The organism is Mucilaginibacter sp. A5337 (assembly GCF_059690695.1).
In genome coordinates this window covers 286216-343886 of sequence record NZ_JCAWEC010000004.1, presented here as the reverse complement: position 1 = coordinate 343886, position 57671 = coordinate 286216, and the positions used below count along the sequence as shown (strand labels likewise).

Here is a 57671-nt window from a genome sequence, read left to right as displayed (position 1 = left end):
TGGCAAAACGATATGACTCAGGTTTTTCGCTGTTAAGCGAAAATTTGATCTTATTTTCGATCATAGCCACCAGCACATCCATATTGTAAGGCTTAGTGATATAATCAGAAACGCCGAAGTTGTAAGCTTCAATTTTGTCAACATCCTGGGCCTTGGCGGTCATCATAATGATGAGCTTATCAAACCCTTTTTCACGGATATTTGCGCAAACTTCCGAGCCTGGCTTGCCCGGCAACATCCAATCCAACAGTACAATATCGGGCTGATCGGCCAGGATCATGGCTTCAGCATCATTACCGTTGCCAGCTTCCAGTACTTTGTAACCTTCTGATTGCAAACGCTCTGCAACCAGGAAACGCAGGTTCTCGTCATCTTCAACCAGCGCAATTTTAATTTCTTTGTTCATATCTTAATTTTCGTATGGAAGCGTAACTATAAATTCCGAGCCTTCGTTAACCTTACTGTAAACAGTGATGTCACCGTTCATAAAATTAACCAGTTCTTTACAAAATGCCAAACCCAGGCCAACGCTCCCGTTTTGGTTGTATTGATTTTCTATCCTGTAAAACTTTTTAAAAACGTTATTTAATTCATTTTTTGGTATCCCTATCCCCTTATCAGCAAATGAAAACACAATATTGCGCCTTTCATGCGAAATGCTGATAAACAATTCTTTTTGCTGAGGGTGCGAATATTTATAGGCATTTTCAATAAGATTCTGGAAAACACTTCCTAATAATACCGGATCGGTGTAAAAAGTTTCAACCCCGTTTATTTTAAATTTAATTTTAAAGTCGGCATACTTAATTTTAAAGGTATCAATATACCGGCTAATAAAATTCTCTATATCAATCTCTTCCTCTTTTAAAGTAATGGATTTATTTTCAATCTGCGTAAAGGAAAGCAACTTGTTCATGAGCTCGTTCAGCTTATCAGCTTCTTCATCCAATATTTTACCATAATGGCGGCGCTGCCTTTCGGTAAGTTCGCCATCGCCGCGTAAGTTGGAGCCTGCAATTTTAATTACGCTTACAGGTGTTTTAAACTCGTGGGTGAAGTTGTTAATAAAATCATACTGAAGCTTAAAAAGCTTCATATTAACATTAAGGTTGCGGTAAATAAGCCAGCCTATCAGCATTAAAAACAAGGTCATTAACAGCACAATGGCTCCAATGGGCATAAAGCGACGGTTAATTTCTGCTGTTAAATACCCCTGCGCCGAACTGAAGAACAACTTATAATCAGAAAAAGCACCGGGAAATGATACCTCGGTAATCAGTTTATCACCTTCACTATCGATAGGGTCATACACAACCGGCGTGATCGAGACATTTTCATAAAGTTCGGGATGCGTATTTTTTACCTTCATCAGGTATGGGTCGAGGTAAAAGGTCATCATATTTTGCTTGTATGAAGCTCCCTTGCTGTTACCCTGCATTTGCATATCACGATAAATACGTACATCCTCCCGGCGCAAGATATTGGTATAACTGATCTTGTCGGGCTTTACATCCCAAAAAGCCTTAAAAAGCTCATCCTGGCTTGATACCCGGGAGGTATCGGAAAAGGCCACATAATTACTTAGCTTAATGGCCATCTCCCTGAAATCATCCTCATTGGCAGTTCTCCGTTGTTCTGCTCCGTAAACCTTATTATTAACATGCCAGTACTGGTAAACGGCTTTAGCCGCTATGCTCAAATTATTTTTACGCACAGTCATGTTTGTTGTGCCGCCAATGAGGGCATCATAAAAAATAACCCGGCGTACAAAGCTATAATCATGAAAAACAGAGGCCGCATATTTACCTGCCGATGCCGAATCAAGAAAACCCTGGTATGAAGTAATCTCAGGGATTTTATTCTGAAAAAACTCATTGTAAGGTTTAATAGTTTGCTCTAATACTTCTATCTTTTTTGAAGCAAACTCATTTTCAACGTATTTGGCGGTAAGGTTATAAGATATAAACAAGGCTACCACAAAAGTTATGGATATGAACACCAGGAAAATGGTGATCAAAGTAAAATTTTGCCGGTAAGCGTTTTTCTGTACTGCCATGTCGGCTTATGGTTTAACCCGCATATTCTTATCCAAAAACTTCTCTATTTCGGCATACATTTCCATACGGTTATGCTCGCTCCTGAAATATGCACGTTCATTGGGTTTTAAAAAGTATTTCACATCAACGTTACGTTTGCGCAGTTCACGCACAAACTGGTTAAGCTCACTGATATTGGCCCGCTGATCTTTAGCACCCTGGAATATGATTAAAGGTACCTTAATTTTATCGGTATGAAAAACAGGCGATATGGCCCTTAACTGGTCGGCATCTGTTTCGGGGTTGCCAACCATTTCATAGGTCATTTTTAAATACGGCTTAACAAATGGCGGTGCATCTTTGATATAGGTAAAAAAGTTGATGAGCCCGTATTGTACCACAGCACAACTGTATAGTTCAGGATGAAATGACACCCCGTAAAGTGCCGAAAAGCCGCCAAAACGACCGCCAAAAATGGCGATCTTTTTAGGGTTTGCAACTTTGGTATCAATAAGCCAGTGTACCCCATCGGTAATATCATCTTGAATTTTGCCGCCTACCTGTTTATACCCCGCACTGCGAAAAGCTTTGCCATAGCCTGTTGAGCCCCGGTAATTAACCTGGAACACGGCATAACCACGGTTGGCTAAAAATTGTACCTGATCGTCATATCCCCAGGTATCGCGTGCCCAGGGGCCATCATGAGGCATAACTACTACGGGGTAGTTTTCAGTTTTATCACCCCGGGGCAGGGTTAAATAACCATTTATCAGCAAGCCATCGCGTGCATGGTACGATATAGGTTTCATGGCACATAACTCGGCCGGTACAAGGCTTGAGTTGATATCGCTTAGCTTGGTTAGCTTGCCGGTGTTTTTTTCAAAAAGATAATATGACCCGGGGGTGCGGTCGGTATAAGTATTGAGGATAAATTTATTCTCGGAGCTGTCGCGGTCAACTACCCTGATCTCATTACCTTTAAGCTGTTGCTGAATAGTTTGGTACATCTGCTCAACATCAGGCGCCAGAAAATGCTTGCGTGGTTTAGCCTCATCCCAGCCGGTAAATTCTATCCGGTGTTTATTTTTCGAATACTCAAAACTGGTAATATCCGCTTTATTGCAGCTAAAAATTATCCGCTCTTCCTTACCATCCTCTGCATTGATCTCAACCAGGGCCGTCTTGTCGCGGTTTACGTTTGATAGCGCGTAGAAATAATTTTTAACGCCCGTAAAAGCTATAGGCCTTACCGCATTCTTAAAATTATTTTCGATAATAGGCTTAAAAGGCTTATCCTCATCCGACCGAAATAAGATGGTTTCGTTAACCCCATCTGATGCCCTCTCCAACCTGATCCGGCCATCGGCATCTGCAAACCATTCAGTAATATTACCAGGGTTAAGCAGGTAAGTCCTCATTTCGCCGGTTTTTACGTTGAGGCGATAAACATCAAAATTGCCAGGATCACGCTCATTGGTTTTAATGGTGATAATATCTGGTTGCTGCCGGTTGCGGTTTACCAGGCCTATTCTCACATTACCGAGCGATAATATAATCCGGCTATTATTGGTAGCCACATCAAAGGCATACATTTTAACCGAATCGGTAGCAATGAGGTCCTGCGAAAAAACAAGCTGGTTATTATATGTCCAGAAATAATCGCCCCTGATAGAGTAATCTTCAAATTGGGTAACCATCCGTTCCCTCCCATCGGCCAATGATTGTATAAAAATGTTTTGCTTATCCTTAAATGGCTTAAGGTATGATACATATTTACCATCGGGCGAAATGCGGTAAAAACTCCTTTCGGGTGTTTTAAAAAAGTCAATAATAGGTATTTGCCTTATCTTATTCCTGCTGCAGGAAAAGAAAGCAATGATGCAACTCACAATAAGAAAAAATCTGACCCGGCCCAGCATAGTTACAAGTACCCTATTTTATTAATTGAGTCAAATTAGATAAATAAGTTCGATGTTATCAAGATGTCACTATAATTTTACCCTTATATGCCGTTATATAAATAATACAGACAAACCAGCTTAATCAATCCTATTAATTGATTATTTTTGAACAAATGAGGGCTTTATATACCGTTATTATTTTTGTTTTTTGCTTCGGCAGCAGTGTGTTGGCACAGGATAACGAACTGTTGCTGGCCAAGCAATACAATGCTAACGGCGAACCGCAAAAAGCACTCGAAATTTACCAAAAACTATACAAACAAAACAATGAGAATTACTATAGCGTGTATGTAAATACGCTGCTCAATCTTAAGAAATTTGACGAGGCCGAAAGCATCACCAAAAAACTGATCCGCCGTCATCCTGACGATCACCAGTATGCCATAATGATGGGCAACATCTATACGCAGCAAGGCAATATGAGCAAGGCTGATGCTATTTACGACGATCTGATCAAAAGCCTACCAGCCGATCAGGGGGAAATAGCTGCGCTGGCATCCCAATTTTACCAGAGCGCAAATATTGATTATGCCATCAAAATTTTTCAGCAGGGGCGTAAGCTGCTTAAAAACGACAACGCATTTACTTACGAGCTCATTAACCTTTACCGTTTTAAACGTGACAAAGTATCCCTAACCGATGAATACCTGAACTTTTTGCCTCAAAACCCCAACTTCATCAATCAGGCCGAAAACGCGTTTTCAAATGTATACGAGGGTAATGCAGATTATGACATGCTTAAAACGGCCTTACTGAGGCGCATTCAAAAAGATCCGCAGCAAACCATTTATGCCGATCTGCTTACCTGGCAATACCTGCAGCAAAAGGAATTTGACCTGGCGCTTAACCAGGCGCTGGCACTAAGCCGACGGCAAAATGACGATGGCAATAGCATTTATGACCTGTGCCGAACCTTCATTGCCAACGAAGCTTATGACGAAGCTATCCGCGGGTACGAGTATATTATCAGCAAAGGGAAAACAACACCACTGTACATCCCCTCAAAAATTGAGCTTATCAATACCAAAAACCAGAAAGTAACGTCGGGCAAATACCTGCCGGAAGATTTGCTTGGGCTTGAAAAAGATTATAATGATTTGCTCACCGAGTTTGGCCGCAACAGCAGTACGGCATTTGCCATGCAAAAACTGGCTAACCTGCAGGCCTTTAAACTGCACAAATTAAAAGATGCCCAAAAACTATTGGAGGATGCTATCAAACTCAGCGATATTAAGCCCACCCTACTGGCCGATTGCAAGCTTGACTTAGGAGATATTTACCTGCTCAATAACCAGCCATGGGAAGCAACACTCCTTTACAGCCAGGTTGAAAAAGATTTTCCGGCCACGGCCATAGGGCAGGATGCGGTATTCAGAAATGCGAAAATGGCTTATTACACCGGCGATTTTACCTGGGCGAAAGGGCAACTGGATGTGCTGAAAGTTGCTACATCGCAGTTAATAGCCAACGATGCACTTAACCTGCTGCTGCTGATACAGGATAACCTTGCCGCAGATAGCAGCGGGGCTGCACTCAAAATGTACGCCCGTGCCGATTTGCAGATCTTTGCTCAAAATCCCGAAAAAGCAGTAATGATATTGGACAGCATTGGCAAAAGGTTCCCGAATAATGCTTTAGATGATGATATCATGATGTCGAAATCGCGCATCCTGATACAGCAAAAGGATTACGCTGCTGCGGTGCCCCTCTTAAAGAAAATTGTTGAAGAGCACCCCGCAGACTTATGGGCCGACGATGCCGTATTTATGTTAGGCGATATTTACGAAAACAGACTTAACGATAAAACCACCGCCAAAACCTATTACCAGAAAATCATAACCGATTACCCCGGCAGCCTCTGGATCAACGAAGCCCGCAAACGCTTCAGACTGTTAAGAGGCGATAAAACGGATGCGTCCTGATCAGGTCATTAAGTCATTGGGTCATTAAGTCATTACTTAGCAAACGACATTGGTTTTACACCATACCAATGACTTAATGACCAGATGACTTAATGATCAATTGAAAATGATTATTTTTGAAGATGATTGTATACAACGACACCATAATAATTGATGAAACCATTCATGACGAATGGCTTAACTATATCAAAACCATTCATATCCCGGCCATCATGGCTACCGGGCATTTCAGCTCGTACCGGATCCTTACTGTTATTGATTCGCCTAACGAAGGGGTTACCTACTGCATTCAATACAATGCGGACAGCATTGAGCACTTTCAGCAGTTTTATATGAACCACCTGCATAAATTTCAGGCCACCCACCAGGAAAAATTCAACGAAAAGTTTGTGATGTTTAACACCCTGATGGAAGAGGTGGAATAAGTTAATTGTGCCAGGGGTGCAGGGCGTTAAGCTACATACTTCTGGCACACTACTATGGCATATAGAAAGAGGTTGTATACTGATCAGCCTCTTTTTGTTTTCAGATACTTGAGCGATATATAGTTTCGGTTGAATTAATTTTATTGCAAAAAGGGGTTAACAGGGTTAACAGAATTTAGCGCTATTTTTTTACTTAAACTATTTATAATAAGATAATTAAGTGTTTTTTAGGCCAAAAAAGTGTTAACCCCCTTTTTGCAAATATTATTGGCTAAATTTCAATTCAAAAGCAACATAACACCAAGGGGAAGCTTCTAAAATAGTATTTCAATTAATATCACCATCCTACTTCGCAAACATTACCTTCATCGCCGTAACCTGCTTTATACAACGCGCTGGCTTCTTTTCGTCCTGAACAATGATGCGGAACGGGCCATCTGCAGGGGCTAAGGGCTGTCCATCAACGCTATCCGCAAGGATAATAGCCCGGTCGGTAAAACTTTTTTCTAATTCAGCGAGCGCAAAAACTACCTGATAGCCATCACCGGCTTCTACTAAAAGATATTTAATCAGGTTTTTGCCGCGTAAATCAGCGCCCATAGTAACACCGGCTTTTGTCAATATCTCGGATACTATTACGCCCGAGTAGGTATGGTCTTTCCCGTCGTGATCTTTACGAATAACTGTTGTTTGTTTGTATTGCTGCAGGTCGGCACTGCCGATGATGAGCGGATTTGTCACCTCTCCGCTTACTTTTACTACTGCTTCTTTTGTTTGAGCACGGGTTCCAAAACCGGCTGTCAGTAACAGCAATATCAGGGTATATTTTTTCATGGGTATGACGTTTGATTTTTTGTTGATTAATGTAGATATGCAAAACGCTTATCTCAGATGGAAATTTCGTTATGTTTTAAAAAGCACAACGCAAAATGCAAAATAGATTCGATAAACCAATCTGCTATCGATGCTGATTTTTAATTCATTGACAACAAAAACCTAAAAACTTTTACTTTTTACTATTTTCTTCTAAAAACCGAAAGAACTTTTGTTGCAGATCTTTAAACTGGGATATAATCTCTTGCCCAAATGGCGTAAGTAAGGCTACCCCACCACCCTTTCCTCCCCTTTTTGAAACTACCAGTGGCTGTTTAAAACCATCGTTCATGTGGTTCACCAGGTCCCAGGCCTGTTTGTATGACATTTTCATTTGTAATGCGGCCTGCCTGATGGAGCCGGAGGCATGAATGCGCTCAAGCAACTCAACCCGACCATGACCAAGCACTTTGTCGTCACCTATTTCTATCCAGATGCGGCCGTTAAGTTTATATGAAGGGATGTCCATTAATTAAATTGATTATCAAATTTACCCGGTTATAGTAGCATAACCCATGTTATTCCCGTGCCTTTTTCTGAGCCCGAAGCATTTGCCCATAATCCATACGGCGCACCATAGCGTTCACTGTTTGTGCTATCCGGTTAGCACGGGTTATTTCAGTTTTAGCACTCTCTATCCATTTAATAAAATACCCGCGGTGGCTTTCGGCAAGACTATTGAAAAAATCGCCGCCCTCGGGTTCATATTCCAAACATTCCAGCAAATCGTCCGGAACAATGTATTTAAAATCGTTATCGGGTTCAAGGCGTACCCTGAGCATGGCCCCGCGATGCTTATGGATAGCTTTACAGATTTCTCTTCGCAAGGCCATAATAAAATTTCCTTCGCCCATGGGCATCAGTGCCATGCCCCGCACTTCAAACTCATCCAATTTGCCTTTTACGCGAAATGACTTTTTATTACCGGGCTTCATTTCCTGCGCCACATCAGCCGGAATCTCAATGTAGGTCCACCCGGTTTTTTCGCCCTGTTCGGCAAACTGTAATATAATGGTATTAAAATCAACCATAAGTATTATTTAACGGCATATTGTTATCATGATCTCTAAAAAATATGCGAAAATGTTAAATGTTTGTTAAATCGTCATATTTAGTTGTACAGGCTGTAACGTAATGCATAGTAGCGATGTCTTATGAGTATAAAAACAATTTAAAAGTTAAAAACCTAAAAAACAACAACAATATGAAAACCTTAAAATCAATCATGCTTGGCTTAGCCTTATTAGTAATAGGCACTGCAGCAAAAGCAACCAATAAAATAGAAGGCGATAATTTAACCAAAAACTACGCTATCAACACCTATATAGATGCCATGACCCGCGGCAAAATACAAGGCTTTAACGAAGTGGTAGACCAATCGGCTAAATTCAGCATGTTACGCGGTACTAAAGTATTAAGTTTTACCAAAACCGAAGTAGTTGACTTATTAAAAGCCAATAAAAATACCGAGCAGGATTGCATTACCAGCACTTCAATTGTTGAAAGCAATAATGACCTGGCCGTGGTGAAAGTTGATATGAAATACAGCACTTTTACCCGTAGCAACTATGTAACCGTTACCAACACAGGCAGCGGCTGGAAAATCACAAACGTGTACAGCGTTTTTAAATAAGTAAGTTTTAGTTTAGTGTTTAATATGTAAGTAGGTAAAGGCCCCGTTGGTGCGGGGCCTTTTTTATTTACTTTACCAATGGATCAAGCACCTTTTGCCATTTATCATAACCTTTGCTATTAAGGTGCAAGTAGTCGTTATTAAACAAGCTTGAGTCGGGCTGGGTGGTACCTGGTTTGTAAATGGACGGAACCAGGTCAACATAATAGCTTTTTGGTTTTCCTTTCAGGTAATTTTTCACCAGCTCATTAGCAGTGTAAACCACATCGTAATATTTAGCGCGAACCGGGCTCGGCTTTATCGACATAAAATACACCTCGGCATTTGGTAATTTCTGATGGATCAGTTCCCATAGTTTTGCAAATGAAGCGGCAACAGCCTGGGCTGATTTACCTGCCGAAATATCATTTTCACCTGCATAAATAAAAATTTTGCGTGGCTTATACGGGAACAGGATATAAGGCGTGTAATAATCAGCAACCTGCCATAGTTCACACCCGCCTACTCCCCTCCTGATAATCGGCTTGCCGGCATAACGCTGCTCCAGATCTGTCCACTTACGAATAGATGAACTGCCGATAAACAAAATACCTCCTGGTTTCGGGAAGTTCAGGCTATCCTGGTGTTTAAACGCCCTGATCTCATTATCAAACGGGAAGCCCTGTTGTGCCGAAACACCGGCGCTAAAGGCGATGGCAATAAAGAATAAAAGAAATTTTAATTTCATTACGGGGTAGCTATGCGTTCTTCAAAAAATAAAAACGGCAATTGGTTTTCAATGCCTTTGATGATCCATACAGGGCCATCTTCTGCATGCAATATAATTTTTATTGATTGATTTTGCTGCTTTTCGCATTCAGCTAATACCTGCAAACATGATCCGCATGAAGTAATTGGCTTCACAATTGGAAAATCATCTGAATGAGCGGTTACCGCCATGGCCTCAATAGGGTCATCGGGATGGTTGGCGCCCCAGTTAAACAGTGCTACACGTTCGGCACATAAACCAGATGGGTAAGCTACATTTTCCTGGTTACTGCCATAGATAATTTTACCGCTCTGCAAACGAAGTGCTGCCCCAACACGGAATTTTGAATATGGAGAATGTGAGTTTTTTAATGCTTTCTGAGCTTCGAGACATAGTTGCCTGTCGGCTTTATGGAGATCGGCCAATGATTCGTATTCATCAAAGGCTATTTTAATTTCGTGACTTATCATATGTTATCAACCCTTGTTAAAAAAATCGGGGGAAACAAGATAAGGAAATTTTTCAATAAGAACCCTGATTTTTAGGATTATTTGATTTCCATGATAAAAATTGCCTGATTAGAGTCTTCCTCAAATGCTATTAACCTAAATTTTTAAGATTATTTGATCGCCTGATATAAAATTGCCTGATTGAAGTATCCTCATATGCTAAGCAACTCAAGGAAATCCTCCAATCAGGCAAATCAAGGTTCATTAAACTGCTACAGGCAATTCTTCTTCAGCCTCGGCTTCTTTAGCTATTGTTGGGTTGATGGTTTCATCATCCTTTTCAACCCGCAGGTTGTTAACAATGTGCATTTGGCGGGTCGGCGTATTTTTACCCATGAAATATTCCAGGAGCGCCTTTACATTGGCATCTCTTAATATTACCGGATCAAGGCGCATATCTTTACCAATAAACAAACCAAACTCTTCGGGTGAAATCTCACCCAAACCTTTAAATCGGGTGATCTCGGGTTTGTTACCCAGTTTAGCAATAGCGTTACGGCGTTCTTCATCGCTGTAACAATAAATTGTTTCCTTTTTATTGCGCACCCTGAATAATGGCGTTTGCAGGATTGAAACGTGACCGGCTTTCACCAGATCGGGGAAAAACTGCAAAAAGAAGGTCATCAGCAACAGGCGGATGTGCATACCGTCCACATCGGCATCTGTAGCTATCACAATATTATTGTAACGTAAAGCGTCAAGGCCGTCTTCGATATTTAAAGCGTGTTGCAGCAGGTTAAATTCCTCGTTTTCGTAAACTACTTTTTTGGTTAAGCCAAAGCAGTTAAGCGGTTTACCTTTTAAGCTGAACACGGCCTGGGTCATCACATCGCGCGATTTGGTGATTGACCCACTGGCCGAGTCACCTTCGGTGATGAACAGTGTGGTATCCTGTTTACGTTCGTGCGTATCGTCAAAATGTACTTTACAATCGCGCAATTTACGGTTATGAAGCGACGCTTTTTTTGCGCGCTCATTAGCCAGCTTTTTTATACCGGCAATATCCTTACGCTCCCGTTCCGATTGTAATATCCGCTTCAACAAACCATCGGCAGCCTCAGTATTTTTATGGAGATAATTATCAAGTTCCTTTTTAACAAAATCGTTGATAAAACCACGTACCGATGGGCCTTCCGGACCAACATTCTGTGAACCGAGCTTGGTTTTAGTTTGCGACTCAAATACCGGCTCCTGAACTTTTATAGCAATAGCGGCAACAATCGAAGCCCTGATATCCGATGCATCAAACTCCTTTTTATAAAATTCACGTACGGTTCTTACCACCGCTTCGCGAAAAGCTGCCTGGTGCGTACCACCTTGAGTGGTATTTTGCCCGTTAACGAACGAATAATATTCCTCACCGTATTGCTGGCCATGGGTCATCGCAATCTCAATATCTTCACCTTTAAGGTGGATGATGGGGTAGCGCAAAGTTTCAGCATCGGTATTACGGGTAAGTAAATCAAAAAGACCACGCTCCGAAAAATACTTTTGATTATTAAAGTTGATAGTCAAACCCGCGTTCAGGAACACGTAGTTCCAGATCATACTTTCAACAAACTCCGGGATGAACCGGTAATGCCTGAAAATGGTATCATCCGGCACAAAATTGATAGCAGTACCGTTACGCTGGGTGGTATCTTTTTCGCTCTCGTCGCGAATGAGCTCACCCTTGGCAAATTCGGCCAGTTTGGTACGGCCGTCACGGTATGATTGTACGGTGAAAGAGTTGGAAAGCGCGTTAACCGCCTTGGTACCCACACCATTTAAGCCTACCGATTTCTGGAAAGCCTTGCTATCGTATTTACCGCCTGTATTTATTTTAGATACGCAGTCGATCACTTTACCCAAAGGAATACCGCGACCATAATCACGTACGGATACTTTATGATCGCTCATATTCACTTCAATGGTACGACCCGATCCCATCACAAACTCATCTATTGAGTTATCCACAATCTCCTTAAGCAGTACATAAACACCATCGTCATAAGCAGAGCCATCGCCCAGTTTACCAATATACATACCGGGACGCAAACGGATGTGCTCCTTCCAATCGAGGGAGCGGATACTATCTTCACTATAATTAACTGGTTCTGCCATGTATATAAAGTAGAAAATTTAAAACAGCGCAAAATACGCCTAACTGCAAAAATAAAACTTCCGGTATAATTAACGGAGAGCAGATATCAACTTATTAACATCGGGAAATAAAAAAAAAGAAAAATGTCATTTCGATGGAGCACGTGATGGCTTGCGGGTGGCGCGAAAGAGAAATCTTATACGCCATATTACCAAACTTTTATGGTGTAGAAGATTTCTCCTCCCCCCAACGCGCTCCCCCTCCGGTTCGTTCGAAATGACACAGTAAAGTTTAGTTATCCCCCTTACGGCTTAAACTTCAAACAATTACTTGCCTTATCCACATTTTTAAAAAACTCAGGACCTTTATCGTTAGTAAAGCAAACAGCCATAATGGTACCGGTGTGGTTACGCTGCAGCGCGATAAGCAGGGCATATTTGTAATGCTTGGTAGCAGGTAAATCGAGCAGGTTTAACAGGTATGATTTGCCGGCATCTGCCCTATACCTGTTTAAAACATTAACCGGGATGCTCCGGATAAAATTATCCCTTTCGCCGGTAAAAGCAATAGCGTGAGCCCTGCTCATGTTGATATATATCGAGTCGGGATTTTCGGTTTCACGGTCAATATCATATTGTCCCTGCTCATAACTGGTATAATTCTGTTTCTGGGATTTTACCTGGAACCACACTTCAAAATCCTGCCCTGGTAGCTGCAATGCATAATCAAATGAAAAATCCTCGTCATTGGGAGCGGGGATCTCTTTAAAGCCCCTGGGTGGTGTATAAATTACATTGGCCTGGGCCAAAAGCTTGGTAAACTCTTTAAACTGATCGGTACCCGCTACTTTGGGCCTCGAATAGCCGGATTTAACTTTTGCAGATGTATGTTTCTTGTTATTTTGGGCATATAACGACCGCTGACTTATCTGAGCTATGCTTTTTGTGAAACACAGCAATGATAAAGCCATAAGTAATAAGGGCCGGTTTAACTTCAAAATAGTTTTCATTTTAGGGGTAGCTGCAGAAAAATTCTCCGGCTAAAGCACCATAGGTAAATATATAAACAAATTAATTAATCGGCACCCTGCCGTGCTCAAATTAACCGTGATTATTAACGGCAATATCGACTATTTATTTGCTGCACTGATAAGTTTTACGTACCCGATTTACAATTGTTACCCGCTAAATCCGCACAAACGTAACAATCTTGTTATAAATTCCAATCCCTCAGATATTAAAATATCCCCTGCGGCATCTGCACATCAACACATATTCCGTATCTTTACCAATCCAAAAGTTTTTATTGAATAATGAGTGAAGATCTGCATCAAAACGATACACCCAACCCTAATGAAGAAAAACTACACACTGTTACCTCACTCGATGGGTTATATGAAAACTGGTTTCTTGATTATGCATCATATGTAATTCTTGACCGGGCCGTTCCGCATATTAACGATGGTTTAAAACCGGTACAACGCCGCATCCTGCATTCGTTAAAGGAAATGGACGATGGGCGCTTTAATAAAGCAGCCAACGTAATCGGTAACACCATGAAATATCACCCGCATGGTGATGCTTCCATTGGCGATGCCATGGTACAGATAGGCCAAAAAAACCTGCTGATTGATTGCCAGGGTAACTGGGGCGATCCGGTAACCGGCGACTCGGCAGCGGCTCCCCGTTATATAGAGGCCCGCTTATCAAAATTTGCACTTGATGTTGTTTTTAATGCCGATACTACTATTTGGCAGGCCAGCTATGATGGCCGTAACAAAGAGCCTATCACCTTACCGGTAAAATTCCCGTTGCTGCTTGCACAGGGAGCCGAAGGCATTGCGGTAGGTTTGGCTACCAAAATATTACCTCATAATTTTATTGAGTTAATTGATGCTTCCATAGCCGTATTAAAAGGTGAGCGTCCAAATCTGCTGCCCGACTTCCCAACGGGAGGCATGGCCGATGCTTCATTATATAATGAAGGGCAACGTGGCGGCAAAGTGCGGGTAAGGGCTAAAATTGTAGAGCGTGATAAAAAAACGCTCGCCATTACCGAAATACCATTTACTACTACTACCGGCAGTTTGATTGATAGCGTGATCTCGGCCAACGACAAGGGCAAGATCAAGATCAAAAAAATTGAGGATAACACAGCTAAGGATGTAGAGATCATCATCCACTTAGCTCCGGGCATATCGCCCGATGTAACTATCGACGCGCTTTATGCTTTTACCGATTGCGAGGTATCCATATCACCCAACACCTGCGTGATACAGGATGACAAGCCACGCTTCATGAGCGTGAACGATATGCTTACCGAAAGCACCTTCTTCACCAAAGACCTGCTCAAACAGGAATTGGAGATCCGGCTGAAGGATTTGATGGAGAAGATTTTCTTCAGCTCCTTGCTTAAGATCTTTATCCAGGAAGGCATGTATAAAAATCCCGAGTACGAAAACTCGGGCAATTTTGAAGTGGTACTGGAAGTGTTGAACCGCTTATTTGAGCCGTTCTTCCCGCAGTTTTATCGCACCATACAGCCCGAAGATTATAAAAAGCTGATAGATAAACCTATGAGCAGCATCACCCGCTTTGACGTTAAAAAAGCGGATGAGCAGATGAAAGCCCTGGAAAATGAGATTAAACAGGTTAAGCACGACCTGAAACATCTCACTGAATATACCATTGCCTGGTTCCAGAAACTGAAAGACAAATACGGCAAAGACAGGGAGCGCAAAACCGAACTGCGCACCTTTGACAAGGTTGAAGCAGCACAGGTAGCGTTAGCTAATATCAAACTATATGTTAACAGGACCGATGGCTTTATCGGCTCAGGCCTGAAAAAAGACGACTCGGTTGAATATGTTGGCGATTGCTCAGACATTGACGAGATCATTGTTTTCAGGGGGGATGGACGCTGCATCATTACTAAAGTACAGGACAAGGTGTTTGTGGGGAAAGACATCATCCACGTGGCCGTGTTTAAAAAGAACGATGAGCGTACTGTCTACAATATGATATATAAAGATGGCGAAAGCGGCATCAGCTATATCAAACGCTTCTCGGTAGTAGGCGTTACCCGCGATAAAGAATATGACCTTACCAAGGGCACAAAAGGTTCAAAAGTATTATACTTTACCGCCAATCCTAACGGCGAAGCCGAGGTGGTAAACGTACAGCTTAAACCTCATTCCAAACTTAAAAAACTACAGTTCGATGAGGATTTTGCATCCATAGCTATCAAGGGCCGTGGCTCTATGGGTAATATCATTACCAAATACCCGGTTAAAAAGATCATCCTGAAAAGCAAAGGTGTGTCAACGCTTGCCGGACGTAAGATCTGGTACGATGAGATTTTAAAACGCTTAAATGCCGACAGCCGTGGCAAATACCTGGGCGAGTTTGATGGTGACGACCGCATTCTTACCGTGCTCAGCAATGGCGTTTACGAATTAAGCAGCTTTGATCTTAACAATCACTTTGATGATAAGATGATCTTGATTGAGAAGTACGATCCGCAGGCGGTATTCTCGATGGTGCATATCGAAGGCAAATCCAAAAACTACCTTGTTAAGCGTTTCACTTTCGAAAACATAGCAGTTGGGAAGCAGGTAAGCCTGATCAGCGAAGAAGCCGGATCAAAAATGGTGCTTATAGGTCACACCGCTCCGGTAATCAGCATGACACATCTGAAAGGCAAGGATCAAACACCTGAAACCCTTGAGCTGAATTTAGCAGAGATTATCGATGTTAAAGGCATGAAAGCCATGGGCAACCGCCTGTCACAACATCCGGTAAAATCAGTTGAGCTGATAAGCGATGGCATTGCCCGGGAAGCTGAAACTGCAGAAACCGACAATAACGAAGAGGATACACCTGCCTCAACAGAGGTAATTGAAGATGAGCCTGTAGTTTCTCAGGAAGATGAGCCGGCGGCATCAGCCGATCAATCTGAAGAATCGCCAAAGCCTCCTAAAAAGATTGATTTTGAGATCACCAACCCCGATGATATCGACATGGACGACCAGGGACAATTAGGGCTATTTTAACGCAAAGCCACCGGTAACAATTACGGGTGGCTTTTTATTTGCCTGCAGATTAATCCGGTTTATTCAATACTCAAACAATTAGCAAAAAAATTATTTTACAACTATAAACACCCTTGTTTACAGCTGCATTTTCGTTATTTTTGATTATTACTAAATCTTATATCATAAAAAACAGTCATGTACTTCGGCGGCGGCAATTATTATTATCTTATATTGATATTAGAAGCATTTTGTATCATTCATAGCCTGCGGCGCGGTACTCAGCAAAAATGGCTCTGGATTCTTATAGTAATACCTTTATTCGGATGTTTGTATTATATCTACAGCGAGATCCTGTCCAATCGTGGCATCCGTGCACCCAAGATAAACGTTGAGGCAGTAATCAACCCCGGAGCGAAAATTAAACGCCTTGAAGATGAAGTAAGATTCACCGATACTTTTGCCAATCGTGTTAAACTGGCAGATGCCTATCTGGAAGCCGGACTTACCGATAAAGCACTCGAAATATATCAAAACAGTCTCACCGGTGCCTTTGCCGAAAACGAGCATGTAATGGCACAACTCATTGTAGCCTACTTTGAAAAAGGAATGTACAACGAGGTTATTCCTATTGCTAAAAAACTTTATAAACTACCGCAATTTGCCCGATCAAAAGCGCACATCCGATATGCCAAATCGCTTGAGCTCACTTACCAGGAAGAACAGGCAGAGAATGAGTTTAAATTAATGAAGGGACGCTACTCCTACTTTGAGCCCCGTTACGAATATGGCATGTTCCTTACCCGTGCCGGCCGCGATGACGATGCCTGGCAAATTTTCACCGATATGCTCAATGAGCAATCGCAATTAAGCCCGGTTGAGCGCAAAAGCAATAAAGCTTGGTTTGCTAAGGCTAAGGATGAGTTGAAGAAATTATCGGCGGCGAGGAAGACGGCGTAAGGTTTCGTCATCATTTAACACAAGCGAGTGCCATTTAGGCGTTCATTTTTATTTAATTAATAAATCGTATTTTTGAACATTCATTATGAATGAAAAACGCTAAAGATGAATTACAACATATCATTCTCGGAAATGAATCGGTTGGCCGAACAAGTCAACTCAAAAAAACCCAAAGTTTCCTTAGAGCAAATGCGGAATCAAGCTTCAAATTTGAAAAACAACAGCAGCTCAAAAGTAAAGAAGCAACAGCACTAATAGCCTTTGCAGAAAAAGAAAGTCTATTTTACAAGCCGGAGATTCAAGATATCGATTTCATAAGCGAAGGCGCTGAACAAAAGGTATATCACTTTGACGATTCGCATGTAATAAAAACTAATGCAGGAATCTTCTATGAAACATGGCTGGACTATTTCAATAGCCTGCTTATCCACAATTACTTCTTTCCTGCCACAGCATATACTTTCCTCGGATTTAAAGAAATTAATGGCATACTAAACTCAGTTGTTATGCAGGAGTTTATTTTAACCTCAGAAACAACTGATCTTAAGACCGTAAAAGATTTTCTGAGCTACAACGGTTTTCTAAACAAACGCAACAACGATTACTGTAATGATGAACTGGGATTAATTTTCGAGGATTTACATGATGAAAATGTGCTTTCCAACAATGGCATTCTGTTTTTCATTGATACCGTGTTTTATATAACGCCTAACTTCTACCGTCATCCTTAAGTCATACTGACATCCTGACATCATCGGGTTAAAAAATTGTTAAGCCGCAAAATGTAAATAACCTTTTGCTGACATTAAAACAGTTTATCCTGTCAATACTTGCCATAATACCCACTTGGCATAATTGATGTTGCATGTCGGACTGAAAACTTAAATAAAAATAAACAGTTATAACTATGTCATTAAACATCAAACCTATCGGCGACAGGGTTGTAGTGGAAGCTGCAGCAGCCGAAGAGAAAACCGCTTCAGGTATCTTTATTCCTGATACCGCTAAAGAAAAGCCTCAGCGTGGAACTATAGTTGCTGTGGGACAGGGAAAAGTTGACGAACCTTTAACCGTAAAAGTTGGTGATCAGGTTTTATATGGTAAGTATGCAGGTACCGAAATTACCTATGAAGGTAAAGAGTACTTAATTATGCGTGAATCAGACATCTACGCAGTTCTTTAAATCAATTATTGAATTAGCGATTTATTGAATTAGTGAATTTTCGGATCCATTACATTCAAAATCAGTGATTCAAAATCTACAAAAAATCAAAAGACATAATTATTGAGCGTGAAAACTAAATCACTAATTCACTAACTCAATAATTCAATAATTAAAAAAACATGGCAAAACAAGTTAAATACAATGTTGAAGCACGCGACGCCCTGAAACGCGGTGTTGATATCCTTGCTAACGCGGTAAAAGTAACCTTAGGCCCTAAAGGCCGTAACGTAATCATCGACAAAAAATTTGGTTCACCAGCCATTACTAAAGACGGTGTTACTGTTGCTAAAGAAATTGAATTAAAAGACGCCCTTGAAAACATGGGTGCTCAAATGGTTAAAGAAGTAGCTTCAAAAACTGCCGATATTGCAGGTGATGGTACTACTACTGCTACCGTTTTAGCTCAGGCTATCGTAACTGCAGGTATTAAAAACGTAGCTGCCGGTGCAAACCCAATGGATTTGAAACGCGGTATCGACAAAGCTGTTGCTTCTGTTGTTGAAAACCTGAAATCACAGTCACAAACTGTTGGTGAAGACAATAACAAAATCAAACAAGTTGCTGCTATCTCTGCAAATAACGACGAGGTTATCGGTTCGTTAATTGCTGAAGCAATGGAGAAAGTTGGTAAAGATGGTGTTATCACCGTTGAAGAAGCAAAAGGTACTGAAACTGAAGTTAAAACTGTAGAAGGTATGCAGTTTGACCGTGGTTACCTTTCTCCTTACTTCGTAACCAACGCTGATAAAATGGAAGCTGAATTGGAAAATCCTTTCATCCTGATCTACGACAAGAAGATCTCTTCAATGAAAGAATTACTTCCAATCCTTGAAAAGCAAGTACAAACCGGCAAACCATTATTGATCATTGCTGAAGATCTTGATGGCGAAGCTTTAGCTACTTTGGTAGTTAACAAAATCCGTGGTTCACTGAAAGTTGCTGCTGTTAAAGCTCCAGGTTTCGGCGACCGTCGTAAAGCTATGTTAGAGGATATCGCTATCCTTACAGGTGGTACTTTGATCTCTGAAGAAAGAGGTTACAAATTAGAAAACGCTGACCTTAGCTACTTAGGTACTGCTGAGAAAATCGTGATCGATAAAGACAATACTACTATAATCAATGGTTCTGGTTCTGCAGAAGAGATCAAAGGCCGCGTAAGCCAAATTAAATCACAGATCGAATCAACTACTTCTGATTACGACCGCGAAAAATTACAAGAGCGTTTAGCCAAATTATCTGGCGGTGTTGCTGTACTTTACGTAGGTGCTGCTACCGAAGTTGAAATGAAAGAGAAAAAAGACCGTGTTGACGACGCTTTACACGCTACACGTGCCGCTGTTGAAGAAGGTATCGTAGCTGGTGGTGGTGTTGCTTTCATCCGCGCGGTTGCTGCTTTGGCTGATCTTAAAGGTGATAACGAAGACGAAAACACTGGTATCCAGATCATCCGTCGCGCTATCGAAGAGCCTTTACGTCAGATCTGCGAAAACGCTGGTATCGAAGGTTCAATCATTGTGCAAAAAGTTAAAGAAGGCACTGCCGACTTTGGTTACAACGCACGTACTGATAAATACGAAAACCTGATTGCTGCCGGTGTTATCGATCCAACTAAAGTAAGCCGCGTAGCTTTAGAAAACGCTGCTTCAATTGCTTCAATGTTATTAACTACTGAAGTAGTATTAGCTGATGATCCTGAAGATGCTCCAGCTGGTGCTCCGCCAATGGGTGGCGGTATGGGTGGTATGATGTAACCCCCCAGCCCCCTAAAGGGGGTGTACGGAAATATATACTATTCAGAACCCTGTCTGTTTTTGCAGACAGGGTTTTGTGCTTTAAAAGAGGCTGTTATAGTCATGCTAAGGTAAATCAACCGTCATTAATCAATCATTTGATTAATTTTCACATTTAAAAGCTTCCTTAAAACATAAATTTGCATAACAAATCTGGTACAGCCCAAAACAGGCACAGGATTTGAACAATGCAGGTAATGAAACTTCTATCTCAAAAAACAAAACAAATACAAAGCACCCTGGTTGATTGGGTGCTATTCAAGGGCCCCGAGCTCTTCGTATCCCTATACAGTTAATAGATAATTATTAACTTTGCGCCCAGTTATGAAACTGGACGAATTTTACACCGAGTTCCACCATTGGCTTATTAACCGTGGCCCTAAATATGTAGGTGGAATAATCATATTTTTTATTGGTATTTGGTTTATTAAATGGCTGCGTAACCGTTTGCGCACCCGTATGGTAAGGCGTGGGATACACTCATCGCTGCAACCCTTCTTTTTGAGTCTTACCATCACAGCTATGTATGTGTTACTCGTGATATGGGTAATGAACATCATAGGCTGGGAAATGACCATTTTCACTACCATTATCGGTGCATTTTCGGTAGCAGCAGGTTTAGCCTTATCGGGTACCTTTCAAAACTTTGCAGGCGGTGTACTGATCCTGTTATTAAAACCTTTTGAACTTGAGGACAGCATTATAGCACAGGGACAGGATGGCCGGGTAGTATCCATACAAATGTTTTATACAGTGCTTATCACTGCCGATAACAAAACAGTAATTATACCTAACGGAAAGCTGTTTAACGAAGTTATTGTAAACGTAACCCGCGAAGGCAGGCGCCGCCTTGATTTTGAAATGCGCGTGGGCTATAACAACGATATGGAAAAGGTAAAGGCTGTCATGACCAACGTGGTTAATGCCAATAAAGATATCCTGCATGATCCGGCTGCACGTGTAGGTGTTATCAGCCTGGATAACGATTGTGTTAGGTTTACCATCAACGTTTGGGTTGATCCGGCTAATTTCCTTAATGCCAAAATAAACCTGCAGGAGCAAATGCTGAAAGAGCTTGCAGCAGGCGGTGTTAATTTCCCGAAACCAGGGTTTTAATATTAGAAGCAAGAAGTCAAGACTCAAGAAGACAAGAAATTACAGAAGCAGGAAGTCAAGATTCAGGAAGCAGGAAAAGCCCCAACAGAATTATCTTTTGGGGCTTTCTTGCTTATTCTTTTTCCTTTCTTGGTTCTTGATCTCCTGAATCTTGACTCTTAAAAAACTATATCTTCACCTTGCGCTCGTTTGCAACGAGCGATTAATATGGATTGGCGATTGTATCGCCAGTTGCGTTATAAACGCAAACCCAATTACGCACTCGTTGCAAACGAGCGCGAGTTTAAATAGAATTAAATTGATTTCTTTCTTGTTTCTCATATCCTGATTTTTCTTGACTCTTAAATTATATGGATTGGTGATAAGTTTGTCATTTCGATAGAGCAGGATAGGCGGTTCGTCGAAATGACATCTTCTTTTAATTCATCATAGTAATTAAAGGATGTGGGTACACCGTAGGTTGCAAACGAGCGCGAGTTTAAAAAGCCTTTCCTGCTTCCTGAATCTTGACTTCCTACTTCTATTACTTCTTGATTCTTGATCTCCTGGCTCTTGATTCTCAAACTAAATTTTCTGCTTTGCCTTTATCTCCAAATAACGGTTCACCGTATTGATAGTAAGATTTTGTGGTGCCGTTAATATCGACTGGATGCCGTAGCTGGCCAGTTCTTTTACCATCAGCTTTTTGTCATAGGCAAATTTTTCGGCAATAGTTTTTATGTAGATGCCTTCAACATCTTTGGCAGGCTGTTCGCTTAGGGTTTTTAATTCGGTATTTTCAAAAAAGACTACCAACAGCAGGTGAAATTTGGCTATCCGGCGTAAAAATGGCAACTGCCGCTGCAATGCCGGGAGACTTTCATAATTGGTAAAAAATACCACCAGGCTGCGTTGTTTTAATACCCTCCGTGTAGTGATATAAAGCGCCTCCATATTAGTTTCCAGGTAACGGGTTTTCTCTTTGTATAAAACCTCCATTATCTTATTAAGCTGCGCGTAATTCTTATCGGCAGGCACTACCGAACCTATTTTCTCACCCACGGTTATTAAGCCGGCTTTATCTTCTTTAAGCAGGGCTACGTTCGATAGTACAAGGCTTGCGTTAATGGCATAATCCAGCAAGCTCAACCCTTCAAAAGGCATCCGCATAGCCCGCGATTTATCGATGATACAGTAAACGTGCTGCGATTTTTCGTCGGTATAGGAGTTAACCATCAGGTCGCCCCGCCGTGCTGTGGCTTTCCAGTTGATGGTGCGATAGTCATCGCCGGGGACATAAGATTTTACCTGCTCAAACTCCATACTGTGGCCAATCCGCCTGATCTTTTTAATACCTATTTCAGTAAGCCGGTTTGATATGGCCATCAACTCATACTTGCGCATCTGCAAAAACGAGGGATAAACCGGCAAGGTTTCCGCTTGTTCAAAATTATAACGCTTGGATACCAGCCCCAGAGCCGATCGCACAAATACACGGATAAAACCAAATTCATACTCGCCCCGGCGTGTAGGCCTCAGCATGTAATTGATTTGCTTACGTTCGCCGGGCGTAAGCGTGGTGGTAAACCAAACATCACGTTTTTGAAACTGTTCGGGAATCTCGTCAATAATGCCAATATTAACGCTGAATCCATACCGGTTTTCAATGTAAATACTAAGCTCGTTCTCATCGCTGTTGCTTAACCGCTCGGGCGCAAGGCGTTTGGCAAATACACCGTCGCTTACACGGTAAAGCATAAACAGATCGGCAATTAACAATGCCAGCAAAGCATAAAAAGCTATATCGGGCACAATGCCCAGCCATGGGAAGAAAAACGAAAGTAAATACAATACCACGCAGGCAGCAACCGCACCGAATAAACGGTTAGTTAAAAACAAGTTGGTATAAAATAATCGGAATAGCTTTTTCACGCGCTTTACTATCGTGGCACTTCAATTTTTTGTATTACCTGGGTTATCACCTCATCTGGCGTTACCCCTTCCATCTCCTTATCAGGCGTCAGCATAATACGATGGCGCAGCACAGGCGGAGCAACGTAAATAATATCATCAGGCGTAACAAAGTCGCGCCCCCTGGTAGCAGCAAGCGCTTTGGCGCCATTAACAATAGCCAGCGATGCACGAGGCGAACCGCCCAGCTGCAACGATTTGCTGTTACGCGTTTCGTGAATGATTTTAGCTGTAAACTCCAGTATTTTATCTTCTACATGCAAGGCCCTAACCTGCTGGCGTAAATCGTTAATATCGGCGGCGGCCAGCAAGGGCTGGATCTGGCTAAGCTGATCGGTAGTTTTTTGCTGATGCTGACGGGCTAGGATTGCAATTTCTTCTTCAAGGGTTGGATATTTCACCTCAATCTTAAACAAAAACCTGTCCAACTGGGCTTCGGGCAGGCGATAGGTTCCTTCCTGCTCAACCGGGTTCTGCGTTGCAAAAACGGTGAAAGGCTCATCCATTTTATAGCGATGCCCATCAATGGTAAGCTGCCGCTCTTCCATTACCTCAAACAAGGCCGATTGTGTTTTTGCCGGAGCACGGTTAATCTCATCTATCAGGATAATATTACCGAATATCGGTCCTTGCTTAAACTCAAACTCGGTTGTTTTAGGATTGAAAACAGATGTTCCTAAAATGTCCGACGGCATCAGATCAGGCGTAAACTGAATCCGCGAATACCGGGCATCTATAGTTTTAGCGATAAGCTTTGCCGTAAGTGTTTTGGCAACGCCAGGGACGCCCTCAATAAGGATATGCCCATCGGCCAGGATGCCTGCAATAAGCAGGTCAATAGAATCATGCTGACCTACAATAATGGTTGCCAGCGTAGCTTTTATTTGCTCAACAGCAATTCTTAATTTGGATAGATCGGTACGTTGTTCAAAAAATTCGTTTTCCATATTTACCTGGATTGGATATAAAATTGTTCAATAAGTTGGTTGAGCCTGATCAGCTCCTGATCTGTTACAATGTCATGAGTACTGATGAAGATAAATGCACCGGATAGTTCGCGGGCAACATCCCCGGTTACTCCGGTACGGTTAACAAGCTCTTCCACAAACTCAGGGCCGGGCCGGTTAGCTTTAATCCGGTAGGTTTCACGTACAAACGCCCAGAAATACTGCATTTTCTTGCGTGCGATGTTAATGTTGTCCCTTCGCTCATAGTACACCTGTCCTACTACATTAACGAAATCAACTGTTGAGTTTTCGAGCGGTTTAATAATTGGGATAATCCGTTGCCGCCTTTTCACCTCATACAGCACAAATATCAGCAGGCTAAACAAAGCGAGATAGTAAGCAGCTTTTAACTGTGTGTTCCCGAAAAACACCCTCATCGGCGAGTCATCTTCGCCGGTGCCCTGGGTGTAATATTCGTCCCAAACTATTTCCGGCGTTTTCTTCACCATGGATAAAGCAGTCGAAGCCCATTCGGCCCCTTGCGGCTTCAGCAGACTGTAATTGGTGAACATGCCCGGGTTAGGCGTTAAATAAAGGTTACCCTTTCCCATTGGATATTTTAGCAAGTTGGCCTTATGGTCATCCGTTTCACCAATAACTACTGCATGCGCGGTATCAAACTTATCATAATAGCCTGCCGTTAAACCTTTATCAACAAAATAATTAACCTCGGGCGATAAAGCCGGATTTACAAAATGCATCAATGTGTGGCTGCTGCCGTTGATAGCAAGCTTATTGTCACTTTTTATTTTAAGCTCTTTTTCAAAATCGGCCCCTAAAAACCCGGCGGCAATAAAAACATCGTTACCGGCAGTTATATATTGCTTAAGCTGTTTAAAATCGGGCTTGGTAATATTGAGCGCCCCGGCTATGATAATGTATGATGACCCTTTGATGGAATCTTCGGTAATGGCATTGTAAATAGCCTGCCGTTTAGGTTTGATCACAGCACCTGAAAAAATATCCCGGGCGCGTTCATACAACACCCGCGTACCATACGGGATCTTATCGGTATTGCTGAATGTGGGCGTCCAGTTAACCTCTTGGGGCTTATTCATGTTTGCTACTACGTAAATGGCAAACAAAACCGTGGCTATTATAAAGTAAATCTTCAGGTCCTTCATAACAGCTGTTTTTTAAAGTTTTGAAACAACTGGTTAATATTACCAAAAGCAGCACCATCAATATTAAAACCACCGTACCATACATATTCAAACTGCCTGGTTAGCGATACAAAAGACTGCCGTACCGAAGGATTATTTAACTCATACACATATGCCGAATTGGTTTTTTCGGGCTGCCACTGGATAAGGCCATCATCGCTAAGTTGTTTCAAGCTCCGCAGGTATAGCAGGCGAACGGCCAGCCGGTAATTATGATTTGATATTGCCTTTTCAATCTCCTCGTCAAAATTAATTTCGTGGATATTCTCTGCAGATTCGGTATACGCCAAAGGTGTTTTGCGGGAATTACCCAATAACAGGTTGCCCATATCCATACCAAGCAATTTCATCACAAAAAAGATGAGCGCGCCAACGGCAACTATCAAAAAGAAGTATTTGAGGAAAGTCCCCAAACCGGGGTTTACACTTAAGCTGCCTAATAAACTGCGCCAAAACCAATTCCAAAACCTATCCCAAAGAGAGATCTCATTGCCTATGTTTTTGTCATTATACTGATATTCCTTGTCGGCCCGGTATTTATCAAGCGCATTTTCATTAAAACGGCGCACATTAACTTTCGAGCTATCCATATGTACAACCGCAGGCTTCTTTTCAGAAACGCTATCCGTTTTTATGGGAATAACCTTTCCGCTAACCTGGGCCACCGCCGGATTAAGAGCAAAGCATAATAGTATTAATATGATTAGTATTGGCTTAGGCATGGCTCAATCAATATTGTTCGGCAGGCAGGTCATCGGCCTTATCAGTGTGCGTACCAAACATTTCTATACGTTCCAGTATGCCTGTTCCGTCTTTTCTTTCCTCAAGATTAAAATAACATAGTGCAATAGCTATACTTGGAATAGTATAGGTAAGCATCAGGATGTTTTGAAGCATACTAAAAAATATCATGATTGGCCATGAAACATATTTCATTGACATAAAAGGACGCAATGAAGAAACCAGCGCCAGTGGCACTGAAGCAATTGAACCGCATACGCTCACAATAAGTGAGCAAACAAACATGATCCCAAACACTGTCCACCAATAATCTTTTATAAGCTTAAAGCTTTTGTTAAAAGAGTAATTGAAGCTGGCATTTTCCATAACCATTATAGGTAGTACCAGGTAAAAAATGTTCATCAGGTATATACCGGGTATAACGCAAAACAATAGCCCCAGGCAAGCTAAGATCAGCAATAAAAAAGCCGATCCTAAAGAGCGAAAAAAGTAATGTTTAAAATAATTCCAAACGTCTTGCGGGGTTGGCTTCTCACCCTTTTTTTCCAAATAAACGGCTACAAAACAAAGGGAGGTGAGATAAACAAAAAACTGGCTCAATACGGTTACAAGGCCATTTGCTATAACGCCCAAACCAACATTGAGACCGTTGCTGCTATAGTCGGAAACCTGATTTGAATCTACACTGCTATAGATAGAAATTTGTGAAAATGCGGTAGTAACCGTTCCCATCAGCACAAAAAAACCACAGATAACAAGCAGTGATGAAAAAAGCGGTTTGAAATTTTGTTTCAGAAAGGAGAAGGTATCATTTATTATTTCGCCGAAATCACGGATCCTCCTCAGTTCAATAATATATTTCATTTAATGATCGGTGTTAGTATAGCTTAGGTTTTTATTCAATTTGGCAGGATAAAGTATCACATACCATATCACAAACAGCAATGATGAGGCTAATATAATAATACTTAACCAAACAGGCATTTCGGTATGGCGTGTTACAAAGCTTTCAAAAAAAGCAGCTAAAAGTATAATGGGGATAAGGCCTACTGTAATTTTCAAGCCCTCAAGCGCCCCTTTTTTTAATGATTGCATCCGGGTATACGTTTTAGGGAACAGCAAACTGTTACCAAGCACCAGCCCGGCACCACCTGCCACAATAAACGACGACATTTCGAGCGTACCATGAATCCAGATTACCAGTATCGATTGTATGCCCAGCCCCTTGCTAAAAAAATAGTATTGAAACGAGCCCAGCATTACACCGTTCATCAAACTTGCATACAATGAGCCTACCGAAAAAAATATACCCATTACAAAAAAGCGTAGCTCTACATACACATTGTTTATAGCTATCATTAAAAACATCAAGCCCGATGAGGTACTTTTATACACACCAAAGGGATCGCCTTTAGCAATGTTGTCATTGGTCATATTCACATAATCGTCGCCAAGGATAAGCCGTACAAAATGATTATCATATTTGGCCGAAAGAACCCCCATACAGGTAAAAACCACAAAAAAGATGAACGAATACAATAGCTGCCTGCGATGCTGAAAAAAGAGCATCGGCAATTCGTACCGCCAGAAGGTTGCGAACCGGTTGCTTTTCTCCTTTTGGTTTTTATAGATATCCTGGTGAAAAGTTGATGCAAGCCCGTTGAGGTACTTTGTTGTATTGGATTGCGGGAAGAAAGTTTTGGCGTAGGCCAGGTCATCTGTAATGGCTATAAATGCGGCGGCAAGCTCGTCCGGATCGGTTGGCTTGTTGGTTTCATAGGCCTTCCATTTTTCGGTATTTTGTTTGATAAACAGCGCCTCACGCATTTTAAAAGCAGGTTTTATTTTTTGTTAAAATACTCACAAATCTTTAATATGCAATCATATTTTACACTAACAAATTTATCTTTGTTAAGATGCAAACCATAACCGTACACACAACACAAAATATTGATATAGACTACGAGATAGCCGGCATTGGCGAACGTATAGTTGCCCGGATAATTGATTACGCTATTTTCATTTCCTTTTATTTCATCTTTATTTTTCTGATCATCGGCAAAATGCCGCAAAGTGCGCTGATCATATGTGCGATTATCATGGCAACCATATTTGTGTTTTACGATTTGATTTGCGAAACGCTACTTAACGGCCAAAGCGTTGGCAAGCGGATCATGAAAATACGGGTGATCAGCCTCAACGGTAACCGCCCCCGTTTTGGCCAATACCTGTTAAGATGGTTGATGCGGATGGTTGATTTTGGCATTACCCTTAACCTGGGGGCACTGCTTTGTGCGTTGGTGACCGAAAATGGACAGCGCATAGGCGATCTGGTTGCCGGCACAGCTATGGTGAAAACCCATCCGCGTACGAAGATAGATAGCCTGACGTTCAGACCTGCCGACGACGGTTATGAACCTATTTTTAAAGAAGTGGCCGAATTGCACGATGATGATGTACGATTAATTGCCGATGTGATACACAATTACATGAAAACGCACAATGCTATAGTTGTTTACAACATGGCACTCAAATTAAAAGAACACTTGAAAATATCCACGCTGCCTCCGGATATGAACGACCTGCAGTTTTTACAGGCCATTATCAAAGATTACAGCCATGTAAGCGCCATGTCTGAGCCTTATCAATAAGCCACATGACCATAAAGATGCCACATCTTTATAAAATAGCTGATTAGTACGATACTGCCGTTGATCATAAATACGGTTTTCTTTATAACCGACTTTTCGTTATCGAGTTTAAAAATAACATCGGCTATGCCATAGATAAAAAACAGGATCAGCGGGATTGCTGCCGGATATAAAAGGAAGCTTTTTTGAAGATCGCCCCGGATGAGCGCTATAACCGAACGCTGGAAACCGCAGCCCGGGCAATCAATACCGGTAAGATATTTAAAAGGACAAGGTAATAAATGCCCCTGCAACCAGTGGATAAACCCTAACCGGCTGCAGGATGCATATATCATGATATTATTTAACCACATTAATAGTTTTGTGGAGGAGGATTTTGATTATTGAATGGATCACGGTAATCGTTCGGATTGAATGGCATATTGCCCTGTGCTTCTTTGGCTGATGGGCCTAAATAGGTAGCACTTCCGAATCCAAGAATCGGATAAAAAATAAACGGTAAGATAATCAAACCAATTGTAAAACCTTCACTTTTGCCAAAGCTTTTGCTTAATAGGTTAATCATCCAAATACCAAAAATTATATTGGCGCAGGGGATCAGAAGCATGATAATCCACCATATAGGTTTTCCGATTATCTCGAGTAATACAATGATGTTGTAAATTGGAATGATTGACGCCCAACCAGGTTTGCCTGCTTTGGTGTACACTTTCCAACTACCAATCACCACAATAACCCAGATTATAAGGCACGGGATGAAAAATGCACCAAAAATAGCACCAACCATGCCAGCAGACATGTCGGAAGAAGAAGTGTAAGAATCCATAGTTTTGTTTAGTGTTTAAGTTTTATGGTTTTTGTTTGTTTAAGTTCACTGCAAATTATAAATTATTTCTATCAAAACTATAAGGAGCAACGTATTTATTACTGCACATGTAATTATAATTTATCCTTAATTTTGGCTTGATGCAAAGAGAACAGATTTCGGTTTTTGACATGTTTAAGATAGGCATAGGCCCGTCAAGTTCACATACACTTGGCCCCTGGCGGGCTGCACAGCAGTTTGTGCACTCGCTTGAACAACAGGGGGTACTGCCAATAGTGCAACAGGTTAAGATATTATTATATGGCTCATTAGCCAAAACCGGCCATGGGCACGGTACGGATATAGCTATATTATTAGGCTTAAGCGGCGACGATCCGGTTACTTTTGAGGTTGACCAGGTAACACCCAAAATTGAACACATCAAAAGTTCGCATCAGTTAATATTAGGTGGTATATTACCAGTGAGCTTTTATGCTGAAGAGGACCTGATGTTCCTGTTCAATGAAAGTTTATCTTATCATCCAAATGCCGTAACATTTCAGGCTTTTTTAAATACCGGTAAGGCCATATCAGAAACCTATTATTCCATAGGTGGTGGCTTTGTGGTAAAGGAAGGAGATTCGGGCCAGTCTAAAGCCGAAGTAGATTTGCCATTTCCTATTGATACCGCTTCCGATCTGCTGCACTGGTGTATCAAAACCGGTCTCCGAATCTCCGAAGTGGTAGCCGAAAATGAGTTGGCCTGGCGCAGCGAGCAGGAAACACGCACGGGTGCATTAAATATTTTCAGGGCGTTAAAAGAGTGCATATACAGGGGTTGCCATACCACCGGTCAATTACCCGGCGGATTAAACGTGGCAAGGCGCGCCGCCAAATTAAATGCAAAACTCATCGGCAATAATCAATACAGCAATTATGACGAATGGGTAGCAGCCATCAGAAATACCGGCGACAGCTTTAAAAACACCTTAGATTGGGTAAGCTGTTTTGCGTTAGCCGTTAATGAGGAGAACGCCTCATTCGGCCGTGTGGTAACTGCGCCAACAAATGGTGCAGCGGGGGTTATTCCCGCAGTACTGCAATATTACATTGCTTTTTGCGATGGTAATACCGAGCAAAAGATCATCAACTTTTTGTTTACCGCCAGCGAGATCGGGAGTATCTTTAAAAAAGGCGCTACCATATCAGCCGCTATGGGCGGTTGCCAGGCCGAAATTGGCGTATCATCGGCCATGGCAGCAGCAGCATTAACCGAGTGTATGGGTGGCACCCAGCGCCAGGTACTCATGGCCGCCGAAATAGCCATGGAACATCACCTCGGCCTTACCTGCGATCCTATTGGCGGCCTGGTGCAGGTTCCCTGCATCGAGCGGAACACCATGGGGGCAATTAAGGCAATAACGGCCTCTCAACTGGCGTTACAAAGTAATCCCGAAAAAGCCAAGGTAAGCCTTGATGCCGTAGTGAAAACGATGTGGCAAACCGCGCTTGATATGAACTCGAAATACAAGGAAACAAGTGATGGCGGGCTGGCGATCAATATCCCGATCAGTTTGCCGGAGTGTTAATGGTTTACTTTTTAAACAGTCTCGAATCAAACTCAAAAAATTCAGCAGCTATAATTTTTACTGATTTAAAATCGGGATGCAAAGGATTTAACAGGTAATTAAAATCGCCGGCAACTGTTGCCGATGGAACCTGCAGTGCTAAATATTTATTGGCTTTTACAAAGCTATCACCAATTTGCTGCGTTGCTTTTATCAGCGGGTTACTGTTCCATTTTTCAGGTAACTTATCAATTTCCGACTTAAAGATCTCTGAATTATCAGGCAATTCAATGGTTGCCATAAAATAATCAGATGGGATAAACCCAAGCGGTGTATGTACTGCAACTTCAAGTACAGCTAATGCCCGTGACGAAGAGGTATAAACTACAGCTGTTCCTTTACTGTTCCAGCGACCGCCGTTTAGTTCGGCTCCCCTTCTGCTTAAGTCATTAATGTAAGCTTGTTTGCTTAAGCGATAAACAATCATGCAAGTATGCCGTGTTCAATCCGCCCCAGTTCATCGCGGATCATATTGATACCAAAGGCTGTATCTAAAAGTTCCTTAGGCCTTACTCCGCCCAGGGGAATGCTTTTATAATCCATCCAGGCGTAAAACTTATTTTCATCACCAAAAACTTCGATACCCTTTTTATAAAGTAACTCAATCATGATTATCTTTTCAGAATAGATAGGGTCAAAAGTTTTATTTTCCTTTTTATAACGTTGAATAGTCCGCTCGGAAAGATGAAGGTACGAAGCCCAGTCATCTATATTAAAATGAATATGATTTGACAATTTAGTAAGATAAGGAAACGAAATCCCTTCCCTTACCATGAAGGTTAAATTAACCTCGTCGTCATCAAGAAATTTATAAGGCTTCGGATCGCTCATGGCCCATATGCAAATTGACCATAAATTTACGACAATTGTCACAAACAAACAAATCGTATTTTCATTTATTTCTTTGCAAAAATAGCCCCTACATCTACTTTCAGCTTATCAACCCACATCCCATACATTTTACCCGATGGATGTAAACCATCACTCGCCAGTAAGGTAAGATCATTTGCAGCTAACTTAGATATACTGGTGATTTCGACGTAATTAACTTTTGCATTGCTGCTTATCTCACGGTTAATACCATTGAATTGATCTATCTCCGGCCCTATTACGGCATCATTACCATGCGCAAAGGGCGTAACGCCATAATCAGGGATAGACAGTACAAATACATGCTCCCTGATACCACCTGCAAATTTGATGGCCGTATTTAAAACCTGCTCAAACTTAATGCGATAATTTTCCTGGCTTAACCCGTCGTATTGATCGTTAACACCAATGAGCAAAGTCACCAGATCGTAAGTACTGCCTTTGATCTCACTTTTATCAATGGCATCAATCAGCTCGTCGGTTGTCCAGCCAGTGCGGGCTATAATGGTTGGGGAATTTACCTTAAAGCCCTGCAATTGATTGGCCAGCTGGTTGGGAAATGCCTGTTCCGGAGGTACGGACTGGCCTATGGTGTATGAATCGCCGAGGGCAAGATATGTTAAGGTATCCTGTATCACTGTAACTGGTTTTGACGGGGGATTATAATCAAGCGGCGCAGGGATATTTTTGCCTGCACAGGCTGATAACGTGAATGCTGTAAATAAACTTAAAATTATTCCTTTCATTATAACATCTCCATACCAAAAAGTACGGAAATATGATGCTTCAGGATTTCTTTAACTTCATTAATATCAACCTCGTGCCCAAGTTCCTGCTGTATGGAAGTAACAGCTTTATCATCGATACCACAAGGCACTATATTTTTAAAATAACTCAGATCGGTATTTACATTAAGCGCGAGACCGTGCATAGTTACCCAGCGGCTGCAACGTACACCCATAGCGCATATTTTACGGGCTTTTTCATTATCGGCATCAAACCAAACACCTGTATAGCCTTCATAACGCCCGGCCTTTAGCCCGAAATCGGCAAGGGTAAGGATTACCGCTTCCTCCAATGTACGGAGGTACAGGTGGATATCGGTAAAAAAATTATCAAGATCAAGTATCGGGTATGACACAATTTGACCAGGGCCATGGTAAGTAATATCTCCGCCCCTGTTTATAGGATAATAAACCGCATGCTTTTCTTTCAATCCCTCTTCATCTAATAATAAGTGCTCGGGCTTACCACTTTTACCAAGTGTGTACACGTGCGGATGCTCGCAAAACACCAGGTAGTTAAAGGTTTCGTCAGCTTCGATAGTGTCGTAGGCCACAGTAGTTCCGGCACTTTTAGCGGCAGCTTCATAGGCGGTTTCACGGTTACGATTATCTATTTTGGTTTTAACCGTTTCACCAAAAATAGTCTCCTGTTTATCCCAGGCCTGCTGGTAGTCGATCAGGCCCCAATCCTGGAAAAATACTTTCTTGTTTTTCATTACTCCCCCTTTACGTAGCCTATCATATAATCTTCATACTGAAGATAGCCAACAGTATAATCAATGGTGGCATCTTTTTTATTTAACTGCGCATTCACAACGCCATGGTGTTCAAACTGAAACGGCTCCAGAAAAATATTATCAGCAAAAGAAACCTCTTTTTGTCCATTGCATTTATACACAGCCTCTTTGGCGCACCAGCAAACATACAATTGTTCAATTTTTTGCGGACCAGTTATAAATTTCAGTTCCTCTTTACGCATAAACTTGTTGGCAATACGCTCAACTTTCTGCTTGATCTGCTCAATATCAATTCCAACCTTATGCGTTTTGCTGATCATTACAGCAGCATAATCAAACGAATGGCTTAATGAGATATGGTAAGGCAGGTTTACCAGGTAAGGTTTACCGTGCTCATCAACCTTACAGTCAATATATTCATCGGTATGGAGCATTTTACGCAGCAGTACGCGGGTGCCCAGCCAGTGCAAGTGGCGCTTGCCATTGCTCAGGCTCTCCACAAAATCCTTTTCCTGCTGGTTAAGTTGTAACTGGCTATACAGGTCTGTAGCCTCCTCCTCAATACGCCAGAGTGCAAACTCGGTATCATCATCAATACGCTGCCTGAATGCTATCGCCATAAAAGTAAAATTGCAAAATAGGTTGCAAACATATGTCAAAAAAAATTAAATAATATAAGCGCAGTCACATATTCATAATTAGCTGAAGCAATTAGGTTTAGCGGCTATTTCCGCGCTATCTGAACGTATTTTACAGGCCGATATTGTTCATAAAAGCCGGCAGCAATTAGGCTAATTTTCATAATTTAGCGCCAGCAATAACCTGCCCCGTATGATATTATCTGATAAGCGCATCCTCGAAGAAATTGAACAAGGCCATATCATTATTGAACCATTTAACCGCGAATACCTGGGTACCAACTCATACGATGTGCATTTGGGTAAATACCTGGCTACTTATCGTAACAGAGTTCTTGATGCTAAAGTTCACAACGAGATAGAAGGCTTTGAAATTCCGAAAGACGGCTTTGTGTTACAACCAAACACACTTTACCTGGGTGTAACTATGGAGTACACCGAAACCCATCGCCATGTGCCATTTTTAGAAGGAAAATCAAGCACCGGGCGTTTAGGTATTGATATCCATGCAACCGCAGGCAAGGGAGATGTTGGCTTTTGCAATACCTGGACACTTGAAATTTCATGCGCCCAGCCGGTACGCATTTATCCGGGAATGCCAATAGGCCAGCTTATTTATTTCGTAGTTGAGGGAGAGATTGAAACAATGTACAATAGCAAAACTAATGCTAAATACAACAACCCCACCACGCGCCCTGTTGAAAGTATGATGTGGAAGAACAAGTGGTAGTGATTTAAGTCTTAAGTCGAAAGCCTCAAGTACTAAGTATAGAAAAGAAAAGTCAGACTTTCGACTAAGAACTTCAGACTTAATACTTAGCACTTAATACTTAGTACTTTTTGCGTACCTTGGTAGTTCAAGATTTACCTTTCTATGAACTTCAAACGCCTATCCGTTGGGATCCTTATCACCCTTATTGTTGGTGCAACCTTAGCTTTTATAAAGCCGGACGATGAACTGGTAACCAGGATCATTGCACAGCTCGATAAATGGCGTACCGAGCATCCGCAGGAAAAAGTTTACCTGCACTTTGATAAACCCAACTATGCTATTGGCGAAGATATCTGGTTTAAAGCCTATGTTACCATCGGCAGCGAGCATAAACTTTCTGCTTATAGCCAAACCCTTAACGTTGACCTTATTGATGATAAAGACTCGGTAAAGCGCAGCCTTAAACTCCCCCTGACAGCCGGCCTCGCGGCTGGCGATTTTGCATTAGCCGACAGCATGGAAGAAGGCAACTACCGTATCCGCGCTTACACCAACTGGATGCGCAATGAAGGTGAGGCTTATTTTTTTAATAAAACCATAACTGTAGTAAACGGCATAAGTAACAAAGTTTTCACCAAAACCGCCTATACCTACGATACCTCAAGCGGTAAACAGAAAGTTACAGCGGTAATTACTTATACCGATCTAAACGGTATAGCCTATACTAACAAGCCTGTAAATTATGAGGTTGAGATAAATGGCAAATCAATATCAAGGGGAAAAGGCATTACCGATGATAAAGGTAGCCTCACGGCAACTTTTATTACCAATCAGCCGGTTTCCATAACAACAGGGCATATCAATACGGAGCTTAAACTGGATGAAAAGCGTACCGTAGCCAAAGCTGTGCCTATCAAAACGCTATCCAATAAGGTTGATCTCCAGTTTTTTCCTGAAAGTGGGAACTTAATTAACGGCATTTTTGAAAAAGTAGCTTTTAAAGCTGTAGGAGCTGATGGTTTAGGCGTTGACGTTAAAGGGTTTATTGCTGATGATCAAAACAACCAGATTGCCCCCCTGGGTGCAAGTCATTTTGGCATGGGCACCATAAACTTTCAACCGGAAAGCGGCAGAACATATAAAGCGCATGTAACCTATGCCGACGGATCTGAAGGCATTTTCGATTTGCCCAAAGCGGTTGACAACGGCTACGTATTAAGCATTAACAGCATGCGCGACGATAAGGTATTTGTATCTATCGTTCCGGGTAAAAACTCCACTAACGGCACAGCTTCATTATCGGGCTTAACTTTGATAGCACAATCGGGCGGCGAACTTTGTTATGCCGGTAAAAGTAAGGACGGCGCAACATCCTTTTCGGCTGCTATCCCTAAAGATAAATTCCCTTCGGGCATAGTGCAGTTTACTTTATTTTCGGCAAGCGGCGAGCCTTTGAATGAGCGATTGATTTTTGTTCAAAACCCCGACCAGCTTAAGCTTGCCGTAACAACCGAAAAACAAAGCTACAAGCCACGCGAAAAAGTAACTATCAACCTCAACGCTAAAAACAGCGATGACAAACCAGTGGTGGGCAGTTTTTCAGCTTCTGTTATCGATGAATCAAAAGTTAGTACAGACGAGGCAAACGAAATTTCAATCTATTCAACCTTGCTGCTAACCTCCGATTTAAAAGGATATATCGAAAAACCTAATTACTACTTTACCAATGTAAGCAACGAAACCAAAGCCAACCTCGATGCGCTGATGCTTACCCAGGGCTATCACCGCTTTGAATGGAAACAATTACTGGCTGATAAATTTACACCGATAGTTTTCAAGCCCGAAAAATCATTGGAAGTAACCGGGCACCTCAAAACATTTGGAGGCAAACCGGTGCCTAACGGTAAGGTTACCCTGTTTTCAACATCAGGCGGTACTTTTATTATTGATACTGTGGCTGATGCCGATGGAAAATTCACTTTTAAAAATCTCGTTTTCAGGGATAGTATCAAGTTTGTGATCCAGGCGCGTACAGCCAAAGACCGCAAAAACCTGGATATCACACTCGACAATGTAAGCCCCCAACCTGTTGGCCCTAACAAAAATGCCCCCGACCTGCAAGTGAACATCAATGACGGGGCATCAGCTTATTTATTAAACAGTAAAAAGCTTTATGACGAGCAGGTAAAATATGGCATAGGCAATCATACCATAGTATTGAAAGAGGTAGTGATTAAAGAGAAACGGGAAAACCCTTTTAAAAATTCAGCAAATCTGAATGGTCCCGGTAATGCAGATCAAACACTTACCAGTAAAGACCTGATGTATGGCGGCGGAATGCTTTCGCAAGTATTACAGGGCAGACTTAATTTTGTAACATTCAGGAATGGCATCCCCTATTCAACCCGCAGCCCAAATATACCAATGCAAATCGTTTTGGACGGCACATATGTTGAACCTGATTTTTTAGATAATCTTACTCCAAGTGACGTTGCTACTGTTGAGGTATTAAGAACAATTGGTAACCTGGCCATCTATGGTTCCAGAGGTGGGGGTGGTGTTTTAGTAATTACAACTAAGCGCGGCGGCGAAACTGTTTACAACAAATATGCGCCGGGTATAGTTACTTATGCACCTAAGGGGTATTACAGAGCGAGAGAGTTTTATTCGCCTAAATATGATGATCCTAAAACCAATACACAAATGCAGGACCTGCGTAGTACCATTTACTGGGCACCGGGTTTGTTAACTGATAAGGATGGCAATACATCAGTGAGTTTTTTCAATGCAGATGCCAAGGGCACTTACCGCGTAATAATTGAAGGTATTGACGCCGATGGTAAATTAGGCAGACAGGTTTATCGGTATAAGGTGGAGTAATATAGTGAATATATAAAGACATCTGTTTTTTGCATATATTAATTGCGAATACGACTCCATGTCCGATCATTACAATTTGACAGTAGGGGTGATTGCTTTCATGATTAATAAACGGTTATGAAAGGAATTAAATATATACTAAACCGTACAGATTATGTTAAAAACCTTTGCCTTTATTATTTTTCTTTTTCCTTTCGCATGCGTGGCCCAAGTAGTTGTTTCGGGGAAGGTACTGAACCAAGTCGATCATAAACCAATTGCCAATGCCAGCGTATTTATCAGCAATGGCTCCATTGGCGATAAAACAAATAATGATGGTGCCTTTACCTTAAAAAATCTTAAACCTGGTAAATATGATCTTGTAGTATCAATTATTGGCTATGAAACATACAGTCAACCGCTACTTGTGTCTGACGCCGATAGTAATTTACCGGATATTTTACTTGAGCAAAAAACCATGCAATTGCAGGAAGTGAAGGTGAAAGTAGCCAGCGATAAAAACAGGCCCTTGTATCTTGACTGGCTTAAACAAGAGTTTTTAGGTAATTCTGAAATTGCAAAACAGTGTAAAATAGTAAATCCGGAAATGCTGGATTTTGATTTTCAGCAAAACACGCTCAAAGCTTCCTCTGTCGATTTCCTGATTATCGAAAATATGGCTTTAGGTTATAAGGTAAAATATTTGCTAACTGATTTTAGCCTTAATAATCCCCGGGGAATAGAAAAAAGGCTCTCGTACAAAGGTTTTACTCTTTTTGAAGAGATGGAGGGTACACCGGCTCAGCAGGCATCGTGGCGCAAAGCACGGCAGGAAGTTTATGCAAACTCATCAATGCATTTTTTCAGAGCTGTTGCCGAGAACAGGATCACCGAGGAGGGGTTCAAAATACAGCAGCTCGCCGAATACCCCAATCCCGACAGGCCGGCAAACGAATTAATTGCAGCAAAAGTTAAGCACTTTGCAGAGGCAACCCCAAAAACAAGTGCCATACGCGATTCATTAAACTATTGGACTAAGAAATCGCAGCTCCCTAAAACCCAATTAACCATTAATGATTATCCACTTAGTATTAATGACGTGCTGAAAAATACAGGACAAAAAGGCCTGTATGCTATAAGTTGCGACAATGATGCTATTTTAGTAAACTACAATAAAACCCATCGCTTTGGCAAAGCCAAAATAACCGACTTGAGCGACCGCTACAACAACAATGTTTCATTAATTGAATTTAACAAGCTGTATGCTTTTTTTAATAATAGCGGCTGGATTACCAATATTGACGACATCATGTTGGCCGGTGTTTGGGCAAAAAAACGCGTTGCCGAATTACTGCCCGAAGATTATGAAGATGCAACACATATCAAAGTCGAAAAGGCCGATTCGACCTTAACTGGTATCATCACCAAAACCGAAAGCTTTTCATCAAACCATCTTACCGAAAAATCTTATTTGCATCTTGATAGGTTTAACTATTTGCCGGGTGATTCCATTTGGTTTAAAGCTTATGTAGTAGCTGGAACTGCGCATGAGCTATCTTCATTAAGCGGAGTTTTACATGCTGAGCTGATTAATCAAAAAGATTCAGTGATCCGCAGACTTAACCTGCCGCTTGATGACGGGCTTGCCACGGGCGACTTTATCTTATCGCGTTCATTAAGAACAGGAGTATATCGCATAAGGGCTTACACCAATTGGATGCGCAATGATAACAACCACGGATTTTATGAGCAGCAAATTCAGGTTGGCCCGCCGGCTATAAATTTTGCAACTGCACAACAAGGTACTGCTAAAAACCCGGACGTTCAGTTTTTCCCGGAAGGCGGTGAACTCATCAATGCCCTGCGTTCTAAAGTGGCCATTAAGGTGATCAACGTAAACGGTTCGGGTGAAAATGTGAAAGGATCGATAACAGATAATGACGGCAATGAAGTAGCAGAGTTTGAAACCCAGCACCTCGGAATGGGCGTATTTGCGCTTAGTCCGCAAATAAATAAAGTTTACAAAGCCAAAATAACAACGCAAAGTGGCGCAACCTTCACGGTTGATTTACCTAAAGCCCATGATGAAGGCTTTGTACTTACCGTTAATAACAGGAAAGCCGATAGCATCAGCGTAAAAATTAATGCCGCAGGCAATACCTTTGCCGCAAAACAGCATACAGGATATTATCTGATCGGTCAATCGGCCGGTATGGTTTATTATACCACCAGCTTTAAACTGGATAACCCGGCTTATATTGTTAATATCGATAAACAACGCTTTCCATCAGGTATTGTCCAGTTTACTTTATTTGCCCAAAATGCTGAGCCTCTTAACGAACGGCTAGCTTTTATCAGGGTAAGCGATACGCTTAAGCTAAATATTACCACGCCCGATAAGAAGTTTGCTACCCGGCAAAAAATGCAGCTTAATTTAGATGCTACAGACGACGCCGGTTCAAAAACACAGGGAAGTTTTTCGGTATCCGTGATAAACGAAACCAGGGCAGGCAGTAATGAAAACGCCGAAAGTACCATTTTAAGCAACCTGCTGTTAACCTCCGATTTGAAGGGTAATATCGAAATGCCTAATTATTATTTTAATAAGGTTACCGATCAAACAGAGGCCGATCTTGACTTATTGATGCTTACACAGGGCTACCGTCACTTTGATTGGAAACAAATACTGGCTGATAAACCCGCTCCCCTTGCTTATGAAGCTGAAAAAAGCCTGGAATTAACCGGCACACTGAAAACTCCCGGAGGCAAGATAGTGGCTAATGGAAAGGTTAATTTATACTCAAACAAGGAAGGTGTATTTGCAGATACTGTAACCGATGTTAATGGAAATTTCAAGTTCAGGAATTTTGAACTTTCCGATACTGCCAAAGTTGTAGTACAGGCCCGCAAGCAAAACGATGGTAAAAACGTAACCATCTTCATAAAACAACCGGATTATCCAAAGGTGGATAAATTGGTGGTGGCTGATAACAGTATTGATGAAACAAATTTATCGCCTGAACAAAAAACAGTTTTACAGGAAAAGTATAATGCCTACGTCAAACAGCAAAAAATAGATTCATTAAACAAGATCAATACACTTAAAGAAGTAGTAATTAAAGGTAAAAAAAACACTCCGGCATATATCAAAAACAAATTTGGCGCAGTTGAACAAAAAGAGCTTGATATGGCCAAATTGCGGGGACCTCAATTTACGTCATTGCAAGATGCCATATTTTGGACAGCCCCGGAAACGCATATCTTGAGAACGGGATCGACTTTTAGCCAAATGCAGACAAAGGGGAAAAGCAGGAATAATGACACTATACCGGATGGATCTGTTATAATAGATGGCGTTGTAAGAAATAGGGATTTATTAAATGCTTATTCGGCACAGGAAATAGAAAGCGTAAATTTAGTGTATCTCGATCCCAAATCGTATACACCTACAATATTTGTCCGCACACGCCGCGCCGCAGGCACCGATACAACAGCGTTAAAAGAGGTTACGGTACGGTCAACCCGGTTAGCTAAAAAACCCGACTTAAGTTTTTCATCAAATTTAAATGGCCCCGGCCATGCCGATGAAGTATTTATGGGTAGCAAACTCAATGGATGTTCAAGGCTTGCCGATTGCTTGAGAGGCCGGCTAATGGGCGTATCATTTGATAGCAATGGCAACCCTGTTAACACCAGGAACAATAAAGAAATGTCGGTGATAATTAATGGTAATATTTTAGCGGGAGATGCATTAAATAACCTGAACTCAAATGACATTTACAGTATTGAAGTTTTAAGGAGCGGTGGTACCATGGCTATTTACGGTTCAAACTTAGGGCTGGGAGGCGCATTGGTTATTACCACTAACCAGGGTACTACCGGCTTTGTCACCAGCGAATCGCCATCAGGAGTTATCACATACCCATACAAAGGTTTTTATAAGGCCCGCAGTTTTTATTCGCCCAAATATCAAAATACCAACATAGGTTCATCGTTCCCTGATTTGCGCACCACCATATATTGGGAGCCTAATTTGGTAACTGATAATGCCGGCAATGCCTCAATCGGCTATTTTAATGCTGATACTAAAGGAAATTATCGCATCACAATTGAAGGTATTAACGGCGCTGGTAAACTGGGCAGGAAAGTTTTCAGGTACAAGGTAGAATAGCGTTAAGTCGGAAGTCTATAGTCGGGAAGTCCGAAAGATTTAAGCGTATCTTAAACCTTTCGGACTTTATCGTTTGAAACAAACTTATTTCCCGCTTAAATAATACTTCTCCCAAAAATCGACGGATTTTGACATTTCGCCGGAACCACCGGCTGTCCCACGCCCCATACCGCCGCCCATGCCTCCGCGACCGCCTCTTCCACCACGGCCGCCACCCATGCCGCCTCCGCCGCCCATACCACCTCTTCCGCCGCGACCGCCTCCGCCGCCAAAGCCTCCGCCTTCACCCTCTCCTGCACCACCGCCACCTGCCGGGCGCTGAAAACCATTGATCTTAAAATTAAAAGCCCATTCGCTTTTAAAGGCATCATTGCCGGCATGGAAAAAACTTAACGGTATGGCCGCCTCATAAACCAGATCGCCATTGGTATCATAATTTATAGCAGTTTTTATACCATATGTATTTGATGTGGTAATCATATCACCCTCAATATCCTTAAAGCCAACAACTTTGATATAGCGCAACTTAGTAATACGTTCGCGCATTAATTCGTCGCGATCCGCCTGCGTAATTTCTCCGTCCCCATCCTTTGGTTTGGTAAATTCTGGTTTTTCATCTTGTGCAGCTAAAGGGAAAGTAAGGGTAAAGCTATCTTTCTTTTTTCCTTTAGGATCAATAGTTAAGGTTATGCCTGCATTCAACACCTTCATTTTATCAAGCCGGTCGCTCACCCTAATAGCAGCATACAGGAAATCTTTATCATTGGCCAGCGCATAATTCAGCTTTTTTTCTTCGTTATAATAACGCAGGCTATCGCCCCATTCTTTCAGATCGCCATCAACATTAATATTAGCAGGAGGGCCCTGAAGGCTATTTTTAGTGCTTTGAGCGAACGAAGAATGATGAGTTACCAAGAGTTGCGCAGCTAATGCCAAAACAAAAGCCGGGTATGCTTTTTTCATGTGATTTTTTTGGGGGTTAAGTGTAACATGATTTTTAAGACCAAGGAACACGATTTTAACACTTTTATTATTGTTTTTGAGTAAATTTGTAGTTACGTATGCCAACCGAAGTACAGGAAGAAACATTTACACTCGAGGAGTTACTTGCAGGACTTAAAGAGCTTCATCGTTTAATATTATGGAACGATGATTTTAATACTTTTGACCACGTGATCCACTGCATGATGAAATACCTGGATTACTCAGAACCACAAGCCGAAAAGATAGCATGGAAAGTACACAACGAAGGCAAATGCGCCGTACTTGAAGGCTCCTTTACCGAAATGGAGATCTACCGTAAGATCCTCCAGCAGGAAGGCTTAACTGTTTCAGTAGAATAAACAATAACAACAACCGACATGATAAAAAAACTCCTTTTACTTTTTTTAATAGTCGGTTGGGCAAGCCTCACCGCCTGCGGCCAGGGCAAAAACCTGAAACTGGTGTTCATTCGCCATGCCGAAAAGCCTGATGCGGGCGATAACCTTTCATGCGCCGGGTTTAACCGCGCGCTTAAACTGCCCGAGGTGTTAAAAGCCAAATTTGGTCTTCCCGATCATATTTACGTGCCGGCAATGCACCAGGGCAAATCGACCCCGAGAGCCCGCATGTTCCAAACCATTTCGCCGTTTGCAGTAAAATACAATCTTTCTATCAACAGTAATTTTGAGGAAGAAGATGATAACGGAGTAGCTAAAGAGCTCACCTCAAAAAAAGGCACCATCCTAATTGTATGGGAACACAATCAGATTAAACCTTTGCTGAAAGCATTAGGCATGAAAGTTAAAGACCTGCAATGGCCCGACGACGATTTTGACAGTATCTGGATTGTAACTTTCAAAAAAGGCAAACCATCATTAACAATGGACAAAGAAGGGATTATGCCGGCTGCGGGGTGTAGTTTTTAAGATATACACCATGTCATTGCGAGCGCAGCGTGGCAACCGCATGCTATACAGAGCGGACTTGCTTACGTGCGGTTGCCACGCTACGCTCGCAATGACATAGAGATTGTAAACACAAAACGCCCCGGAAAATCCGGGGCGTTTTGTGTTTTATATCAATAATGATTATTCACTAACCAGGTAATTCCAATTATGGGTATCAGGAGCGTTACCATATTTAATAGCATCAAGCGTATCAAATACCCTGTTTGAAAACTCACGTGTTTTCGGATCGCTCAGGAAGTATTCCTGCCCTTCATAACTGATTGAGGCTACAGGAGCAATAGTTGCGGCGGTACCGGCGCCAAAGGCATCGGTTAATTTGCCGTTTTTAGCACCTTCCACAATCTCTGCTACAGAAACTTTACGTTCTTCAACAGGGATACCCCATTCTTTAGCTAAAGCAATAACCGTGTCCCGGGTTACACCATCTAAAATGGTATCTTTTGCTTCGGCAGTGATCAGTTTACCATCCAGCAGGAACATCGCGTTAGCAGCGCCCATTTCTTCAATAAACTTGTGTTCTTTAGCATCAGTCCAGATCAGTTGATCAAAACCTTCTTCAGTTGCTTTGCGGGCAGGCAGCATTGAGCTTCCGTAGTTACCGGCAGCTTTGGCATAGCCCATACCCCCTTCGGCAGCGCGTGTATAATGTGTTTCAATTTTAACACGTAATGGTTTTGAAAAGTACGGACCAACCGGGCCAACCAATACCATGTATTTATAAGTTGATGATGGTGTTACACCCAAATAAGGATCGGTAGCAAACATAAACGGACGGATGTACAAAGCATGGTTTGGCTTTGAAGGCACCCAGTCGCGGTCAAGGTCAACCAGGGTAGCTATACTTTGCAAAAAGATCTCCTCGGGCAAAGTTGGCATACAAAGGCGCTCGGCCGATTTGTTGAAACGGATAGCATTTTTATCCGGACGGAAAACGGTGATTTTTCCATCGGCATGTTTATAGGCTTTCAGGCCTTCAAAAAACGCTTGTCCGTAATGAAGTGCTGAAATTGCAGGGCTTAGACCAATTTCGCCGTAGGGAATGACCGAGAGATTTTTCCATTCACCGTCCGCGTAATCGGCCACAAACATATGGTCAGAAAAAGTTTTTCCAAAAGGTAAGTTGTCAAAGTCCGTTTGCTGCAAACGGGAAGCAGTTGTCCTGCTGATCTTGATGTCCAATGTCTCGGTCATGGCATTAAAAATTAATAAATTATAGAAAATGGAAAGTTAGGCATTTTTATGGCCTACGCCAAAAAAACAAGCATGTAAATGGTGATTATCACACATAAAAATATCATTTTGACAATATGATCGCAAAGCTTAAATGCTACTCAACACATCATCAACCCAGGCTTTGCCCCAGTTCTCCTTTTCCTCTTCGCTCCATACCCATGGATAAAAGATCCGCTTTTGAAAGCGTGGCGGCAGGTACTTTTGCCAGTTGGTGCCTCCTGTTGCCTTAATATCCTCAGGTTCACGGTTAAGGTAACGTACCGCCGATTTATAATGTGACAGCGGCCAGTTTACATTTACATTAATATCCAGCTGACGTAATTCGGTACGCAGTTCAGGGCTCAATTCTGAAGATACTTCAAACTGTTTGGCCAGTGTATTAAAGTTATGCGAAACAGCTGCCTTGCCAAGCTCAATAAAAGCTTTTGAATACTTTTTTTCAAACTGCTTAAGCGTTAAGGTCTTTTTTCCTGTAGATAGTTCTGTTGCTCCAAATTTCCAGTACAGGTATTCAAATTGATCTTCAATAGTTGCATGCTGCAATTCATCACGTTTATCTTTTGCTACCAGGTTTATAAAATCTGTAGCATAGATTTCGATCATGCGATATTGACCCGACTGAAATCCACTTGCCGGCAATAAAGACATCCTGAATTTCAGAAACTGTTCCTTCTCCATCCCATCAACCATAATTTCGAACGAGTGGGTCAAAGCACCAAAATACCGGTTGATCCTTTTTAACCTCGCCGTAAAAAATTCAGGGGTTAACGGGCTGGCTTCGGCAATTTGTTTGCATTCATGCAGGGCAAGCTTAAAATACAGTTCAGTGATCTGGTGATAGATGATAAAAATCTCCTCGTCGGGAAATGGGGTCTTAGGATTTTGTAAACTAAGCAGTGTATCCAGGTGGATATAATCCCAATAGGTTAAAAAATCGGCATAAAGCAAGCCATCAAGGTATGAGTTCATATCCTGGCCCATAGCTTCATACTTTTCCTGCAGGCGGTTTAAACGGTCTTCAATTTCGGAAGAGAAATGCATACCTCAAAGGTAATAAAATAGTAAACTGCTAAAACATATCCGTATTAGGTTGTTATATGGATACAAGCCTTATGATATTATTATGAAGATCAGGAAGATACTCATCGGCATTGATGAAAGCGAATTTTCACGCTATGCTGCGGCCTATGGCTTTGATATAGCCCATACCTATGGTGCCGAGGTTGGTTTGGTACATATAGTCGAACCTATCATCGTGCCCACCGATACCCAGAGTGGTTTAATGGGTGGAATACCTTTTGATACTAACCTGAACCTCCCGGGTTCAGAACTGGAGACATTACAAAGCAATCGATCAGCCACACTACTTGAACAGGCGGCAAAAGAATGGGGAGAAGGACTACAAATAGCTCAATTTACCCAATACGGCTCAACTGCCGAAGCCATCATTGAATGCAGCCAGGAATTCAATGCCGATCTGATAGTGATAGGTACTCATCGCCGCACCGGTATCGATAAGTTTTTTTTAGGCAATGTTGCTGAGCATGTGGTCAACAAATCGCTAATACCCGTCTTGGTTGTTCCTTATATTGAAACAAAGGATTAATATAAAAGCCTGAATTTGATGGTGTGTTCAATAGCCTTTAATTCATTCAGCACTTCGGTATCATAGCCTGTATTAACGTCAGTAATTACGTAACCTATCTGCGGATTGGTAACCAAAAACTCACCTACAATATTAATATTATGACGGGCAAATACATCGTTGATCTTAGCCAGGATGCCGGGCACGTTTTTATGAATGTGAATTAAACGGTGCGCATTATTAACACGCGGTGGCTGCAGATCGGGAAAGTTGCAACTGGTATGTGTTTTACCTTCGTTCATGAAAGCCATTACCCTTTTTGGCAAAAAGTCGGTACTGTGCGGATTATGCCTTGGATCGTCAAATATAATGATACCGTTTTCGGCAGCAACATCGGCCAGTTTACGGTTACATTTTCCAAAAACGCCAATTACTTTTAACCTACCCGCGTTTTGAACCTGCTCGGCGCTTGGCTGATTCTCTTCGTCACAAAACAACACGCCGGCTTCTTCAAGGTATTTATCTTCAACACTTTCGCGGTGACGCATGTTGTAGCCTTCTTTTTTCAGCTGATCCAGCGCATCTTCATCAACATTACCCACAACCAAACATTTAATGCGGTTTTTAGGATAAGAGATCGCTCGAGGCAGTTTATTCAGATAAAGGAACTCGTCAAAACTTGGGGTAATATGGTCGGCTTTTTCAGCTACCGATTTGCGTTCGATATTTTCGGTAAAGGCGAAGAACTTTTTGATCATGCCCGATTCCTTTAACTGGAAATCAGAATACCCGTCACCAATACCGTAGATGTCGCCTGGTAACTGAAGTTCTTTCAGCAGCTTCACCTTACCGCCTTCCTGCGAAAGCGGATTTTCGCGGTCATAGCCTATGATATTGCCCTCTTCGTCAAACACAAAGGTATTGGCGTAGATGTTTTCTTTTTTGATGTGATATTCGGTTACTACCGGAGTAATAAACTCTTTGAACCCGCCGGATACGATCAAAACCTCGTCCTGGTGATTTTTAAAGAAGATAGTATTACGGGAAAAAGAAGTAGAAACCTTCTTTTTAAGATGGCTGATCAGTTGCTTTAAATGATCGCGATTGGCATTGAGCAATTTCACCCTGCGCTCTAAACTTTCGGTAAAGGATAGCTTACCCTCCATCGATGCATTGGTTAGATCTTCTATCTGCTTGTAGATATCTTCACGGTCCGGGCGGTTTTTGAGAGAGATCCGGGCCAGTTCGTCAAGGGCCTCAACCTGTGTAAAGGTGCTATCGAAATCAATAATAAAGTACTGTTCCATCTTGGCTGCAAAGGTGCAAAAAATTTGCTGAGGAAGTATAGAGAGATTGTAGTTTAAATTAAAATAACCTTTTTTTGGTAACTTTATTATTAATCGATATATTTGATAACGTTCAAATAGTTTTAAAGCAAAAACGATGAAAAAATCAATCACATTTAATAAACCGTAGCAATGCAGGTAATAATTGAAGATCACTTTCTGGGTGAAGTGGCCAATTGCAATAAAGTAACCGGAAAATCGCCTTTTCCGGACGACGTGATCAAAGCTTTTAAAAAACGCTTATACCAAATCAGGCAGGCAAAAAACACCGCCGATTTACGGGCGATCAAAAGCCTTCACTTCGAAAAACTAAAAGGAAAGAAATATGAAGGGAAGTATTCAATACGATTGAATATATCCTATCGTTTAATATTTCGGATTGAAAACAACGAGATCAGCAGGTTGGAGATCATTTGTATTGAAGAGATCAACAATCACTACTCATAAAATGGGGCCAGGAGCCCATCATACTAATTATGAATAATCAGGTATTAGATCATAATGGTAACGAAATTGAAATAGAAGCATTTCATCCAGGCGAATTTTTGCAGGAAGAAATTGAAGAAAGGGCTATCCTCAAAAAGGATGTAGCTAAAGCCCTCCATATTTTGCCACACCATTTAAGCGAAATATTTGCAGGCAAAAGAAATATTTCTGCAAAGCTTGCTGTAAGGCTTGAAAAGCTATTAGGTATTAGTTCCCATTATTGGTTAGGCTTACAAATGGAATATGACCTGTTTGTTGCCAGAGAAGAAGAACTATCAGTATAATCGGGTTAACTACTTTAACGCCTCACATATCTCAGTAATCGTTTTACCGATAGGCTTAAATTCGATACCAATAGCCTTTTTAATCTTTGAGTTATCAAACTCCCGGGTTAAAGAGGCCGTTTGGGCCGATGTTTTATCTATAGCTGGAACGCCTCCGGTCACGGCCGCGCCAACAGCTGCTACACGCCAGGCCAGTTCCATCATCCATGACTTTGCATAAATAGCAGGTGGCTTAATACCAAAACCTTTTGCTATCTCGGTAACCATACCTTTATAGTCCCGGTTTTCGGCGCTGATGATATAACGCTCGGCAGTGATATCACTGTTCATTAAGCCCACCATACATTTGGCAACATCCTCTACATCAACAAAACCAATGGTGCCCGAGGTATAAAACTTAAGCCCCTTGCGCACAGTATTGAACAAAGCGCCACTGCCCTGGGTACCGGCACTCGCGCCAATTATAAGGGAGGGATTAACAATAACGGCGTCCAAACCTTCTGCAATACCCCGCCAAACTTCCATCTCGCTCTCCAATTTAGATATGGCATAACCATCATTTTCTGTCGATTGCTCCAGGTGATGGTTTTCTGTGATAAACTCACCGGGTTTTGCAGTTCCAACAGCTGCCACCGAGCTTACATGCACCATCCTAATACCCCGCTCATTGCAAAGGTTAACCAGGTTGGCAGTCCCGGTAACATTGGTGGTGATCATCGGCTTTTTATCCGCCTGCTTCAATGAAACCCATGCGGCACAATGATAAACCTGAGTAACGCCATCAAGCGCATCCGTCAATGCAAAAATATCCATCATATCGGCATCAACCCAGTCGATGCTTTGCTGGTAAGGCAATAATAACTTAGGAATAACTGAATTTTCCCTTTTGGTACAACGGATCCGTTGGCTGTTAGTGGTTACCAAAAGTTTTGCCAGTTCGGCCCCAAGAAAACCAGTTGCGCCTGTTATTAAGATCATTATTTAGTGTGCAAATTTCAGATGTGCAAATGTGATTATAAATGTGCGGATTTCAAATGTGCGGATGTGCAAATGATTTTAAGGCATTTTAAATGACATTTTATTGTTTTGTTGAGGCGTTCATATTGCATATTGGAGATGCGAGCATCAAAAAATAATCTGCACATTTGCATATCTGCATATTTGCACATCTAAAATTTATGTCATTAGCTGATTTTTTTACGCCGATTGATCTTAAAAAGATAGCTCCTAAAAAGGGCTTCTATACCAGCCAGCTTGGCGATAAAATTGTGCATTATTCTGTCGATTTCCCTGATCTGGAAGAGAAAACGGACATCGCCATCATCGGCGTTATGGATGATCGTAATGCGGTTGGCAACTCTGGCTGCTCGCTGGGTCCCGACTATATCCGCGAAAAACTTTACCAGTTAAACGAAGGCGGCTATTCTGTAAAAATTGCCGATCTGGGCAATATCCGCGCCGGCGAAAAGGTAACCGACACCTATTTTGCTGTTAAAACGGTAGTAGCCGAACTGATCAAAAAAGACATTATCCCCGTTATTTTAGGCGGCGGACAAGATCTTACTTATGCCCAGTACCTGGGCTATGAAGAGCTTGAACAAAAGGTTGACCTGGTAGTGATCGATTCGCATTTTGACCTGGATGAAGACAATCACGATGGTAGTATCGAAACTACCTCCGGCTCCTATCTCAACAAAATATTCCTGCATGATCCTAATTACCTGTTCAACTTCAGCAACCTGGGCTATCAAACTTATTTTGTAAGCCAGGATAGTTTGCGGGTAATGGATAAGCTTTATTTTGATGTACACCGCTTAGGCGAACTGAGCGGTAACGTTGCTGTTACCGAGCCGGCCATCCGCAATGCCAGTATGGTAAGTTTTGATATCGGCGCCATCCGTGCTGCCGATGCAATGGGTAATGCCAACGCCACACCAAATGGTTTTTATGGAGAAGAAGCCTGCCAGCTTTGCCGTTATGCCGGTTTTAATGATAAGCTTACCTCAATAGGCTTTTACGAATTTAACCCTGCTTACGACAGTAACGGACAAACCGCCTGGCAGCTGGCGCAAATGATCTGGTATTTTATTGACGGCTTTTATAACCGTAAACGCGATTTTCCGCTTAACCCAAAATCGCAGTATCTTATCTATAAAACCAGTTTAACTCATGAAGACCAGGAAGTGATATTTGTAAAAAGCAAAAAATCCGACCGCTGGTGGATGCAGGTACCCTATCCTTCGGCAGGCTCACCTAATGAGCGTTTTCATTTAGTGCCCTGTAGTTACGCCGATTATAAAACAGCAACATCCGGCGAATTACCGGATCTTTGGTGGCGCACTTATCAAAAATTAAACTGATATTCACAATTTTAACTCATACTCCAACGTTAGCAGCGTAGAGTTTTTATATATTTTAATGAAGAAATTATTTTTTTATATAGCAGCAATGCTCCCGGTAACGGCACTTGCACAGTCTACAGATACTTTTGTTGTTAACGGTAAATTAGGTAATGTTACCACACCTGCCAAAGTATATTTATCATACCAGTTAGGGGCAAATAATGTTACCGATTCGGCTAACGTGGTTAACGGAGCATTTTCATTTACCGGTACTATTATCAACCCTGTTAACGCTACAATTGCTGTTAATTATAAAGGCTTACCGCTCGAAAAGTTTATCGACGGTAATTATAAATATGCTGATAATGGCAGCCTGATTTCAAAAACTGCCGACGATCTGGATTTTTTCCTGGAGAAAGGCACTATCACCATAACCAGTAAAGATTCTATCGATAAAGCACAGATCACCGGATCGCAACTTAATGCTGATAATGTAAAACTTCAGGCGCAGTTAAAAGCCATCAACCAAAAAGGCGAAAAACTGATGGCAGAAGCCAAAGCAGCAACGCCTGAACAACAAAAATCCACTGCATTCAGAAGCGCTATGCAGGCACGGTATAAAGCCCTGCAAACCGAGCAGAAAACAACTTTAAAAAGCTTCATTACGGCCAACCCTGATAGTTATTTAAGCTTACTTGCACTAACCTCGGTAAGCGGTCCGGCCCCCGATGTTAGCGAAGTTGAGCCATTATATAATTCGCTATCTCAAAATATCAGGGATACCGAAGCCGGTAAAATGATGAAGGCCCAGCTTGCGGCCTTGAAAGTAACCGCCATTGGTTCTGAAGCACCGGATTTTATACAAAACGATGTTAACGGCAATCCGGTAAAGCTGTCATCATTCAGGGGCAAATACGTGCTGCTTGATTTCTGGGCATCGTGGTGCGGCCCTTGCCGCCAGGAAAACCCTAACGTAGTGCGCAACTATGCAAGATTTAAAAACAAGAATTTTACCGTAGTTGGGGTATCTTTAGACAGGCCCGACGGCAAATCGGCATGGCTGGCTGCTATTAAAAGTGATGGCCTTGAGTGGACTCAGTTATCTGATCTTAAATTCTGGAACAACCAGGCTGCTGCCTTGTACTCAGTAACATCTATCCCTCAAAACTACCTGATCGATCCGCAGGGAAAAATCATAGCAAAGAACCTGCGTGGCGAGGATCTCGATGCTAAGCTGGAGCAATTGTTCGGAAAATATAATTAATTGGGTGATACAGCCTCAAGAGGCTATATTCATTACTATGTCAAATTCACCAATGCGTTAGCCGGTTATTTTATAGCCGGCTAATTTTATTATATTGCGATATGAACTTGACCTCAATTAAAAAAATAGCATTAACGGCAATCGCAAGCGCCCCTGCTTTAGCTTTTGCACAGGATTCCCAATATACCATCCAGGGTAAAATTGGCACCTATAACGCACCGGCAAAGGTGTATGTAGAATACCGTAAAGATGGCAAAACGGTTGTCGACTCGGCAGTATTGAACAGCGGAATCTTCAAATTTACCGGCAAAACAGGTACAACACCTGTAAGCGGTTACATCTTGTTTAACCCCAAAGGCACCGGCCTTCATAGCTCAGAAGATTATCGCTCAATTTACCTGGAACCGGGCACTATCAACGTAAGCGCAACTGATAAAATTGCCGATGCCAAAATAGAAGGCACCAAAACCAATAACGACAACGAAAAATATAACCTGGCCGAAAAACCGATCAACGACGCATACGAAGCGCTCTCGGCAAAACGTAAAACCGCTACGCCGGAGCAACTGGCCGAACTAAACGCCGAAGAAAAGAAGATCGATGATCAGGATGCGCAGGTAAACAAAAAGTTTATCCAGGAAAACCCCGATTCATATGTGAGCCTTAACGCATTGGAATCATATGCCTACAGTGCCGATTACGTAGATATTGCCCCATTGTTCAACAACTTTAGCCCTGCTATTAAAGCAACCGAAGGAGGTAAGAAATTTGCCGAGCGCTTGCCAAAATTAAAAGCAGTAGCCTTAGGTGCAATCGCCCCTGAATTTGCCGAAGCTGATACTGCCGGTAAAATGGTTAGCCTGACATCATTTCGTGGTAAATATGTCTTGATAGATTTCTGGGCTTCATGGTGCGGTCCTTGCCGTCGTGAAAACCCTAATGTAGTAAAAGCTTACAACGCCTATAAAGGAAAAAATTTCACCATTCTTGGTGTATCGCTCGACAGGCCGAACGCAAAAGATAAATGGCTGGCAGCTATCCACAAAGACGGCCTTACCTGGAACCATGTATCCGACCTTAAATTCTGGGACAGCAAAGCTGCTGATCTGTATGCCGTGCGCGGCATACCTCAAAACTTTTTGTTAGATCCTAACGGAAAGATCATTGGTAAAAACCTGAGAGGCGAAGATCTGCAAAACAAGCTTGCCGAGCTCTTTGGAAAGATCTAATCATATTATTTAACTCATTGTACATAAAAGCCCCGGTAACATCAACTCTGCCGGGGCTTTTACGTTTAATTTCCTCATGCGCATTCAGAAAGGGCGCCGGTAACCGGCGTCTCATCATGTCAATATATTTACAAACGCGCGAGATGCATTTTCGGCTGTAAACACCTATTTTTGAAGACGCCCCCTGAGCATCAACCTATGTTAAAACCGTTTACCCTCATAACTTTCGCACTGGCAGCAGCAATAACAACCCACGCCCAAAATAAAACCAAACCTAACAGAGACACCACCGAGCTAAAGCCGGTGATCATCAAAGGTTACCTGAGCGATCAGCCTGTAATAAGCGTACCGGCATCAGTAAGTGTACTTGGTGTGGCCCAGCTCAGGATCCAGCCCGATAATTCATTTGTAAACGCGTTAAATACTGTTCCGGGTGTACGTACCGAAGAACGCTCGCCGGGGAGTTACCGTTTGTCCATAAGAGGCAGTTTGTTACGCTCTCCTTTTGGCGTAAGGGACGTTAAGATCTATTTTGATGATATCCCGCTTACCGATGCCGGTGGCAACAGTTATTTAAATGCCATCGATATAGCTTCTATACAAAAAGTTGAAATATTAAAAGGCCCGGATGGCAGCTTATTTGGAGCGAACTCCGGCGGAGTGGTAATCCTCAGTCCGCTTAACCGGTATAACGACAGTACTTATATTTCAGCGGGGGTAAACGGCGGCTCATATGGCCTGTTTCATGAAAAGGCAGCTGTACAATTAAAAACTACCAATTACCTGCTCAACATCAACCAAAGTTTTCAAACCTATCATGGCTACCGGCAAAACAGCGATACGCATCGTAACTACCTGCAACTGGCCGATAGCTGGAACTACAGCGGCAAAAACACTTTGAAAGCATTGGGTATCTATTCTGATCTCGCGTATCAAACACCGGGAGGTTTAACACTTGCCCAATACAATACCGATCCGCGACTTGCCCGCCAGCCCACGCAAACTTTACCCGGTGCCATTCAACAACACATAGGCATCACTACCAAAATGTATCTGGGTGGCTTAACCAACGAATATCATTTTAATGATCATATCCGTAACGTATTGGCCGTTTTTGGCAACCATGTTGATTTTGCCAATCCATTCATCACCAATTATGAACAACGCAGTGAAAACACCTATGGCTTCCGCACTTATTTTGAATTAACCCGCGATCGAAAACCAAGCCTGGACTGGAAAGTTGACCTTGGTTTTGAATGGCAGCAAACCAACTCGCACATTGCCAATTACGGTAATAAAAAGGGGGTAAAAGATACCACCCAAACTATTGATGATATCCACACCAATCAGCATTTCGTGTTTTTGCGTTATGCTGCCGATGTATACAAACGCCTGCATGTTGAGGCTGCGGTAAGCTTAAACGACTATGGATATGATTTTAAAAACATATATCCGCTTAACCAAAACAATTTCACTAACCGCAGTTTTGGTGCACAATTGATGCCAAGGCTGGCCCTATCATACCAGATCATTAATGCACTGGCCTGGCGGGCAAGCGTGAGCCGCGGTTATTCAAGCCCTACCACTGCCGAAGTAAGGCCGACCGATAACATCGTAAACACAAGCCTGCAGGCCCAATATGGCTGGAACTACGAAACCGGCTTCCGCCTGCGCAACAGCGATGAAACTTTTATGCTTGATGCTTCGGTTTATTACTATCGTTTAAACAACGCTATAGTACGTCGCCTTAATGCCGATGAAACCGAACATTACATCAATGCCGGCGGTACTAATCAGCTTGGTACCGAAGCCTCGTTATACTATTGGATCATCCGGCCAAGCCGATATGGTTTTATCCGCGGATTACAATTCAATGAATCATTTACATACAGCCATTTCAGGTTCAGGGATTATGTTGTTACCAATGCAAATTATTCGGGTAACAGGCTAACCGGCGTACCTAAAAATGTATTTGTAAGCAGCGTACAGATCAGGTTTCCTGAAAGCCTGGCCTTGTTTGTTCAGCACACCTATACTTCGAAAATCCCGCTTAATGATGCCAGCACAGTATATGCACCAAAATATAATCTGCTTCAAGCAAGGGTCAGCTATCAACCAATCATAGGTCGCAAAACACGCTTTGAAATATTTGCTGCCGCAGATAACTTGCTGAACCAGAAATACAGCCTCGGGAATGATTTGAATGCGGTAGGTAATCGTTATTATAATGCCGCACCGTTGAGGAATTACTCGGTTGGGATGAATTTTATGTATTAGGTAGCTTATAGTTGATGGTTCATGGATCATAGTAAATAGAGTCCTGTATGCGCCATGCTTGTTTACGGCGGCCAGAGGCCGTGGGATAGTTGCCACTCGGCTGGAGCCGAGCGGCGGCATTTGATAATTAAAAAGCCCGGTATCTTGTTTCGCAAAATACCGGGCTTTTCAATCTGTAAACCTAAAACGGCAAACAGACTTAAGGGTTCAAATTGTTATTTCCACCCTCAGCCACGTTACTTCCCCTGCCTTTAGGATCAAAAGCGCGGAACTTGATAACGCCACCATTATAGTTAACCGGGCCTGTATAAATCTTACTGCCGGCATCAGGGTCTTTACCATTGGTTGTATAACGGATAGTTAAACCCGGAAACTCCACATTGCTCAGGTATTTACCATCCTGCAGGCTGATCCCCGGCTTTGGTACACGGTAATCATAACCACCATTGTAATAAGACAGACGGGGCAACTCACGTTTACCTAACACATTCAAAAAGTTTGACCAGGCCACCTGATATTCTTCTTTACTTTTTGCAGGGTCTTTTTCCGTAGCCCATGCTGGGTCCGCGGCCCAGGCACGTTCGGCCAGGCCAAGCAAACGTGGGAAGATCATATAATCCATCCGCTCAGGGCCCTTAACCGTCTCGGCCCATAATGCGCCTTGTAAGCCTACTATATTGCTTTTACCATAGTCGGTAAGGCGTTGCTTACCAATAAAAATATTCCTGTTTATCGGATTGCCTTGTTTATCAACATCAGCATTTTTAAAATAATCGTACGGGATAAACGAAAAGAATTTATCTATGCCCAAAAACGCGCCCCAATAATAACCCGGTTCATCAAATGATTTGTAATTGGCCATATCAAAATACAGATTGGTAACACAGGTTAATACAACCTTATAACCTCCATTGGCTAAGCGATAAGCTAAATCTTCCTGTCCGGCACCTAAAACATTGTTCCAAACATCAACCTGTAAGTGTTCTTTCATAAAATCTGGATTAGGCACATAAGCCGGCTGACCATCCAGCGTAGTTTTACGAAGCGCCATTTCTTCCCAGCCAGAAAGACGGATGCCTTTAGCTTTAAGAATATCATTAATACGACCGTAAAAATAATACCACAGATCATTAGTACTTTGTATTTCGGGATGAGTGGTCTTAAGCGCCACATAAGCCGGTGATTTTTCCCATACGTTAGCAGGCACTTCATCTCCGCCGAAATGAATTGTTGACAGTGGTGCGCCGGCTTCTTTGTAAGTACTGATCAAATCGTTAACAACAGTCTCCACAAAGTTATAGGTTGACGGCAGCGATACATCGATCACATTATCATTCCAGTATTGTACAGAGCGATATTCAGATTTATCATTGGGATCATACAATAAGTATTTTTCAGCCTCGGCCTTTTTGCCTTCGGCCATCAGCCGGTCGTAGCGGGCATTCATCGCTTTAATAGCTCCGCGGGCATGTCCTGGCGTTTCAATTTCAGGAACAACGGTGATATGGCGATCATTTGCATATTTCAGGATTTCGATATATTCAGCTTTAGTAAAATAGCCTGTACCGAAAGGATTGTTAACATCCGGACCAGAACCATGTGATGGCGGCAGATGATGTTTGCTATCCAGCGTATGGCCACGTTT

Annotated in this window: 52 protein-coding genes (2 of these 52 only partly in view); 23 read left to right on the top strand and 29 right to left on the bottom strand. The window is 42.1% G+C overall.

Annotation, left to right across the window (positions count from 1 at the left end; genetic code table 11):
- The 3 genes in view from AC59JO_RS15370 to AC59JO_RS15360 are tightly spaced (at most 6 nt apart) and all read right to left on the bottom strand, a layout consistent with a single transcriptional unit that may run on beyond the window.
- On the bottom strand, positions 1–406 hold the 5' portion of the coding sequence (locus AC59JO_RS15370) for a response regulator transcription factor (protein WP_413669831.1). It extends 287 nt beyond the left edge of the window; 406 of the gene's 693 nt are visible here — the first part of the coding sequence; its start codon is at positions 404–406; its stop codon lies beyond the left edge, outside the window.
- A 3-nt stretch (positions 407–409) separates the two neighbouring features.
- Positions 410–2056 carry a sensor histidine kinase gene (locus AC59JO_RS15365; RefSeq protein ID WP_497306294.1) on the bottom strand — a complete coding sequence of 549 codons (1647 nt, stop codon included), beginning with the start codon at positions 2054–2056 and terminating at the stop codon, positions 410–412.
- A 6-nt stretch (positions 2057–2062) separates the two neighbouring features.
- Complete coding sequence (locus tag AC59JO_RS15360; RefSeq protein ID WP_497306292.1) at positions 2063–3925, bottom strand: S9 family peptidase; 1863 nt, start codon at positions 3923–3925, stop codon at positions 2063–2065.
- A gap of 185 nt (positions 3926–4110) precedes the next feature.
- Here AC59JO_RS15360 and AC59JO_RS15355 point away from each other — a divergent pair, with 185 nt between their 5' ends.
- Positions 4111–5919: a tetratricopeptide repeat protein gene (locus AC59JO_RS15355; protein ID WP_497306290.1), complete on the top strand. Its 1809-nt coding sequence runs from the start codon at positions 4111–4113 to the stop codon at positions 5917–5919.
- A gap of 122 nt (positions 5920–6041) precedes the next feature.
- Positions 6042–6344, top strand: coding sequence for a DUF4286 family protein (locus AC59JO_RS15350; RefSeq protein ID WP_090530427.1), 303 nt, complete (start codon positions 6042–6044; stop codon positions 6342–6344).
- A 345-nt stretch (positions 6345–6689) separates the two neighbouring features.
- On the opposite strand, the gene AC59JO_RS15345 is transcribed toward AC59JO_RS15350, so the two are convergent.
- The 3 genes from AC59JO_RS15345 to AC59JO_RS15335 all read right to left on the bottom strand — a co-directional run bounded on the left by AC59JO_RS15345 (position 6690) and on the right by AC59JO_RS15335 (position 8248).
- Positions 6690–7178 carry a molybdopterin-dependent oxidoreductase gene (locus AC59JO_RS15345; protein WP_413669835.1) on the bottom strand — a complete coding sequence of 163 codons (489 nt, stop codon included), beginning with the start codon at positions 7176–7178 and terminating at the stop codon, positions 6690–6692.
- A gap of 172 nt (positions 7179–7350) precedes the next feature.
- On the bottom strand, positions 7351–7686 hold the full coding sequence (locus tag AC59JO_RS15340) for a winged helix-turn-helix domain-containing protein (protein ID WP_497306288.1): 336 nt from the start codon (positions 7684–7686) through the stop codon (positions 7351–7353).
- A 49-nt stretch (positions 7687–7735) separates the two neighbouring features.
- Positions 7736–8248, bottom strand: coding sequence for a YdeI/OmpD-associated family protein (locus tag AC59JO_RS15335; RefSeq protein ID WP_497306286.1), 513 nt, complete (start codon positions 8246–8248; stop codon positions 7736–7738).
- A gap of 173 nt (positions 8249–8421) precedes the next feature.
- On the opposite strand from AC59JO_RS15335, the gene AC59JO_RS15330 reads away from it, so the two are divergent.
- Complete coding sequence (locus AC59JO_RS15330; RefSeq protein ID WP_413322525.1) at positions 8422–8850, top strand: nuclear transport factor 2 family protein; 429 nt, start codon at positions 8422–8424, stop codon at positions 8848–8850.
- A 67-nt stretch (positions 8851–8917) separates the two neighbouring features.
- Here the strand turns inward: AC59JO_RS15330 and AC59JO_RS15325 are convergent, their stop codons facing one another.
- The 4 genes from AC59JO_RS15325 to AC59JO_RS15310 form a co-directional block, all read right to left on the bottom strand.
- Positions 8918–9577 carry a GDSL-type esterase/lipase family protein gene (locus AC59JO_RS15325; protein WP_497306284.1) on the bottom strand — a complete coding sequence of 220 codons (660 nt, stop codon included), beginning with the start codon at positions 9575–9577 and terminating at the stop codon, positions 8918–8920.
- Entirely contained in the window at positions 9577–10068 is a 492-nt protein-coding gene (locus tag AC59JO_RS15320; protein ID WP_413669839.1) for a cytidine deaminase, read from the bottom strand. Before AC59JO_RS15320 ends, AC59JO_RS15325 begins: the two co-directional genes overlap by 1 nt.
- Positions 10069–10311: 243 nt before the next feature.
- Positions 10312–12210, bottom strand: a complete 1899-nt coding sequence (locus AC59JO_RS15315; protein WP_413669840.1) for a DNA topoisomerase IV subunit B — start codon at positions 12208–12210, stop codon at positions 10312–10314.
- Between the two features lie 284 nt (positions 12211–12494).
- A complete protein-coding gene (locus AC59JO_RS15310) occupies positions 12495–13160 on the bottom strand; it encodes a hypothetical protein (protein WP_413669841.1) in 666 nt (221 codons plus the stop codon).
- Between the two features lie 342 nt (positions 13161–13502).
- Between AC59JO_RS15310 and AC59JO_RS15305 the strand changes: the two genes are divergently transcribed.
- The 6 genes from AC59JO_RS15305 to AC59JO_RS15280 all read left to right on the top strand — a co-directional run bounded on the left by AC59JO_RS15305 (position 13503) and on the right by AC59JO_RS15280 (position 21311).
- Positions 13503–16241 carry a DNA gyrase/topoisomerase IV subunit A gene (locus AC59JO_RS15305; RefSeq protein ID WP_497306282.1) on the top strand — a complete coding sequence of 913 codons (2739 nt, stop codon included), beginning with the start codon at positions 13503–13505 and terminating at the stop codon, positions 16239–16241.
- A gap of 177 nt (positions 16242–16418) precedes the next feature.
- Positions 16419–17180 (top strand): PLDc N-terminal domain-containing protein, encoded by a 762-nt coding sequence (locus AC59JO_RS15300; protein WP_497306280.1) that lies wholly within the window; start codon positions 16419–16421, stop codon positions 17178–17180.
- Between the two features lie 89 nt (positions 17181–17269).
- Entirely contained in the window at positions 17270–17911 is a 642-nt protein-coding gene (locus AC59JO_RS15295) for a putative polyvalent protein kinase domain-containing protein (protein WP_497306278.1), read from the top strand.
- Between the two features lie 176 nt (positions 17912–18087).
- Positions 18088–18363, top strand: coding sequence for a co-chaperone GroES (gene groES, locus AC59JO_RS15290; protein ID WP_022834050.1), 276 nt, complete (start codon positions 18088–18090; stop codon positions 18361–18363).
- 161 nt (positions 18364–18524) lie between these two features.
- Complete coding sequence (gene groL / locus AC59JO_RS15285) at positions 18525–20156, top strand: chaperonin GroEL (protein WP_497306276.1); 1632 nt, start codon at positions 18525–18527, stop codon at positions 20154–20156.
- Positions 20157–20519: 363 nt separating this feature from the next.
- On the top strand, positions 20520–21311 hold the full coding sequence (locus tag AC59JO_RS15280; RefSeq protein ID WP_413669845.1) for a mechanosensitive ion channel family protein: 792 nt from the start codon (positions 20520–20522) through the stop codon (positions 21309–21311).
- Positions 21312–21875: 564 nt separating this feature from the next.
- Here the strand turns inward: AC59JO_RS15280 and AC59JO_RS15275 are convergent.
- From AC59JO_RS15275 to AC59JO_RS15250, 6 genes are read right to left on the bottom strand one after another with little or no spacing between them, the layout of a single operon-like run.
- A complete protein-coding gene (locus tag AC59JO_RS15275) occupies positions 21876–23222 on the bottom strand; it encodes a DUF58 domain-containing protein (protein WP_497306274.1) in 1347 nt (448 codons plus the stop codon).
- A gap of 8 nt (positions 23223–23230) precedes the next feature.
- Positions 23231–24208: an AAA family ATPase gene (locus AC59JO_RS15270; protein WP_413669847.1), complete on the bottom strand. Its 978-nt coding sequence runs from the start codon at positions 24206–24208 to the stop codon at positions 23231–23233.
- A 2-nt stretch (positions 24209–24210) separates the two neighbouring features.
- Positions 24211–25392: a DUF4350 domain-containing protein gene (locus AC59JO_RS15265; RefSeq protein ID WP_497306272.1), complete on the bottom strand. Its 1182-nt coding sequence runs from the start codon at positions 25390–25392 to the stop codon at positions 24211–24213.
- A complete protein-coding gene (locus tag AC59JO_RS15260; RefSeq protein ID WP_413669849.1) occupies positions 25389–26153 on the bottom strand; it encodes a DUF4129 domain-containing protein in 765 nt (254 codons plus the stop codon). The genes AC59JO_RS15265 and AC59JO_RS15260 overlap by 4 nt, the downstream gene beginning before the upstream one ends.
- 7 nt (positions 26154–26160) lie before the next feature.
- Positions 26161–27036, bottom strand: a complete 876-nt coding sequence (locus tag AC59JO_RS15255; RefSeq protein WP_413669850.1) for a hypothetical protein — start codon at positions 27034–27036, stop codon at positions 26161–26163.
- Positions 27037–27999 (bottom strand): stage II sporulation protein M, encoded by a 963-nt coding sequence (locus AC59JO_RS15250; protein WP_413669851.1) that lies wholly within the window; start codon positions 27997–27999, stop codon positions 27037–27039.
- An 89-nt stretch (positions 28000–28088) separates the two neighbouring features.
- On the opposite strand from AC59JO_RS15250, the gene AC59JO_RS15245 reads away from it, so the two are divergent.
- Positions 28089–28823: an RDD family protein gene (locus AC59JO_RS15245; RefSeq protein ID WP_413669852.1), complete on the top strand. Its 735-nt coding sequence runs from the start codon at positions 28089–28091 to the stop codon at positions 28821–28823.
- Here the strand turns inward: AC59JO_RS15245 and AC59JO_RS15240 are convergent.
- Together AC59JO_RS15240 and AC59JO_RS15235 are read right to left on the bottom strand one after the other, a co-directional pair.
- Positions 28817–29158 (bottom strand): DUF2752 domain-containing protein, encoded by a 342-nt coding sequence (locus AC59JO_RS15240; RefSeq protein ID WP_413669853.1) that lies wholly within the window; start codon positions 29156–29158, stop codon positions 28817–28819. The genes AC59JO_RS15245 and AC59JO_RS15240 overlap by 7 nt on opposite strands.
- A gap of 17 nt (positions 29159–29175) precedes the next feature.
- Complete coding sequence (locus AC59JO_RS15235) at positions 29176–29649, bottom strand: DUF5684 domain-containing protein (RefSeq protein ID WP_413669854.1); 474 nt, start codon at positions 29647–29649, stop codon at positions 29176–29178.
- A gap of 140 nt (positions 29650–29789) precedes the next feature.
- On the opposite strand from AC59JO_RS15235, the gene AC59JO_RS15230 reads away from it, so the two are divergent.
- Complete coding sequence (locus tag AC59JO_RS15230) at positions 29790–31217, top strand: L-serine ammonia-lyase (protein ID WP_413669855.1); 1428 nt, start codon at positions 29790–29792, stop codon at positions 31215–31217.
- Between the two features lie 4 nt (positions 31218–31221).
- Here the strand turns inward: AC59JO_RS15230 and AC59JO_RS15225 are convergent, their stop codons facing one another.
- The 5 genes from AC59JO_RS15225 to AC59JO_RS15205 all read right to left on the bottom strand — a co-directional run bounded on the left by AC59JO_RS15225 (position 31222) and on the right by AC59JO_RS15205 (position 34268).
- Positions 31222–31683 carry an RES family NAD+ phosphorylase gene (locus tag AC59JO_RS15225; RefSeq protein ID WP_413669856.1) on the bottom strand — a complete coding sequence of 154 codons (462 nt, stop codon included), beginning with the start codon at positions 31681–31683 and terminating at the stop codon, positions 31222–31224.
- On the bottom strand, positions 31680–32087 hold the full coding sequence (locus AC59JO_RS15220) for an Xre family toxin-antitoxin system antitoxin (RefSeq protein ID WP_413669857.1): 408 nt from the start codon (positions 32085–32087) through the stop codon (positions 31680–31682). Before AC59JO_RS15220 ends, AC59JO_RS15225 begins: the two co-directional genes overlap by 4 nt.
- Before the next feature lie 65 nt (positions 32088–32152).
- Positions 32153–32872, bottom strand: a complete 720-nt coding sequence (locus tag AC59JO_RS15215; protein ID WP_413669858.1) for an SGNH/GDSL hydrolase family protein — start codon at positions 32870–32872, stop codon at positions 32153–32155.
- A complete protein-coding gene (lipB, locus tag AC59JO_RS15210) occupies positions 32872–33627 on the bottom strand; it encodes a lipoyl(octanoyl) transferase LipB (protein WP_497306267.1) in 756 nt (251 codons plus the stop codon). Before lipB ends, AC59JO_RS15215 begins: the two co-directional genes overlap by 1 nt.
- Positions 33627–34268, bottom strand: coding sequence for a 4'-phosphopantetheinyl transferase family protein (locus AC59JO_RS15205; RefSeq protein ID WP_413669860.1), 642 nt, complete (start codon positions 34266–34268; stop codon positions 33627–33629). The genes lipB and AC59JO_RS15205 overlap by 1 nt, the downstream gene beginning before the upstream one ends.
- A 211-nt stretch (positions 34269–34479) precedes the next feature.
- Here AC59JO_RS15205 and dcd point away from each other — a divergent pair, with 211 nt between their 5' ends.
- From dcd to AC59JO_RS15190, 3 genes are all read left to right on the top strand, one after another.
- Complete coding sequence (gene dcd / locus AC59JO_RS15200; protein WP_497306265.1) at positions 34480–35016, top strand: dCTP deaminase; 537 nt, start codon at positions 34480–34482, stop codon at positions 35014–35016.
- 144 nt (positions 35017–35160) lie between these two features.
- A complete protein-coding gene (locus AC59JO_RS15195; RefSeq protein ID WP_497306263.1) occupies positions 35161–37878 on the top strand; it encodes a TonB-dependent receptor in 2718 nt (905 codons plus the stop codon).
- A 154-nt stretch (positions 37879–38032) separates the two neighbouring features.
- Positions 38033–42028 (top strand): carboxypeptidase-like regulatory domain-containing protein, encoded by a 3996-nt coding sequence (locus tag AC59JO_RS15190; protein WP_497306261.1) that lies wholly within the window; start codon positions 38033–38035, stop codon positions 42026–42028.
- 84 nt (positions 42029–42112) lie between these two features.
- On the opposite strand, the gene AC59JO_RS15185 is transcribed toward AC59JO_RS15190, so the two are convergent.
- Positions 42113–42991 carry a DOMON domain-containing protein gene (locus AC59JO_RS15185; protein ID WP_413669864.1) on the bottom strand — a complete coding sequence of 293 codons (879 nt, stop codon included), beginning with the start codon at positions 42989–42991 and terminating at the stop codon, positions 42113–42115.
- A 98-nt stretch (positions 42992–43089) separates the two neighbouring features.
- Between AC59JO_RS15185 and AC59JO_RS15180 the strand changes: the two genes are divergently transcribed.
- Positions 43090–43371, top strand: a complete 282-nt coding sequence (locus AC59JO_RS15180; RefSeq protein ID WP_091215366.1) for an ATP-dependent Clp protease adaptor ClpS — start codon at positions 43090–43092, stop codon at positions 43369–43371.
- Between the two features lie 18 nt (positions 43372–43389).
- Positions 43390–43938: a histidine phosphatase family protein gene (locus AC59JO_RS15175; RefSeq protein ID WP_497306258.1), complete on the top strand. Its 549-nt coding sequence runs from the start codon at positions 43390–43392 to the stop codon at positions 43936–43938.
- A 162-nt stretch (positions 43939–44100) separates the two neighbouring features.
- On the opposite strand, the gene AC59JO_RS15170 is transcribed toward AC59JO_RS15175, so the two are convergent.
- Together AC59JO_RS15170 and AC59JO_RS15165 are read right to left on the bottom strand one after the other, a co-directional pair.
- Complete coding sequence (locus AC59JO_RS15170) at positions 44101–45171, bottom strand: branched-chain amino acid aminotransferase (protein ID WP_497306256.1); 1071 nt, start codon at positions 45169–45171, stop codon at positions 44101–44103.
- A gap of 129 nt (positions 45172–45300) precedes the next feature.
- Positions 45301–46254, bottom strand: coding sequence for a tryptophan 2,3-dioxygenase family protein (locus AC59JO_RS15165; RefSeq protein ID WP_497306254.1), 954 nt, complete (start codon positions 46252–46254; stop codon positions 45301–45303).
- Positions 46255–46336: 82 nt separating this feature from the next.
- On the opposite strand from AC59JO_RS15165, the gene AC59JO_RS15160 reads away from it, so the two are divergent.
- A complete protein-coding gene (locus AC59JO_RS15160) occupies positions 46337–46819 on the top strand; it encodes a universal stress protein (RefSeq protein ID WP_413669868.1) in 483 nt (160 codons plus the stop codon).
- Here the strand turns inward: AC59JO_RS15160 and AC59JO_RS15155 are convergent.
- Positions 46816–48105 (bottom strand): HAD-IB family phosphatase, encoded by a 1290-nt coding sequence (locus tag AC59JO_RS15155; protein WP_497306252.1) that lies wholly within the window; start codon positions 48103–48105, stop codon positions 46816–46818. The two genes, AC59JO_RS15160 and AC59JO_RS15155, sit on opposite strands and share 4 nt — an antisense overlap.
- A 171-nt stretch (positions 48106–48276) precedes the next feature.
- Here AC59JO_RS15155 and AC59JO_RS15150 point away from each other — a divergent pair, with 171 nt between their 5' ends.
- Complete coding sequence (locus AC59JO_RS15150) at positions 48277–48591, top strand: type II toxin-antitoxin system RelE/ParE family toxin (RefSeq protein ID WP_497306250.1); 315 nt, start codon at positions 48277–48279, stop codon at positions 48589–48591.
- Positions 48592–48620: 29 nt separating this feature from the next.
- Positions 48621–48914 (top strand): HigA family addiction module antitoxin, encoded by a 294-nt coding sequence (locus AC59JO_RS15145; protein WP_497306248.1) that lies wholly within the window; start codon positions 48621–48623, stop codon positions 48912–48914.
- A 9-nt stretch (positions 48915–48923) separates the two neighbouring features.
- On the opposite strand, the gene AC59JO_RS15140 is transcribed toward AC59JO_RS15145, so the two are convergent.
- Entirely contained in the window at positions 48924–49892 is a 969-nt protein-coding gene (locus AC59JO_RS15140) for an NAD-dependent epimerase/dehydratase family protein (RefSeq protein ID WP_497306246.1), read from the bottom strand.
- A gap of 200 nt (positions 49893–50092) precedes the next feature.
- Here AC59JO_RS15140 and AC59JO_RS15135 point away from each other — a divergent pair, with 200 nt between their 5' ends.
- The 4 genes from AC59JO_RS15135 to AC59JO_RS15120 all read left to right on the top strand — a co-directional run bounded on the left by AC59JO_RS15135 (position 50093) and on the right by AC59JO_RS15120 (position 56026).
- The gene (locus AC59JO_RS15135; RefSeq protein WP_413669873.1) at positions 50093–51274 is read left to right on the top strand and encodes a formimidoylglutamase; all 1182 of its coding nucleotides are present in this window, start codon (positions 50093–50095) and stop codon (positions 51272–51274) included.
- 58 nt (positions 51275–51332) lie between these two features.
- Positions 51333–52520: a redoxin domain-containing protein gene (locus AC59JO_RS15130; RefSeq protein ID WP_413669874.1), complete on the top strand. Its 1188-nt coding sequence runs from the start codon at positions 51333–51335 to the stop codon at positions 52518–52520.
- A 101-nt stretch (positions 52521–52621) separates the two neighbouring features.
- Positions 52622–53749, top strand: coding sequence for a redoxin domain-containing protein (locus tag AC59JO_RS15125; protein ID WP_413669875.1), 1128 nt, complete (start codon positions 52622–52624; stop codon positions 53747–53749).
- Positions 53750–53947: 198 nt separating this feature from the next.
- Positions 53948–56026, top strand: coding sequence for a TonB-dependent receptor (locus AC59JO_RS15120; protein WP_413669876.1), 2079 nt, complete (start codon positions 53948–53950; stop codon positions 56024–56026).
- A 199-nt stretch (positions 56027–56225) separates the two neighbouring features.
- Here the strand turns inward: AC59JO_RS15120 and AC59JO_RS15115 are convergent, their stop codons facing one another.
- A protein-coding gene (locus AC59JO_RS15115) for a family 20 glycosylhydrolase (protein WP_497306243.1) crosses the window boundary here: on the bottom strand, positions 56226–57671 show its 3' portion. It continues 1113 nt past the right edge of the window; the window shows 1446 of its 2559 coding nt (coding positions 1114–2559); its start codon lies beyond the right edge, outside the window — the gene reads right to left on this strand; its stop codon occupies positions 56226–56228.

What these genes read in the sequence shown, in the direction of transcription:
- AC59JO_RS15365 (WP_497306294.1), bottom strand. Translation starts at nt 2,056, where the DNA reads ATGGCAGTACAGAAAAACGCTTACCGGCAAAATTTTACTTTGATCACC.
- AC59JO_RS15355 (WP_497306290.1), top strand. Translation starts at nt 4,111, where the DNA reads ATGAGGGCTTTATATACCGTTATTATTTTTGTTTTTTGCTTCGGCAGC.
- AC59JO_RS15350 (WP_090530427.1), top strand. Translation starts at nt 6,042, where the DNA reads ATGATTGTATACAACGACACCATAATAATTGATGAAACCATTCATGAC.
- AC59JO_RS15345 (WP_413669835.1), bottom strand. Translation starts at nt 7,178, where the DNA reads ATGAAAAAATATACCCTGATATTGCTGTTACTGACAGCCGGTTTTGGA.
- AC59JO_RS15340 (WP_497306288.1), bottom strand. Translation starts at nt 7,686, where the DNA reads ATGGACATCCCTTCATATAAACTTAACGGCCGCATCTGGATAGAAATA.
- AC59JO_RS15335 (WP_497306286.1), bottom strand. Translation starts at nt 8,248, where the DNA reads ATGGTTGATTTTAATACCATTATATTACAGTTTGCCGAACAGGGCGAA.
- AC59JO_RS15330 (WP_413322525.1), top strand. Translation starts at nt 8,422, where the DNA reads ATGAAAACCTTAAAATCAATCATGCTTGGCTTAGCCTTATTAGTAATA.
- AC59JO_RS15325 (WP_497306284.1), bottom strand. Translation starts at nt 9,577, where the DNA reads ATGAAATTAAAATTTCTTTTATTCTTTATTGCCATCGCCTTTAGCGCC.
- AC59JO_RS15320 (WP_413669839.1), bottom strand. Translation starts at nt 10,068, where the DNA reads ATGATAAGTCACGAAATTAAAATAGCCTTTGATGAATACGAATCATTG.
- AC59JO_RS15315 (WP_413669840.1), bottom strand. Translation starts at nt 12,210, where the DNA reads ATGGCAGAACCAGTTAATTATAGTGAAGATAGTATCCGCTCCCTCGAT.
- AC59JO_RS15310 (WP_413669841.1), bottom strand. Translation starts at nt 13,160, where the DNA reads ATGGCTTTATCATTGCTGTGTTTCACAAAAAGCATAGCTCAGATAAGT.
- AC59JO_RS15305 (WP_497306282.1), top strand. Translation starts at nt 13,503, where the DNA reads ATGAGTGAAGATCTGCATCAAAACGATACACCCAACCCTAATGAAGAA.
- AC59JO_RS15300 (WP_497306280.1), top strand. Translation starts at nt 16,419, where the DNA reads ATGTACTTCGGCGGCGGCAATTATTATTATCTTATATTGATATTAGAA.
- AC59JO_RS15295 (WP_497306278.1), top strand. Translation starts at nt 17,270, where the DNA reads ATGAAAAACGCTAAAGATGAATTACAACATATCATTCTCGGAAATGAA.
- groES (WP_022834050.1), top strand. Translation starts at nt 18,088, where the DNA reads ATGTCATTAAACATCAAACCTATCGGCGACAGGGTTGTAGTGGAAGCT.
- groL (WP_497306276.1), top strand. Translation starts at nt 18,525, where the DNA reads ATGGCAAAACAAGTTAAATACAATGTTGAAGCACGCGACGCCCTGAAA.
- AC59JO_RS15280 (WP_413669845.1), top strand. Translation starts at nt 20,520, where the DNA reads ATGAAACTGGACGAATTTTACACCGAGTTCCACCATTGGCTTATTAAC.
- AC59JO_RS15270 (WP_413669847.1), bottom strand. Translation starts at nt 24,208, where the DNA reads ATGGAAAACGAATTTTTTGAACAACGTACCGATCTATCCAAATTAAGA.
- AC59JO_RS15265 (WP_497306272.1), bottom strand. Translation starts at nt 25,392, where the DNA reads ATGAAGGACCTGAAGATTTACTTTATAATAGCCACGGTTTTGTTTGCC.
- AC59JO_RS15260 (WP_413669849.1), bottom strand. Translation starts at nt 26,153, where the DNA reads ATGCCTAAGCCAATACTAATCATATTAATACTATTATGCTTTGCTCTT.
- AC59JO_RS15255 (WP_413669850.1), bottom strand. Translation starts at nt 27,036, where the DNA reads ATGAAATATATTATTGAACTGAGGAGGATCCGTGATTTCGGCGAAATA.
- AC59JO_RS15250 (WP_413669851.1), bottom strand. Translation starts at nt 27,999, where the DNA reads ATGCGTGAGGCGCTGTTTATCAAACAAAATACCGAAAAATGGAAGGCC.
- AC59JO_RS15245 (WP_413669852.1), top strand. Translation starts at nt 28,089, where the DNA reads ATGCAAACCATAACCGTACACACAACACAAAATATTGATATAGACTAC.
- AC59JO_RS15240 (WP_413669853.1), bottom strand. Translation starts at nt 29,158, where the DNA reads ATGATATATGCATCCTGCAGCCGGTTAGGGTTTATCCACTGGTTGCAG.
- AC59JO_RS15235 (WP_413669854.1), bottom strand. Translation starts at nt 29,649, where the DNA reads ATGGATTCTTACACTTCTTCTTCCGACATGTCTGCTGGCATGGTTGGT.
- AC59JO_RS15230 (WP_413669855.1), top strand. Translation starts at nt 29,790, where the DNA reads ATGCAAAGAGAACAGATTTCGGTTTTTGACATGTTTAAGATAGGCATA.
- AC59JO_RS15225 (WP_413669856.1), bottom strand. Translation starts at nt 31,683, where the DNA reads ATGATTGTTTATCGCTTAAGCAAACAAGCTTACATTAATGACTTAAGC.
- AC59JO_RS15220 (WP_413669857.1), bottom strand. Translation starts at nt 32,087, where the DNA reads ATGAGCGATCCGAAGCCTTATAAATTTCTTGATGACGACGAGGTTAAT.
- AC59JO_RS15215 (WP_413669858.1), bottom strand. Translation starts at nt 32,872, where the DNA reads ATGAAAGGAATAATTTTAAGTTTATTTACAGCATTCACGTTATCAGCC.
- lipB (WP_497306267.1), bottom strand. Translation starts at nt 33,627, where the DNA reads ATGAAAAACAAGAAAGTATTTTTCCAGGATTGGGGCCTGATCGACTAC.
- AC59JO_RS15205 (WP_413669860.1), bottom strand. Translation starts at nt 34,268, where the DNA reads ATGGCGATAGCATTCAGGCAGCGTATTGATGATGATACCGAGTTTGCA.
- dcd (WP_497306265.1), top strand. Translation starts at nt 34,480, where the DNA reads ATGATATTATCTGATAAGCGCATCCTCGAAGAAATTGAACAAGGCCAT.
- AC59JO_RS15195 (WP_497306263.1), top strand. Translation starts at nt 35,161, where the DNA reads ATGAACTTCAAACGCCTATCCGTTGGGATCCTTATCACCCTTATTGTT.
- AC59JO_RS15190 (WP_497306261.1), top strand. Translation starts at nt 38,033, where the DNA reads ATGTTAAAAACCTTTGCCTTTATTATTTTTCTTTTTCCTTTCGCATGC.
- AC59JO_RS15185 (WP_413669864.1), bottom strand. Translation starts at nt 42,991, where the DNA reads ATGAAAAAAGCATACCCGGCTTTTGTTTTGGCATTAGCTGCGCAACTC.
- AC59JO_RS15180 (WP_091215366.1), top strand. Translation starts at nt 43,090, where the DNA reads ATGCCAACCGAAGTACAGGAAGAAACATTTACACTCGAGGAGTTACTT.
- AC59JO_RS15175 (WP_497306258.1), top strand. Translation starts at nt 43,390, where the DNA reads ATGATAAAAAAACTCCTTTTACTTTTTTTAATAGTCGGTTGGGCAAGC.
- AC59JO_RS15170 (WP_497306256.1), bottom strand. Translation starts at nt 45,171, where the DNA reads ATGACCGAGACATTGGACATCAAGATCAGCAGGACAACTGCTTCCCGT.
- AC59JO_RS15165 (WP_497306254.1), bottom strand. Translation starts at nt 46,254, where the DNA reads ATGCATTTCTCTTCCGAAATTGAAGACCGTTTAAACCGCCTGCAGGAA.
- AC59JO_RS15160 (WP_413669868.1), top strand. Translation starts at nt 46,337, where the DNA reads ATGAAGATCAGGAAGATACTCATCGGCATTGATGAAAGCGAATTTTCA.
- AC59JO_RS15155 (WP_497306252.1), bottom strand. Translation starts at nt 48,105, where the DNA reads ATGGAACAGTACTTTATTATTGATTTCGATAGCACCTTTACACAGGTT.
- AC59JO_RS15150 (WP_497306250.1), top strand. Translation starts at nt 48,277, where the DNA reads ATGCAGGTAATAATTGAAGATCACTTTCTGGGTGAAGTGGCCAATTGC.
- AC59JO_RS15145 (WP_497306248.1), top strand. Translation starts at nt 48,621, where the DNA reads ATGAATAATCAGGTATTAGATCATAATGGTAACGAAATTGAAATAGAA.
- AC59JO_RS15140 (WP_497306246.1), bottom strand. Translation starts at nt 49,892, where the DNA reads ATGATCTTAATAACAGGCGCAACTGGTTTTCTTGGGGCCGAACTGGCA.
- AC59JO_RS15135 (WP_413669873.1), top strand. Translation starts at nt 50,093, where the DNA reads ATGTCATTAGCTGATTTTTTTACGCCGATTGATCTTAAAAAGATAGCT.
- AC59JO_RS15130 (WP_413669874.1), top strand. Translation starts at nt 51,333, where the DNA reads ATGAAGAAATTATTTTTTTATATAGCAGCAATGCTCCCGGTAACGGCA.
- AC59JO_RS15125 (WP_413669875.1), top strand. Translation starts at nt 52,622, where the DNA reads ATGAACTTGACCTCAATTAAAAAAATAGCATTAACGGCAATCGCAAGC.
- AC59JO_RS15120 (WP_413669876.1), top strand. Translation starts at nt 53,948, where the DNA reads ATGTTAAAACCGTTTACCCTCATAACTTTCGCACTGGCAGCAGCAATA.